The sequence below is a fragment of the Streptomonospora alba genome (assembly GCF_000826685.1).
Classification (GTDB): Bacteria; Actinomycetota; Actinomycetes; order Streptosporangiales; family Streptosporangiaceae; genus Streptomonospora; species Streptomonospora alba.
The window spans coordinates 115,343-172,641 of the sequence record NZ_JROO01000004.1 but is presented as its reverse complement, the minus strand read 5'-3'; the positions used below and the strand labels follow the sequence as shown (position 1 = coordinate 172,641).

Here is a 57,299-nt window from a genome sequence, read left to right as displayed (position 1 = left end):
GTCGTGGCCGGCCGGGAGTGGGTGCGCCCGGAGGCGGCGCTGGACGCGCTGGCCGAGCGCGGGCTGTACCGGGTGCTGACGGAGGGCGGTCCGCACCTGCTGGCCGAGTTCGCCGCGGCGGGGCTGCTGGACGAGTTGTGCCTGACGCTGAGTCCGCGCCTGCTGGGCCCGGCGTCCGCGCGGATCGTGGCCGGCGATGCGCCCTCCCACACCCGCGACCTGCATATGGAGGGCCTCCTGGAGTCGGAGGGCTCGCTGTTCATCAGGTACACACGGCCCTGATCCGCGGTCGGGACGGGATTCCGGGCTCGGGGTGCGACGACCTGCGCGCGGCGGTTGCGTCCGGTTCCGGCCCGCCGCCGGCAACGCATAAACGAACCGTCAACGGGACATACCCGGAGTGTGGTTCGGTATCACCCTCCGCCCTATGCGGGTAAGAAATAAGACAATCGGCAAGTTTCCCGTCCCTGATCCCGCTCCCCCAGCGAACGCGGCGCGGCCCCGGCCGGATCGCCGCTCCCCTGTCCGCCGTCCCAGTGCTTTCCGGGCGAGAGGATGAACGCAGTGCCGACGTCCGAAAACGACTCACCGCTCTACCGCGAGATCGCCGAGGATGTGCGAGCCGCCATCGCCTCGGGACGGCTCTCCCACGGAGACCGCGTTCCAGGCGAAAACGACCTGATGAAGCAGTACGGCGTCGCTCGGGCAACGGCCCGCCAGGCCCTGTCGGTACTGATCAACGAGGGCATCGTCGTAGCGATCCGCGGTTCAGGGGTCTACGTCCGCACCTTCCGGCCACTGCGCAGGCACGGTCCGCGGCGGCTGTCGCGCGAGCTGTGGGGGGCCGGGCGCGCCATCTGGCAGGCCGACGCCGCCGACGGCTCATTCGAGACCGACAGTGTCGAGGTGGCCACCGCCCCCGCTCCCGCCTACGTGGCCCGCGCGCTGGGGTTGGACGACGAGGCGCCGGTGGTGCGGCGCCACCGGCGCTACCGCCTGGCGCAGCGACCGATGCAGCTGGCCACCTCCTACCTGCCGGCCGAGCTGGCCCGGGCCACGGCCATCGCCGAGTCCGACACCGGTCCCGGCGGCATCTACGCCCGCCTGGCCGAGCAGGGGCGGGCCCCCGCCCACTTCACCGAGGAGATCCGGGTACGCATGCCCACGCCCGACGAGTCGGACGCGCTGGCCCTTGAGCGGGGCACCCCGGTGCTGGACGTCCTGCGCACCGCTTTGACCGCCGAGCACACGCCGGTGGAGTTCAACGAGATGACCCTGGACGGCTCGGCCTACGTGCTGCAGTACGACTTCGACGCCTGAGCCGCGCGGGCGGGGCGCGGCCCGGCACCGTTGCGGCCGCGCCCCGCCGGGCGCCCGGTGACGCGGCGCGTGTTCGCGCCCGTATGGAGGCGGAGGTTCGCCGGGGCCTGCTGCGCCCCGCCGGCGGTCCTGTGCGGGTAGGCGCGGTGCCGTGTGCGCTCGGCGCGCCGGGAGGGTGCGGCCCCGGCCCGCTGGGCGAGCCGGGTGCCTGAACCTACCGACGCCCCCGCGCCCGGTCCGCCCCCGCCCGGTCTCCGTCGACCGAAGCGAAGACCAGGAAGACCAGGACGCTGAGGACTCCTCCAACGGCGACCGCCCCGCCCGCGGCGGGAAGGACGTCGCCGGCATCGCTCGCCACCCACCGGCTGAGGGCGAACCCCAGCAGGCCGGCCACGGCCAGCGATCCGAGGGCGACCACACAGAGCAGCACGAACAGCTTCCCGTCGGTCCACGGGCCCGGACGCATCCGGACCGCGCGCAGGGCCGCGGCACCGGCGGTGAGCCGGCCGACCCAGACGACCTCGGAAGCGGCTGCGGCGAGTGCGCTCCACCCCGGCCGGGTCTCCTCGCGGAGCCGGACGAGCTGGTGATCGACCCAGAGGCGGTAGTAGCGGGCCCACCCCACACGGAGCGGCTGTCGGTGAATCAATGGCTGTCGGTACGAAACCAGCATTGTCACACTCCCGGCTGCCAGTAGCCTCACTACGTTCCGTACCCGAACGCCTTTCCGGCGAACTTCCCAGCGGTGAAGAAACAGGCATTCATCAGCCCACGCCGCGTTGACTCCGCATCGACCGACCATTGGCGCCTCAACCGGGCGAAGAAGTGCGAATCGAGGTAGCGTCACCGGTATGGATGAAACAACCGGCTCTGTGCACAAGTCCGAGGAGGAGTGGCGGTCGGTCCTCGATCCGGAGGCCTTCGCGGTGCTGCGCCAGGGCGCCACCGAGCGCCCTTGGAGCGGCGAGTACGTCTCCACCTCGGCTACCGGGGTCTACCGCTGCCGCGCCTGCGGCACCGAGCTGTTCCGCTCCGATGAGAAGTTCGAGTCCCACTGCGGCTGGCCGAGCTTCTTCGATCCCGCCGAGAGCGAGGCCGTGAAGCTGTACGAGGACCGCTCGATGGGTATGGTTCGCACCGAGGTGCGCTGCGCGCACTGCGACTCCCACCTCGGCCACGTCTTCTACGGCGAGGGATACGACACGCCCACCGACGCCCGCTACTGCATCAACTCCGTGGCCCTCACGCTGGAGGCAGACGACTCAGTGCAATAGCATCCTCCTTCATGGGTTCACTCGGCTGGTGATCTCGGGACCTCCAGCCGTTACGATCGCTGTGCCCGCCCACGCGCGCGCAGCAGCGCACGGCGCGGGTCGAGTTCCGGCCCGCCTCCGACGGAAGTTGGCAATGACCGAACACGACCGGCAGACCCCGGCCCCCGCCCGCGCTCCCGGACGCAACCGCACGGGCCTGGCCCGCGGCTCGGCGCCGTGGCTGCTGCCCGCGTTCGCCCTGGTCCTCGCCTTGGCCGCCGCATCTGTCGCCGTGCCCCTACTGCTGGTGGCCGCCATCCCCGCCGGCGCGCTGGCACTGGGGATGGTGTGGTTCTTCCGCGATCCCGAGCGCGTCGCCGCCGATGCCGGGCTGGCCTGTGCGGCCGACGGCGTCGTGCAGTTCATCGACCCCCAGACCGACGGCCGCACCCGCGTCGCCGTCTTCATGAACCCCCTGAACGTGCATGTCAACCGTGCACCGCTGGAAGGGGCCGTGGCCGGTGTCGAACACCGGCCCGGCGGCTTCCGACCTGCATTCGACAAGGACAGCGAGCGTAATGAGCGCGTCATCTGGACCTTCCAAACCGAGATCGGCGAGGTCACGGTCGTTCAAATCGCCGGCGCGATGGTCCGGCGTATCGTCCCGTATCTCGCTGAGGGGCAGAAGGTGGAGAAGGGGCAGAGGATCGGCCTCATCCGCTTCGGCTCCCGTGTCGACGTCTACCTTCCGCCGGGGATCGCCCCGGCGGTGGAGGTCGGCCAGAAGGTTCGAGCCGGAGAAACCCGCCTCGACCGGGACTGAGACCGTGAACACCCCCGCCGACGGCATCCCGGTGGCGGCCACGGGGGGCGGAGCCGTGGCCGAGGCGCCCGCGCCCCGGCTGCGCCTGGCGCTGGCCGACTACCTGACGCTGGGCAACGCGCTGTGCGGGTTCATGGCGGTCTGGCAGCTGGCGGCGGCCCAGTCGGCCCACATCGCCGCAGGAGTCTCCGGCCCGATGGACCGCGGCGCCATCGCGGTCGCCGTGGTACTGCTGCTGGTCGCGGCGGGCTGCGACCTGTTCGACGGCCGGGTGGCGCGCAAGCTCGGCAGCAGCGGAATGGGCGCCGAGCTGGACAACCTCGCCGACGTCATCAGCTTCGGCTTCGCGCCCGCCTTCTTCGTCGTCGCCTGGGGCACCCTCAGCGGCGAGGGCGGCGCACTGCCCGTCGCCGCCGCGGCCGCGGTGCTGCTGGCGGTGGTGGTGCGTCTGGCGCGGTTCTCCTGCCAGAGCTCGGACTGCGGCAACTTCACCGGGCTGCCCAGCCCGTTCGGAGCCATGGCCGTGATCACCGTCGTACTGCTGGACCCGCCGGTGCTGCTGGGCACGGCCGCGGTAGTGGCGGTGGCCTGGCTCATGGTCAGCCGTATCGAGTACCCCAAGCCGCGCGGCCGCGCCGCCTACGCGGTGCTGCTCTGGATCGCGGGCAGCGTGGCGTGCCTGACCCTGTGGGCGATGAACGCACCGGCCGGCGACGCGCTGCTGTACTCCGGCTCCAGTCTGGTCCTGGTGCTGCTGGCTGCGGTTCCGGTCTACCTGCTCGCCACCCGCCGCCACCCCCGCGCGGGCACAGCCATGCCGCCGCCCGCCGAGCCCGTGGACTGAGGGCGCCGGCAGGCGGAGCGGGACCCGCCCGCCCGCCCGCCGGCGCGCGACCGGCCCCGCCGGGCTCAGGCCAGCGCCTCCACCAGCTCGGCCGGGCTCTTGCGGCGGCCGGTGTAGAAGGGGATCTCCACACGGGTGTGGCGGCGCGCCTCGGCTGCGCGCAGGCGGCGCATCAGGTCGACGATGCGGTGCAGTTCGCCGGCCTCGAAGGCCAGCATCCACTCGTAGTCGCTCAGCCCGAAGGTGGAGACGGTGTTCGCGCGGACGTCGGGGTAGGGCGCGGCCATCTTGCCGTGCTCGGCCAGCATGGCGCGGCGCTCCTCGTCGGGCAGCAGATACCACTCGTAGGAGCGTACGAACGGGTAGATGCACAGGTGCTCGCCCGGCTCCTCGCCGGCCAGGAAAGCCGGGACGTGGCCGCGGTTGAACTCGGCCGGGCGGTGCAGGCCCACCACCGACCACACCGGTGTGCTCACCCGGCCCAGCCGCGTGCGGCGGAACGAGGCGTACATCTCCTGCACCGCCTCGGAACTCTCACCGATCCACCAGAACATCATGTCGGCGTCGGCGCGGAACCCCTGCACGTCGTAGCACCCGCGCGTGGTCACGCCCTTGCCGGCCGCGCCGTCGAACAGCGCGCCCAGCTCCTCGCCGGCGGCGGCGCGGTCGGTGCCGGAGAGGTCCCCGGCCTTGAACACCGACCACATGGTGTAGCGGATGAGCTGGTTCAGGTCCTGCGCGTCGTCCGCGCCCTGGCTGTCGTGCCCCGTGGTCACGGATGGCTCCTTGTCTGATCGTCACTGGTTGGCGTGTGCGCCCGCCCGCCGGCGGCGCCGGCCGCAGACGCGCGGATGTCCTCGGCGGCGCGGGTAGCGCCGGCGATGCAGGCGGGGATGCCGACCCCGTCGTAGGCGGCGCCGCACACGGCGAGGCCGCCCAGACCGGCCACCTCGGCGCGGATGCGCTCGACGCGGGCGCCGTGGCCGGTGTCGTACTGCGGGAGCCCGCCGCCCCAGCGGGTGACCCGCTGCTCGGCGGGGTCGCCGGTGATGCCGCAGACGGCGGCGAGGTCGGCGGCGGCCGCGGCGGCGAGGTCACCGTCGTCGCGCTGCAGCTTGGCCTCCTCCCCCGCGCGTCCGATGGAGCAGCGCACGAGTGCCGTCTGCGGATCCCGGCCCGCCGCCTGGAGCTCCTCGGCCAGCCACGGCCACTTCAGGCTGCTGAAGGTGGCGGCCTTGATGGTCAGGCGCTCGCGGGCGGAGACCAGGAACCCGCTGCCCGGAGGGCGGCGGGTGAAGGCGGAGCGGGGGTAGGCGAAGGTCACCACGACCATGCTCGCGTACTCGATGGCGGCCAACTCGGTCGCGGCGGCCGGGGCGAGGGGCCGCAGCAGCTTGGCGGCCGCCGGCGCCGGGCAGGCGAGCACGACCGCGTCCGCGGTGATCTCGCGCGGGGGCGAGGAGGGCGCGTCGGGCGCCGCCGCGCCGACGCCGAGCGACCACCCCCCGGAGGGGGTGCGCTCCAGCCGGCGCACGGTCGCCGAGGTCTCGACACGTGCGGCGCCGCTGTCGGCCAGGGCCCGGGCGAGGGTCGCGACGCCGCCGCGCAGCGTGGCGAAGGCCGGGGCGCCGGGTCGGGACCGCGCCCGCTGCGCCTCGCCCGCGCGGCCCACGGCGTGCATCAGGGAGCGCTCTTCGCGCGCCTGCGGCGCGAGCTGGGGAAGTGTGGAGTCCAGCGAAAGCCGATCGGCGCGCCCGGCGTAGACGCCCCCCAGCATCGGCTCGACGAGGCGCTCGACGACCTCGCGGCCCATGCGGGCGCCGATGTAGCCGGCCACGGACGGGTCGCCCTCCATGGCGGTGCGCGGAAGGACGCGGTCCAGGCCGGCGCGCAGCACGCCCGGAGGGGAGAGCACCCGGCTGCGCGCGAGCGCGGACAGATCGCCGGGCACGCCCATCACCTGGCCCTTGGGGAAGGCACGCAGCCGGCCGCGGCTGTAGATGCTCGCGGGCAGCGGCGCGGGGTGCTCGACGCGCTCGGAGAGCCCGAGTTCGTCGATGAGGTCCAGTGCCTCGGGCCTGCGCGCGAGCACCGACTCCGCGCCGGCGTCGACCGGGACACCGGCGACCGGCGAGGCGTGCAGCTTGCCGCCCACTCGCGGCGCCGCCTCAAGCACGGTGACCTCGGCTCCCGCCCGGCCCAGGCGGTAGGCGGCCGTGAGCCCGGAGATACCGGCCCCCACCACCACGACATGCGGTTTCGGCTGCATGCTCCCAGCTTTCCAGATCCACGGGAGCGCTGTGCGCGGGGTAGCGGTGTGATCCGCGTCGTCGCGGGCGCCGCGGACCGCCGAGGCGGGCGGGACGGGCGCGCGGCCCGTGACCAAGCCGCAATCCGCGCGCCGAAACGCCGGACGCACCGGCCCACGTCCAAGGGTCATGTTCACCACGCATGCCGACGTTCCCCCGCTTGGCCGCAGTCGGCGGCGCCGCGCCGCCGCAGTCGTCGCGCCGCTGGCCCTGATCGCCGCCCTGACCGGATGCGCCGCGGACGGAGCGTCCGGCGGCGCGTCGCTGGAGGGACCCGCCGGTTCCGACAGCGGCGAAGCCGCACGGGCGGAGCCGGGGGGCGAGGCCCAAGACGCCGCCCCGGGCGAAGACTCCGGTTCCAACGCGGCCGCCGACGTCCCCGTCGCCGAGCGCGATCTGGTGCACACCGCGGACCTCGCCGTGGAGGTCGACGACGTGCCCGATGCGGCCGAGGAGGCCGTCGGCGTCGCGGAATCGGCCGGGGGCTACGTCGTCAAGGAGAACGTGAGCACCGCCCAGGGCAGTCCGCCGCACGCGTCGCTGACGCTGCACGTGCCCCAGGAGCGCTATGACGGCGCCTTGGACGAGCTGTCGGCGCTGGGCTCGCGCGCCAACCTCGACCGCCGGGTCTCGGACGTGACCGAGGAGGTCGCCGACGTCGACAGCAGGGTCGAGTCGGCCGAGGCGTCGCTGGAGCGGCTGCGCGAACTGCTCGACGAGGCGGAGTCCGTCGAGGACGTCCTGGCCGTGGAGGAGCAGATCAGCACGCGCCAGCAGGATCTGGAGGCGCTGCAGGCCCGCCAGGAGACCCTAGCCCAGCAGACGTCCTACGGCACCGTTCGGCTGGAACTGGACCCGCCGGAGACCTACGTGGAGGAGCCTGCGGACGACTCGATCGGCTTCCTCGGCGGCCTGCAGCGCGGTTGGCGGGCCCTGGTCGGGGTGGCCCAGGCGGTTTCGGTCGCGGCGGGCTGGGTGCTGCCGTTCGCGGTCCCGGCCGCCGCGCTCGCCGCCGCGGTCTGGCTCCCCTGGCGCCGCCGCCGTGCGGCCCGGAGCCGGACCGCGGAGCCGGCCCCGGCCGGAGACGGCGCCGCGCAGCAGACCGGCGGTGAGGACGGCGAGCGTGCCGAGTCCTCGGGTGAGCACTCCGCTGCGGAGGGCGTCTCGCAAGCGGGTACCGGTGAGGGCCCGAGCGGCGACGCCGACGGCGGAGGCGGCCCCGGCGGGGACCGCGGCTGAGGCGGGTGCCCGGCCCGACCGGCCCCGTGCAGAGTTCCGGCCGGGTGCTCCGGCGCAGCGGAGCACCCGGTGCACGAGGAACCTCCGGGAACCGCCGGGGCGGGCCGCCCCGAAGGCTGCGGCAACGGGGCTGCGAGCGCGAAGTGCGTGTGCCCGCTTGCCGCCGAGCGGTGGGACACCCGTTCCCGGCACAGTGCACCGCCGCTCACGTGGGGCCGGTGCCGCGCCCGGACTCCTGTTCTCCAGGTGCGGCGTGCTCTCGGCGGCGAGCCGGCGCGCTCGCTGAGCGGGCTGCGCCCCCTTGCCGCGGCCCACCCGCGCACACTCAGCACACGGACGCGCATTCCCGATCCCCGCCGCCACAGCGTGCGCATGCGCCATCCGGTGCGCGGGGCGGCGAGGGCGGTGTTAGCGGGCCGTCTCGGTGTGGACGTACTCGGTGAGGCGGGCGAGTACGTCGGGGTCGGTGTCGGGCAGTACGCCGTGGCCCAGGTTGAACACGTGGCCCTCGGCTGCGGCCCCGGCGGCGACGACGTCGGAGGCCCGGCGCGCGACCGCGTCCCAGGGCGCGAACAGCGTCGCGGGGTCGAGGTTGCCCTGCAGCGCCGTGCCGGGCTGCACCCGCTGGGCGGCCTTGTCCAGCGGTACCCGCCAGTCCACGCCCACCACATCGGCACCGGCCTCGCTGAGCAGGCTGAGCAGTTCGCCCGTGCCCACACCGAAGTGGATTCGGGGCACGTCCAGCTCGGCGAGGCGTTCGAAGATCCAGGAGGTATACGGCAGGACGGACTCGCGGTAGTCGTCGGCGCTGAGCGCGCCCACCCACGAGTCGAACAGCTGGACGGCGCCGGCGCCGGCAGCCGCCTGGACCCGCAGGAACTCCACGGTGATGGCGGACAGCCGCTGCATCAGGTCGGCCCACAGGTCGGGCGCGCCGTACATCAGCGCCTTGGTGTGCTCGTGGTTCTTGGAGGGCCCGCCTTCGATCAGGTAGGAGGCCAGGGTGAAGGGGCCGCCCGCGAAGCCGATCAGCGGCCGCTCGCCGAGTTCGCCGACCAGCGTGCCCACCGCCTCGGTGACGTAGGGGACGTCGTCGGGTTCGAGCGCGCGCAGGCGCTTGACGCCTTCGGCGTCGCGGATCGGGTCGGCCACCACGGGCCCCACCCCGGGCCGGATGTCCAGGTCGATGCCGATGGCCTTGAGCGGCACCACGATGTCGCTGAAGTAGATGGCGGCGTCGACGTCGTAGCGGCGCACCGGCTGCATGGTGATCTCGACGATCATGTCGGGCCGCGCGCAGGCCTCCAGCATGGGAACGTCGGCGCGCACCCTGCGGTATTCGGGCAGTGAGCGCCCGGCCTGGCGCATGAACCACACCGGTGTGTGCGGCACCGGCAGGCGTCGGCAGGCGCGGATGAATGGAGAGTCGTGCAGCGTCACACCTCGATCGTGCCACGTGTGCGGGACTCCCGTGTCCGCGACGGACCGCCGCGGCCCGATCCGGCCGCGGCCGCACCGGCGGCGACGGCGGGTGCCCCACTCCGACACGGCGGGTAAAAAGGTGGGTGGAAGGAGAGTCGGCGTGCGGCTTCCGCCGGTAGGCGGGCTCGGTCGCGCGGGAATCCTCCGTCGGGCGGTGCGAGGCTCCCTCAAGCGCCGCGTCCCCGCCGATCCCAAGATCGTTACAAATGGCCGACACGCCGGAAAAACTCCGCGTGATGACCGGGGGGCCGTGCAACCGTCATGGCGTACTCGCCGTCACGCACCGCAACCGCCGATGCGCTCCGCTTCGGCGGCGGGCAGCGGACGTGTGTCCGACCCTCCGGGCGCGCGGTCGCGGTCTCGTCGGTGCTGCCAGTGCCCCGCAAACTAGATTAAGGCTGTCGTTTCCATCATGCCCCCTCTCGGTAGGGTCGATGACGCGCCACCCGCGTTCCGACGAGCGGTCGAGAGTCTGCGCGCACCCGCGGTCCGATCGGAGATCGCGGTCGAGGACATCCCCGCCCCCAAGCGCCTCGCCCCGCATGCCGTGGCCATGTCGGCCACGGTTCGCCCCGACGGCGAGGACGCCGCCTTCGGCCGGCTGATCGTCCTCTACGATCCCGACGGCACGCGCGACTGGCCCGGCCCGTTCCGTGTCGTGGTCTGGGTCACCGCCGACCTGGAGACCGAAATCGCATCCGATCCGCTGCTGGGCCAGGTGGCCTGGAGCTGGCTGACCGAGGCCCTCCAGGCGCGGCAGACCCCGCATCCGGGTCTGAGCGGAACGGTCACGCGCGCCACGACCGAGGGCTTCGCCGGCAAGGCCGACCAGCCGGTGACCACCGAAGTGGAGCTGCGCGCCTCGTGGTCGCCCGAGAGCGAGGAGCTGTCGGGCGACATGCAGGTGTGGCTGGACCTGTTGTCGGCCGCGGCGGGGCTGCCGCCCGTGGACGTCGCCGATATCACGCAGCGGCGCGGACGCGCGGAGGGGTGAGCTCCCCGGCACGGTGACACGGCGGGAACGCCCTCCGCACGGGGGCGCCGGCAGTGCCCCACGGCCGCTCCGGCTCCCGCGGAACCGGGCGCCGGGCCGTTCCCGCGCCCTTCTGAGGCCTCTCCGCGCGCGCCCGCGACGCGACGAGCACATACCGTGGAGGGGTGGCGAACGTGCTGAACTCGAAGACAGGGCCCCCGGATCCCGACAACGGGCAGGGTGATGCGCACGGCGAGGCCGAACCCGAGGCGCCGTTGCTGCGCGAGCCGCGCGAGGGGCTGCCGCCGGTCGTGGCCGACTCCGCGCACCTGGACCGGGTCGTCGACGCCTTCGCCGCCGGCACGGGGCCGGTCGCGGTCGACGCCGAACGGGCGTCGGGCTACCGCTACGGGCAGCGCGCCTATCTGGTCCAGCTGCGCCGTACCGGGGCGGGCTCGGCGCTGATCGACCCGATCGCCTGCCCGGACCTGTCGGGCCTGGGAACGGCGCTTGCCGGGGCCGAGATGGTGCTGCACGCCGCCCACCAGGACCTGCCCTGCCTCACGGAGATCGGGCTGGTGCCCACCGAGCTGTTCGACACCGAGCTGGCCGGGAGGCTGCTGGGCTACCAGCGCGTGGGCCTGGGGTCGATGGTCGAGGGGGTGCTGGGGCTGCGCCTGGCCAAGGAGCATTCGGCGGTGGACTGGTCGGTGCGCCCGCTGCCCGAGGACTGGCTGACCTACGCGGCGCTGGACGTGGAGGTCCTGGTCGACCTGCGCGACGCGCTGCGCGCCGAGCTGGAGGAGGCCGGCAAGCTGGAGTGGGCGCGCGAGGAGTTCGCCTGGGTGCTGCAGGCGCCGCCCAAGGAGCCGCGCCCCGACCCGTGGCGCCGCACCTCGGGGATCCACCGGGTGCGCAATCAGCGAGGGCTGGGTGTGGTCCGCGAGCTGTGGCTCGAGCGCGACCGCATCGCACGCGAGCGCGACATCTCGCCGGGCCGGGTGCTGCCGGATTCGGCCATCGTCGAGGCCGCCACGGCGATGCCCGCCACCGCGCCCGAGCTCACCGCCATCAAGCCCTTCAGCGTTCGGCTGGCGCGCCGCTACGTGCCCAACTGGCTCAAGGCCGTCAACCGCGTACGCGGCATGCCCCAGGCCGAGCTGCCGCAGCCCAGCGCCCCGGGCGACGGCCCGCCGGCCACCAACCGCTGGGCCGACCGCGACCCCGTGGCCGCCAAGCGGCTGGATGCCGTGCGGGCGGAGCTCTCGGCCGTCGCCGAGCGGATCGTGATGCCCGCGGAGAACCTGCTGCAGCCCGACACGGTCCGGCGGCTGGCGTGGTCCCCGCCGGAGCGCGCCGATGCCTCCGCCGTGGCCGATCAGCTGCGCGAGCACCACGCCCGCGCCTGGCAGGTGGAGCTGACCGCCGAGCGGCTGGCCGAGGCGCTGCGCAGGGCGGCCGCGGACGCTTGAGGCTTCCGCGGCTGCGCGTGCCCGGGCACGCGCAGCCGCGCTCTCCCCTGCCGCCGGGGCGATTGCCCCCATTTTTGCCCGATTAGAGTAGAAAGTGGTGCGTATCACGCCACGCGGCACGGCGCCTTTATCCCGCACCCACCCCGGGGCGGATTATGTTATGGAATCGTGCTGTTCTTGATGCGAAGTGGCGAGGTCCCGTTGAGTGCGACCGGTGTGTCCGATTGGGGGGTGAGGCTTGTGGCGTTCTGGCGCTCACTGCTGCACAAAGCCGGCTTCTCCCCTGCTGAGCCCGGAATCGCCACCCGCTCCTCCGACGGCGAGCACGGGCGGACCCCGGCCATGCGCGCCGCGGCACTGGAGCAGGTCCTGGAGCGCCACGTCGCGTCGCTGGGCTCGGACAGCCCCCGTACCATCGCCACCCGCAACAACCTGGCGAGCAAGTACGCCCAGATCGGCCGCCGCGGGGCCGCCGTCGCCCAGTTCGAGCAGGCCCTGAACGACGCCGTGAACACCTACGGCGAGGCACACCAGCAGACCGACGTCATCCGCGAGAACCTGGCCTGGTGCTACGAGGACTCGGGACGCCACGCCGACGCCGCCGAGCAGTGGGAGGCGCTGCTCAAGCGCCGCGACGAGCAACTGGGACCGGTGGCGGCCGACACCGTCACCGCGCGCAGCCGGCTGGCCATCAACTACCGCAAGAGCGGACGCTACGACGCGGCGATCGCCCACTACGAGAAGGCGGTCGAGGACGCGGGCGTACCCGAGGGGCGCGAGGATCTGCGCCTGGGCCTCAGCCTGGCCTTCGCGGCCGTGGGTCGCGACGACGAGGCCGTCCAGCAGTTGCGCATGGTCCTCGCCCAGCGGCGCCGCCGACTGGGCACCCGCCACTTGGACACCCTGCTGGTCCAGCACCGGCTGGGCCGGGCCTACACCGAGGCGGGCCGCCTGGAGGACGCGGCCGATACGCTGCGCGACGCCTACCTCAACGGGCTCTCCGCGTCCGGCGACCCCGACATCCGCATGCTCACCCTGCGCCTGCGCCGGGACCTGGCCGGCGCACTGAGCGCCCAGGGCCGCCACCGCGACGCCGCGGCGCTGTTCTAAGCCCTTCGGGCAGCCCCGAGGCCCGCGACGGAGGAATCGCCGCACTCGCCCGACGGCGAGCGCACGCCCCCCGGGCAAGGGACCGTAGGAGGGTGCAGCGCGCGTCCGGCGGCAGAGAAGAGGCAGGCGGCGGGCGCCCCCACGGCGCTTCACGCACACGCGGCCCGTCGCCGCAGCCCACCCGCCTCGGCCCGGGCGTGTGGATACGCGTGGGCGGACGTGCTCGCGGCACTAGTTACCGGCGAGTAGCATTACCTCGTATCCGGTCATCGTCCGTTGGAACCAGGAGGGCAAATCGTGCCGCGAACTGCCCGTGATGTCGTATTTGTCGACGGGGTCAGGACTCCGTTCGGCAAGGCCGGCAAGGGCCTCTACGCCGAGACACGCGCCGACGACCTCGTCGTGCGCGTAATCCGCGAGCTACTGCGCCGCAACCCCGGCCTGCCGCCGGAGCGCGTCGACGAGGTGGCCGTCGCCGCCACCACCCAGACAGGCGACCAGGGCCTGACCATCGGCCGCAGCGCGGCCCTGCTGGCGGGCCTGCCCCGCAGCGTGCCCGGCTATGCCATCGACCGCATGTGCGCCGGCGCCATGACGGCCGTCACCACCAGCGGCGCGGGCATCTCGTTCGGCGCCTACGACGTCGCCATCGCCGGCGGCGTCGAGCACATGGGCCGCCACCCGATGGGCGAGGGCGTCGACCCCAACCCGCGCTTCCTCTCCGAGAAGCTCGTCGACCCCTCGGCGCTGGTCATGGGCAACACGGCGGAGAACCTGCACGACCGCTACCCCTCCATCACCAAGGAGCGCGCCGACGCCTACGCGCTGCGCAGCCAGGAGAAGGTCGCCAAAGCCTACGCCGACGGCAAGCTGCAGCCGGACCTGGTCGAGATGCTGGTGCGCTCGGCCGAGCAGGGATACGGCCTGGCCAGCGCCGACGAGCCGCCGCGGCCCGAGACGACCCTGGAGGGCCTGGCCGGGCTGAAGACGCCGTTCCGCGCGCACGGCAACGTGACCCCGGGCAACTCCGCCGGCCTCAACGACGGCGCGACCGGCGCGATCATCGCCGCCGAGGACGTCGCCGCCGACCTGGGCCTGGACGCTCGGATGCGCCTGGTGGACTTCTCCTTCGCCGGCGTGGACCCCGAGGTCATGGGCGAGGGCCCGGTCCCGGCGACCGAGCGGCTGCTCGAACGCCAGCGGATGACCATGGACGACATCGGCCTCGTGGAGATCAACGAGGCTTTCGCCGTGCAGGTCCTGGCGTTCCTGGAGCACTTCGGCGTCGCCGACGACGACGCCCGCGTCAACCCCTGGGGCGGCGCGATCGCTCTGGGCCACCCGCTGGCCTCCTCGGGCGTGCGGCTGATGATGCAGCTCGCGCGCCTGTTCGCCGAGCGCCCCGATGTCCGCTACGGCCTGACGACGATGTGCGTGGGCATGGGCATGGGCGGAACCGTGCTGTGGGAGAACACCAACTGGGAAGGGAGCGCCAAGTGAGCAGCACCGACGACCAGGGCGCCGCGACCGGTGCCCCCGTCTCCCGTGAGGCCCTGCGCGAGGTCTTCGCCGACGAGGTGGTCACCCACGCGCTCTCCCGCGACGTCCAGCTGCCCTACGGCGCCGGCAAAGCGGTGCTGATCACCCTGGACAACGGGCACGACCACAACAAGCCCAACACCTTCGGCCCGGCCGGACTGCTCAGCCTGGACGACGCGATCGAGGCGGCGCGCGCCCGCTCCGACATCTCCGCCGTTGCCGTCACCGGCAAGCCGTTCATCTTCGCCGTGGGCGCCGACCTGTCGGGCGTGCCGCAGGTGCGCGACCGCGAGCAGGCCTACGCGGTGGCCAAGCTGGGACACGACGTCTTCCGCAAGCTCGGCGAACTCGACGTGCCCACCTTCGCCTTCATCAACGGCGCGGCCATGGGCGGCGGCGTCGAGGTGGCACTGCACTGCCGGTACCGCACGGTCTCCTCGGGCATCCCCGCCCTGTCGCTGCCCGAGGCGTTTCTGGGCCTGGTTCCGGGGTGGGGCGGCACCTACCTGCTGCCCCGGCTCATCGGCGTCGAGAAGGCGCTGAAGATCGTCATCGACAACCCGCTGGCCCAGAACAAGACGATCAAGGGTCCCGAGGTCCGCGAGTTGGGCATCGCCGACGCGATGTTCGAGCCCGCCGACTTCGTCGAGGAGTCGCTGCGCTGGGCCGCCCGCGTCGTCAAGGGCGAGACCACCGTCGAGCGGCCCGAGGTCGACACCGGCCAGGCCTGGGACCAGGCGATCGACAACGCCCGGTTCATGCTGGAGGGCAAGTTGCACGGCGCCGCCCCGGCCCCGGCGCGTGCGCTGGAGCTGGTCGCCGCGTCCAAGGACCGCACCCGCGACGAGGGTTTCGCCGCCGAGGACGAGGCGCTGGCCGACCTGATGATGAGCGACGAGCTCACGGCCGGCCTGTACGCCTTCGACCTCAACCAGAAGCGGGCCAAGCGCCCTGCCGGCGCGCCCGACAAGTCGCTGGCCCGCCCGATCACCAAGGTCGGCGTGGTCGGCGCCGGGCTGATGGCCGGCCAGCTCGCGCTGCTGTTCGCCCGGCGCCTGGACGTACCGGTGGTCATGACCGACCTCGACCAGGACCGGCTGGACAAGGGCGTCGCCTACGTGCACGGCGAGGTCGACAAGCTGCTCGGCAAGGGGCGCATCACCTCCGACAAGGCCAATCGCCTCAAGGCCCAGGTCAGCGGTTCGCTGAGCATGAACGCCTTCTCCGACGCCGACTTCGTCATCGAGGCCGTCTTCGAGAAGATGTCGGTCAAGCAGGACGTCTTCGCCCAGGTGGAGGCGGAGGTCGCGCCCGAGGCCGTCCTGGCCACCAACACCTCCTCGCTGTCGATCACCGAGATGGCCTCGAAGCTGAAGCACCCCGAGCGGGTAGTGGGCTTCCACTTCTTCAACCCGGTGGCGGTGCTGCCTCTGCTGGAGATCGTCCGCGGCGAGCGCACCGACGACGCCGCGCTGGCGACGGCCTTCGCCACGGCCAAGCAGCTGAAGAAGACGGCGGTCCTGTGCAAGGACGCGCCCGCCTTCGTCGTCAACCGGCTGCTCACCCTGTTCATGGGCGAGGTGCTGGGTGCCGTGGAGGAGGGCACCGAGCCTGAGGTCGCCGACCGCTCTGTGGCGCCGCTGGGGCTGCCCATGTCGCCGCTGCTGCTGCTTCAACTGGTCGGCCCGGCGGTGGCGCTGCACGTGTCGGAGACGCTGCACGAGGCGTTCCCGGACCGCTTCGGGGTCTCCGAGCAGCTGCGGCGGGTGGTCGAGTCGGGCAAGACGGAGATCTACGGCCCCGATTTCCAGATCGACCCCGAGGTGCGGGAGATGTTCGCCGGCGGCGGCAGGCCCTCCAGTGAGGAGGAGATCCGGCAGCGCGCGCTGGAGGCGATGGCCCGCGAGATCCGCATCATGCTCGACGAAGGCGTGGTGGCCGAGCCCGCCGACATCGACCTGTGCCTGATCACCGGCGCCGGCTGGCCCTTCCACCTGGGCGGCATCACGCCCTACCTGGACCGCTCCGGCGTGTCCGAGAAGGTCAACGGCTCGCTGTTCCACCCGAACGGCCCCAAGGCGGTGTGACCGCCGTCGCCGGTCCCGCGGCGCGCCGCGGGACCGGCGGTTCCGAAGGAGCCCGCGGGCTCCCGGCGGCCCGCGGACCGGGTCTCCCCTCCCCGCCCTTGCGGCGGCACCCCCGGTCCGCGGGTCCGCCCGCCGTCGCCGAGTCCCCCTCGGAGACGCTCCGCGCCGCCCTCACCCGAGACGCCGAGCGCCGGACGACTTATGCTGGGGCCATGGCGGGCGCAACGGCACCCTTCGTTCTCACCAACCGCTTCCGCGTCACGTGGGAAGGGGCGTGGCTTGCGGTCGCGTGCACGGTGTTCACCGGCACCGGTATAGCCCTGATGCTGCGCGGGAGCCTGCTCGACGTGGTGATGGGCCTGCTGGCGGTCGTGTTCTTCGGCGGCGCGGGCATCGGCTCGATCGCGCGCCTGCTCTCGCCGCGGCCCGTGCTGGTCCTCGACTCCCAGGGAGCGCGATTCCCCGCACCCTGGCCGCGCTCCGCCCGCGAGGACATCTTCCTCGCCTGGGAGGATATCGCGCTGCTGCGGGCCTGCACGCAGGTCGTGCCCCACCGCGGCGGCACGGTGAACATGCACTACCTGGACCTCGTCCCCACTCGCGAGGCCGATCGCCCGTTCCGCACTCCCCCGCCCTGGGGCGCCGACCACGCGGTGCGGGTGCGGCCCACCTGGGACCACAGCCTCGACGAGATCGTGGCGGCCGCCCACGTCTACCGCCCCGGCCTGCCTTTCGACGACCGCCGCAAACCCGGCGGCGACCGGGTCTGAGGGCCGGAGCGCCCCGCGCGCCGGGAACTCCGGCCCGGTCAGCGCATCCGGGCGGGCTCGCGGCCGCGGGCGCGCGATCCCTGCGCCGCGGCGTCCTCGCCTTCGGTGATACCGATGCGGTCGTGCATCCGGCGCAGCGGTTCGGGCAGCCACCAGTTCGCGCGGCCCAGCAGCCGCATGGTGGCCGGCACCAGCAGGGCGCGCACGAGCGTGGCGTCGACGGCCACCGCCACGGTCAGCCCCACTCCGATGATCTTCAAGAAGAGCAGGTCGGAGGTGCCCATCGCGGCGAGCACGACCATCAGCAGCACGGCGGCGCTGGTGATGATGCCGCCGGTGCGCTGAAGTCCCGTGGCCACGGAGTGGGGGTTGTCGCCGGTGGCCGCGTACTCCTCGCGGACCCGGCTGAGCAGGAAGAGTTCGTAGTCCATGGCCAGTCCGAAGGCCACGATCACGATCAGCACGAGGAAGGTCGGGTCGATCGTGCCGACAGCCGTGAAGTCCAGCACCCCCGACAGGTGCCCCTCCTGGAAGCCCCACACGACCACGCCCAGCGACGCGCCCAGCGACAGCGCCCCCATGATGACGGCCTTGAGGGGCAGCACGATCGATCCGAATGCCAGGAACAGCAGTACCAGGGTCACGGCGAAGACGAACGTGAGTGTGTAGGGCAGGGCGTCGACGATGGCGGCGACGTTGTCGATCTGCATAGCGGCGGGCCCGCCGACCAGGACCTCGTCGGCGCCCTGGGGAGGCGCGGCGTCGCGCACGTCGCGCACGAGTTCGGAGGTGGCGGGGTCGTCGGCGGCGCCCTGGTAGGCCACGGTCAGGTGGGCGGCGCCGGCGTCGGCGCGGGATACCTCGACGCGCTCAGCGCCGTCGAGGCCCCTCAGCCGGTCGGCGAAGTCCTGCAGCTCCGACTCGGAGACCCCGCCGGTGACGGCGACGTCGATCTCACCGATGCCGCCGGCGGGGAAGTCCTCCTCCAGCGACTCCATGGCCACGCGGCTGCCGGCGTCCTCGGGCAGGTAGCGCTGGTCGGTGGAGCCCAGCTCGGTGTAGGCCAGCGACGAGGCGAAGGCCAGCAGCACCGCGGACACCGTCACCAGGTAGATCACGGGCCGCCGCATGACGCTGTGGGCCAGCCGGGACCAGCCGCCCTCGCCCTGGTCGGGGGTCAGCCCGTGTTCGCGGGCGCGGGCGCGCTCGATCTCGCGTCGGCGCCGGCGGCGGGCGAACAGCCGCAGGGAGTCGATGCGCCGACCGGCGAGGGCCAGCAGTGCGGGCAGGACGACCAGTGCCGCCAGTACGTCGAAGAGCACCACCGCGATGCCGCCGAGTCCGATGGAGCGCAGGATGGGCTGGGGGAAGAACAGCAGACCTGCGAATGCGATCATCACGGTGACGCCGGAGAAGGCGACGGTGCGCCCGGCGGTGGACAGGGTGCGCGGCACGGCGTCTCGCACCTCCACGCCGCGGGACATCTCCTCGCGGAAGCGGCTGACCATGAACAGGCCGTAGTCGATCGCCAGGCCCAGGCCGAGGATGGTGGCGACGTTGACCGCGAACACGGAGACTTCGGTGACATGGGTGAGCGCGCGCAGCAGGGTCAGTGAGCCCAGGATCGCCAGTCCGCCCACGGCCAGCGGCATCAGCGCCGCGACGACGCCCCCGAAGATCAGCACGAGCAGCAGGAGCAGTACCGGCAGCGACATCACCTCGGCGCGGACCACGTCGCTCTCGGCCCTGCTGGAGAGGTCCTGCTGGATGGCGATGGTCCCGCCGAGCTCGGTCTCCAGCGGACCGGCGTCCAGCTCGTCCTCGACGGCCTCGAAGCTGTGCATCCGCTCGGCGTCGGAGTCGCCGGCCAGCGTGATGGGCACGTAGGTGGCGTGGCGGTCCTCGGAGACGAGGATGCCGCGCTCGGTCTTGCCGAGGTCGTCGTCGAGGTAGGTGCGCATCGACCTGATGCGGTCGTCGGGCAGGTCGCCGCGCAGCTTGTCGATCTGGGCGGCGAAGGAGGGGTTGTCGACGCGGATCTCGTCGCTGCGGTAGACCGCCACGACGTCGACCTGGTCGTGGCCGAACTCCTCCTCCAGGATGTCGCTCGCGCGGGAGGACTCCGCGCCGGGCGGCTCGAAGCCGCCGTCGCTGACGGCGCCGAAGACGCCGCTGCCCCAGACCGCGGAGAAGGCGGCGAACAGCGCCGTCGCGGCGAGCACCAGCACCCTCCACCGGTGGGCGAAACGGCCCAGACCTGCGAACATGCCCTGATCCCCCGTCGTCGTGCAGCGTAGGGTGTGAGAGGCGAGACGGTTGCTTGTTTACGGCGTTCACGCAAGAACACGCCGTTTATCAGACTATGCTCATGTCCGGCCGCCCGGTACGCAGCCCGGGGACCAGAAGGATGAGGTGTGACAGGAGATCCGGCATTCCCCCAGGTCGAGAACGCGCCGTCGGGCAGCCGCCGCGAGCGTGTGCGGAAAGCCACATCGGAGGAGATCAAGGAGATCGCTCGGCGCCACCTGACCGCGCACGGGGCCTCGGGGGTGTCACTGCGCGCCGTCGCCCGCGAGATGGGTATGACCGCGCCCGGGCTGTACCGCTACTTCGGGAGTCTCGGCGACCTCCTGGAGGCGCTGCAAGCCGACCTGTTCGCCGAGCTCGCAGCGGCCGTGGACGCCGCCGAGGCCGCGCTGCCGGCCGCCGACACCGACGGCCGGCTGCTGTCCGCGCTGAGGGCCGTACGCGCCTGGGGGCTGGCCAACCGGGCGGAGTTCGCACTGCTGTTCGGCCCCGCCACCACGCAGACCTTCCCGGAAGACGGCAGTCCGGCCTCCGAGGCGGGGCGGCGCTTCGCAGCGACCTTCGTCGCCCTGTTCGACCGGCTGATCGCCGAGGGCCGCTTCACCGTGCCCGAGGAGCCCGAGGCCTCCCCGACCCTGTGCGCCCAACTGGAGGCCTTCGCACGGCTGACCGGCTTCGGCGGCGACCGGGCCTCCATCGGCGCGATCCGCGTGATGCTGCGCTGCTGGGTGCGCTTCTACGGCATCGTCTGCATGGAGGTCTTCCAGCACCTGGCCTTCGTCTCCGACGACATGGAGGCGCTTTTCGAAGCCGAGCTGCGCGACCTGGCGCGCGACTTGGGCGTGGCCTACCAGGCCCCCTGAGCCCGGCTGCCGCGGACCCGGTCCGCCGGGTGGACCGTACTGTGCGCTACCCTCCGCCTGTGCGCCCGAATAGGGTCGTTGATCACGCTCGCCCCCTTCTCCATCCTTCGCACAGCCGCACAGCCGCATAGCCGCACGACCGAGAAGAGTCCCCCCGTGCAGCCCACCCCTGACGGCGAACGGCCTCCGGGGCCCGGTCGCCCCGCCGCGCCGACTTCCCCGCCGGGCTTCCCCCACCACCCCGGCCCCCCGCCGTTCACCCCGGCGGCGCCCCCGTGGCCCTCGCCGCCGCCACCGCCGCGCCGCAACCGCTCGCCGGTGGTGTGGGTGGCCGTGGCCGCCGCGGCGCTGACCTCGCTTGCCGCGTTCACCGCCTGCGCGGTGCTGATGGTGCCGGCGTCCCCGCCCGGGCCGTCCACGCCCGCGGCCGCCGATCCCGCCCGGCACACCAGCACGGATTTCGCGGCCCGCCCGGCGCCGGTGGAGATCGACGTGGCCGACCATCCCCTGTACGCGCTGCCCGTGCCCGACCCGGTGGAGTGCTCGCTGCCCGATGTCGACGCGGGATCGGCCGACTCGTGGGTGGCCTTCGACGACGCGCTCTCGGACTGCCTCACGCGGCTGTGGCGGCCCCGGCTGGAAGAGCTGGGCGTGCACAGCGTCGAACCGGAGTTCCGCGTCTCCCGCACCAAGCCCAAGCCGCTCGGGTCCGTCGACCCGGACCACACCCTGGCCTTCTACGACGGGGGGCAGCGGATGACCGTCACCCTCGTCCAACCCAACGTCGTCGAGCTGGCGCGCAACGTCCCCGCCGGCTACCAGCAGAGCCTGTGGGTCGCGCTGCTCGCCCACGAATACGGCCACCACGTGCAAAGGCTCGCCGGAATCCTGCCCGCCGGCGCCGCCCTGGAGCGCGAAGCCGCCACCGAGGACGAGCGCATGCAGGCGACCCGCCGCATCGAACTGCAGGCCGAATGCCTGGCGGGAGTGGCGCTGCGGGGGCTGGACAACATCGGCGACGCCGAGATCGACCGCCTCGGCCGCTGGAACGGCAACGCCGTGGACACGGCCACCCACGGCACGGGAAGCAACATCAGCGCCTGGTTCGCCACCGGCACCGGCGGCGACGACCTCGGCGCCTGCAACACCTTCGACGCGCCCCGAGCCGAGGTCGAGTGATCGGGCCTGCGGCTGCGCGGCGTCGCCGCCCCGGAGGCGAAGCGGACCGCGGCACGCGGCCGCCTCAGCGGCCGATCGCGCCGTACATGTCGTCCCAGCTGCGCAGCTTGACCCGCTCGCCGCGGCCCAGCGCCGCTCCCAGCTCGGCCTCGGCGGCGTCGATGCTCAGCCAGTCGCCGTAATCGGTGACGGCGGCACCGCTGCCCTTGAGCACGTCCTCGACCGGCTCCAGCCCTTCTGCCCCGCCGGCGGCGCGCAGCTCGGCGGCGTCGTCGAGCAGGCTGCGCACCGTCGCGGACGCGTCGGACTTGTTGGTGCCGATGACTCCGGTGGCGCCGCGCTTGATCCACCCGGCGACGTAGTCGCCGCGGCGCCTCCCGCCTTCGGCGTCGAGCACGCGGCCCTCGTCGTGGGGAACCGTGCGGCTCCGCTCGTCGAACGGCACGTCGGGCAGCGGGGTGCCCGCGTAGCCGATGGAGCGGAACACCATGCCCGCCTCGACCGTGTCGAAGGCACCGGTGCCGTGCAGCCGGCCCTCGTCGTCGAGCTCGGTCTCCTCGACCCGCAGTTCCTCGGTGCGTTCGCCGCCCAGGATCTCGACAGGACGCACCCAGAACCGCAGGTCGATGCGGCGCGGCAGGTCGCGGGGGGTGCGCTGGGCCCACTCGGTGAGGACCTTCAGGTTGGTGCGCGCCGCGCGCTCGGCCGCGAGCATGTCGCGGCTGTTGGGGTCGATATCGACCTGATCGGGGCGCAGCAGCACTTCGGCGTTGTCGAGCCTGCCCAGATCGCGCAGCTCGGGGGCGGTGAACTTGGCCTGCAGCGGGCCGCGCCGCGCCAGCAGGTTGATGCGGCGGATCTTGCTGGCCGCCAGCACGTCCAGCATGGGCTGGGGGATGTCGGTGCGGTGCAGCTCGTCGGCGCTCTTGGCGAGGATGCGCACGACGTCGAGGGCGACGTTGCCCGCCCCGACGACGGCCACCTCCTCGGAGTCGAGCAGGAAGGACTCGACCTCGGAGTCGGGGTGGCCGCAGTACCAGTTGACGAAGTCGGTCGCGGCCACACTTCCGGGCAGGTCCTCGCCGGGGATGCCCATCCGGCGGTCGACGCTGGCGCCGGTGGCGTAGACGACGGCGTGGTAGGCGCGGGCGAGGCCCTCGCGCGTGATGTGGCGGCCGAACTCCACGCCGCCGATGAAGCGCACCTCGGGCTTCTCCAGGACCTCGCGCAGCGACCGCGCCACCCCTTTGATCTTCAGGTGGTCGGGGGCGACGCCGTAGCGCACGAGCCCGTAGGGGGTGGGCAGCCGGTCGACGATGTCGACGGCCACCTCTTCGCGGCTCTGCCGGGTGAGGGCGTCTGCGGCGTAGATGCCGGCGGGACCGGAACCGATCACCGCCACCCGCAGGGGGTCGGGAGAGGTCATGCCCCCATTCTGGCCCATCGCGGCGCCGCGGCGCTGCCCGCCGCAAGGGGAAATCCACAGGCGCGGCGTCCTTGCGGAGCCTCCGGGAACCACCCTCGGCTGGCTCCACCGGCCGTAGCCGCCGTTGATCTTGTACCTACGGTCACTGTGAGCGATCACATGTGCCCGTAGGTACAAGATCAACGCTGGTGCGGGCCCCGTCCGTCGGGCGCCCGGCCTTCCGCCCACCGCAACCGGCGGGCGGAAGGGTTCTCCAGGGCCGCCTTCACTTGCTCGCGGGCTCCTCGTCGGCGGTCTCGGCCTGGCGCGAGACCGTCTCGGTGAGCTTGCGGGCCAGGCTCTGGGGGGTCAGCCCCAGCTCGGCGAGGATGTCGTCGCGCTTGGCGTGGTGCAGGAACTCCTGCTCGATGCCGAAGGTGCGCACCGGGACGTCCAGGTCGGCGTCGCGCAGCGTGCGGGCCACGGCGTCGCCCACGGCGCCCACGCGGCCGTTGTCCTCGACGACGGCGACCACGCGGTGGCGGGCGGCCTCGTGGACCAGGGCCGGGTCGAGCGGCTTGACCCAGCGGGGGTCGACGACGGTGACGCCGATGCCCTGGTCGGCCATGCGGTCGGCGACCTCGCAGCAGGTCTGGGCCATGGGACCCACGGCGACCAGCAGCAGGTCCTCCGCGGCCCCGGCGGAGTCCTCCTCGGCGGCCTCGTCGCGGGCGCCCCGGCGCAGTACGTCCATGGTGCCCAGACGCTCCACCGCCTCGATCTCCGGCCCCACGGCACCCGTGGGGTAGCGCAGCACGGTGGGCGCGTCCTCGACCGCCACGGCCTCGCGCAACTCTTCGCGCAGCCGGGGCGCGTCGCGCGGCACCGCCAGCCGCAGCCCGGGCACCACCTGCAGGATGGACAGGTCCCACATGCCGTGGTGGCTGGCGCCGTCGGGGCCGGTGACACCGGAGCGGTCCAGGCACAGCGTGACGCCCTGGCGGTGCAGGGCGGCGTCCATCAGCACCTGGTCGAAGCAGCGGTTGAGGAAGGTGGCGTAGACCGCCATGACGGGGTGCAGCCCGCCCATGGCCAGCCCCGTGGCCGAGGTGGCGGCGTGCTGCTCGGCGATGCCCACGTCGAAGCAGCGGTCGGGGTAGGCCTCGGCGAAGGGAGCCAGGCCCGTGGGGTGCAGCATGGCCGCGGTGATGCCCACGATGTCGGAGCGCTCGGCGCCGAGGGCGACGATCTCCTCGCTGAAGACCTTCGTCCACTTCTGCGGAGCGGGCGCGGGCTTCTCCCCCGCCGACGGGGCGGGCTTGGCCGCGCCGATGGCGTGGAACTGGTCCTCTTCGTGGTTCTCGGCGGGCGCGTGGCCCTTGCCCTTCTGGGTGAGGCAGTGCACGATCACCGGACCGCCGAAGTCGCGGGCGCGGCGCAGGGCCTTCTCCACGGTCTGCTCGTCATGGCCGTCGATGGGGCCGAGGTACTTCAGCCCGAGGTCCTCGAACATCATCTGCGGCTGGATGGCGTCCTTGAGGCCCTTCTTGAGCCCGTGCAGCGCCTCGTACAGCGGCTGGCCGACCACCGGCGCCCGGTTCAGCGCCGTCTTGGCCAGTTCGAGTGCCTGCTCATAGCCCTGGGTCATGCGCAGCGACGCCAGGTGGTCGGCCAGGCCGCCTGTGGTCGGCGAGTAGGAGCGGCCGTTGTCGTTGACGACGATGACCACGCGGCGGTCCGAGCCGGCGGCGATGTTGTTCAGCGCCTCCCAGGCCATCCCGCCGGTCAGCGCGCCGTCGCCGATCACCGCGACGACGCTGCGATCGGCCCGGCGCTGGATGACGTTGGCCTTGGCCAGGCCGTCGGCGTAGGACAGGACGGTGGAGGCGTGGGAGTTCTCGATGAAGTCGTGCTCGGACTCCGCGCGCGAGGGGTAGCCCGACAACCCGTTCCGGGTGCGCAGCCCGGAGAAGTCCTGGCGTCCGGTGAACAGCTTGTGCACGTAGGACTGGTGGCCGGTGTCGAAGAGGATCGGATCGCGGGGAGAGTCGAAGACCCGGTGCAGCGCCATGGTGAGCTCCACCACGCCCAGATTCGGACCCAGGTGGCCCCCGGTGCGGCTGACCTCGGTGACGAGGAACTCCCGGATCTCCGCGGCCAGCTGCGGCAGCTTGTCGGCCGGAAGCCGCTTGAGGTCCTCCGGTGTGCGCAGCGAGTCGAGTAGCGTCAACGTCTCGTCAGTCCCCTCGTCCGGCGTGGCCGACACAGCGGTGCCTCCTGTGCTCCCGGCACGCCCATCCTGCTCGGTTCCACCGAGTCTACGAGCCGCTCGAGGCGGCTGTTAACCGAATCCGGCGCTTGTACCCCGGATCCCCTCCGCCAGGTCGCGCAGTTCCGCGGCGATCCCCTCCACACTCCAGTGGGCGTTGAGGCCGCTGGGGTTGGGCAGCACCCGCACCGGCGTGTCGGCGATCGGCTGACCGCGCGGGCCGATGGCGGCGGCCGGGTCGCCGAAGGCCGCGCGGAAGGCGGTGACGCCCAACACGGCCAGCGCGCCGGGGCGGTAGGCGCGCAGCGTGCGCTCCAGGGCGGCGGCGCCCTCGCGCAGCTCCTCGGCGCCGAGCTCGTCGGCTCGCGCGGTGGTGCGGGCGGCGAGGTTGGTGATCCCCAGTCCCCACTGCGGCAGCAGGTGCTGCTCCTCAGGGCGCAGCCGCCGCGGAGTCAGGCCCGCCAGGTGCAGCGCCGGCCAGAACCGGTTGCCGGGGCGGGCGAAGTGGTAGCCGCTCCACCCGGAGTACAGGCCGGGGTTGATGCCGCAGAAGAGGATGTCCAGGCCGGGGGCCAGGACGTCGGGGATCGTGGCGCCGGCCGCTGCGGCGAGCTCGTCCTTGCCGGGGCGCCGGGAGGGCCGGTACCCGGGGGCGGGACCGGCGTCCGCGGGATCGCGTCGGGCACTCATCGCTCCCGCAGATTACCCCAGCGCCGACTGCACGAGCAGCACGATGCCCGAGATCGTGACCACCACGAGCAGGGCGGCGCGCATCAGCCCGGCGTCGATGACGCGGCACAGCGGGCGTCCTGCGGCGAACCCGGCGACGACGAAGGGGATCAGGCCGAGCCCGGCGCTGATCTCGGAGGCGTGCAGCTGGCCGCCCGCGGCCAGCAGGCACAGCGACATCAGCGTGCCGGCGAGGAAGAAGGCGCCCAGCGTGCCGCGGATCCGCCCGGCGCTCTCGTGCTGGTACAGCAGCGCGATGGGCGGGCCGCCGATGGAGGTGGCGGTGCCGGTGAAGCCGGAGACCAGGCCCGCCGCCAGCAGCGAGCCGCGGTGGATGCGCACGCGCACCGATCGGACGGTCAGCGCGACGGCCACGAGGACCATCACGCCCACGCCGGCGGCCAGCGCCCGGGGCGGCACGGTGGCCACGACCCACACCGCCCCCGCCGAACCGGGTAGGCGGCCCAGCACCGCCCAGCCCAGACCGCGCCAGTCGACGTTGCGCCACTCCGCGGCGACGGTGAAGGCCGGCAGCACGAACGTGGCGATCAGCATCGTGCCCGGCATCAAGGCCGGATCGAGCATCGCCACCACGGGCGCGGCGACCAGCCCCAGGCCCAGGCCGACGCTGCTCTGCACCACGGCGCCCAGCAGGACCGCGGTGCCGGCTACCAGGAGGAAGGACAGTTCGGGCATAGGCGCCCGACGCTATACCCCCCTTTATCCGACCGGCATCCAGGGGTAGGGCCATCCGACATCTTCCGCGCCCGGTCCCGCACAGGCCGGCGCCCCCAGAGGGGAGGGGCTCTGGGGGCGCCGGGGAGGCCGCTCCGCGCCGGGGTGGGGAGTGGGGCGGGCGGCCGGGGCTGCGTGCGCCGGGAGGAGCGCACGCGGGGTCTGGCGATCAGCCTCCGCGGGCGTGCGCGCGGCGGCTGCGGCGCGACATCGCGTCCAGGGTGACCGCGATAAGCAGCACCAGGGCGGTGATCATGAAGCGCACCGGAGTACCCATCTGCAGCAGGTACAGGCCCGAGGTGATCGCGCCCAGCACCAGTCCGCCCAGCAGGGCGGAGTAGGCGTTGCCGCGCCCGCCGAAGAGGCTGGTGCCGCCGATGACCGCCGCGGCGATGCCCATCATCAGCTCCTCGCCGGCCGCCGTGTCCAGGCTGGCCGAGAAGGAGCGCGAGACGAGCATGATGCCGCCCAGCGCCGAGAGCATGGACGCCAGCGCGAACACCGAGATCCGCACCCGGTCGACGTTGATGCCGGCGCGGCGGGCCGCCTCGGCGCCGCCGCCCACGGCGAAGACCATGCGCCCGTAGCGGGTCTTGCGCAGCATCAGGTCGAAGGCCACGACGAACCCGACGAAGATGATCAGCGCGAGCGGGAGGCCCTTGTACTGGTTGAGGATGTAGACCGAGCCGAAGACCGGGACCGCCAGCGCGATGCTGCGCACCGCGATCTCCAGCGGCGACATCGCCATCAGCCCGGCGGCCGCACGGCGCCGTTCGCCGAAGAGGGTGAACACCACGAACGCCCCGACCGCCACCGCGGCGATCCCCCAGCCGAAGGCGGGGACGAAGAACGTGTGCGTCAGCGCGGCGATGGGGCCGCTGTCGCTGATGTTGATCGTGCCGTCGCTGCCCAGCAGCTGCAGTTGCACGCCCTGCCAGCCCAACAGGCCTGCCAGGGTGACGACGAACGCCGGTACACCGACTTTGGCAAAGAGGGTGCCGTGCAGGATGCCGATGATCAGGCCGGTGGCCGCTGCGGCCGCGATCGCGGCCCACTCGGGGATGCCGACCCTTACAGCGAGCACTGCCAGCACGGCCGCCGAGGCTCCGGCCACCGACCCGATGGACAGGTCGATCTCGCCCAGCAGCAGCACCATGATCACGCCGGTGGTCATCAGACCCACGCCTGCGATCTGCACGGTGAGGTTGGACAGGTTCTGCGGCGAGAGGAACCGCTCGTGCATCAGCTGGAAGACGATGCAGATGAGGATGAGGCCGACGATGACCGGAAGCGGGCCCAGCTCGCCGCCGCGGATGCGGCGCTTGATCGCCGCGAGCAGGCTCGCGGGGCTGGTGCGGGTGACCATCAGGCGCGGGTCGCGATCGAAGGCGGTTCCCGTTGCGGTCTCGTCCGAGTTGGAGACGGGTGTCTGCTGTGCCATCACGCTTCCTCCGTCCGGGTCACCGAGGCGCGGCGCGAGACCGGATTGTCGGAGGCGCCGGTGATGGCGGCCACGATCTCCTCGTAGCTGGTCTCCTCGACGCCGAAGTCGCCGGCGTTGCGCCCCAGGCGCAGAACCGCCGCACGGTCGGCGACCGCTCGGACGTCGGCCATGTTGTGGCTGACGAGGATGACGCCGAGACCGCGGTCGCGCAGCCGCTCGATCAGGTCGAGCACCTGTGCGGTCTGGGCCACGCCCAGTGCCGCGGTGGGCTCGTCCAGAAGAACGACCTTCGGCTCGCCCAGCAGGGCGCGGGCGATGGCGATGATCTGGCGCTGACCGCCGGACAGGGAGGCCACGGGTACCCGCAAGCTGGGCATCTTGACCGAGAGCGAGTCGAGCAGCTCCGTCGCCCGCCGCTCCATGTCGACCTCGTCCAGCGCGCCGAACGCTGTCTTCTCGACGCCGAGGAAGAGGTTGGCGACGATGTCCAGGTTGTCGCACAGTGCGAGGTCCTGGTAGATCGTGGCGATCCCCAGGCGCTGGGCGTCGGCGGGCCGGTTGATCTCGACCCGCTTTCCCTCCCAGAGGATGTCTCCGCTGTCTCCGGAGTTCACGCCGGCGATGACCTTGACGAGGGTGGACTTGCCCGCGCCGTTGTCGCCCAGCAGGGCGACGACCTCGCCGGGGTCGACCGCGAGGTCGACCTGATTGAGCGCCTGTACGGCGCCGAAGCTCTTGGATATCCCGGACAGCTCCAGGACTGGTCTACTCAATATCGTGTCCTTTAGGCTGCGCCCACGACGGGAGTCGCGTGTCTGTTGTGGTCCCGTTCGAGAACGGGCGCCGGTTAGCGGACCGGCGCCCGTCCTTTCGCACTGTTCGAGCTACTCCTGCAGGTCCTTGCAGAAGTCGGTGTCGGCGTAGCGGTCGGTGCAGATCTCCTCGACGGTGTAGAAGCCGTCGGAGATCACGGTGTCCTCGATGTCGTCGACGGTCACCGGGATCGGGTCGATCAGGACCGACTTGATCTCGTTGCCGTTGCCGTCCTCGACCTTGGTCAGGCCGTGGTCGCCGTTGCCCTCGTAGTTCTCACCGGTGGCCGCGGCCACCGCCATCTCGGCGGCGACCTCCGCCTCGGGCCGGATGGCCTTGTAGACCGTCATGTACTGCTCGCCGGCGACGATGCGCTGGATTCCGGCGATCTCGGCGTCCTGACCGGTGATGGGCGGCAGTTCGTCCACGCCCGCGCTCTTCAGCGCGGCCACGACGCCGGCGGCCATGCCGTCGTTGGCGGAGTAGACGCCGTCGATGTTGTCGGCGCCGACCGCGGTGATGGCCTGCTCCATCTCGGTCTGGGCCTCATCGGGGTTCCACTCGGGAGTGTCGTACTCCTTGGCGATCTTGACCTGACCGTCCAGAACGTCGTGCGCCCCCTTCTTGAACAGGGTGGCGTTCGGGTCGGTCGGGGAGCCGTTGATCATCACGATCTGGCTGTCCTCGCCGCCGCCGTCCTGGTCCAGCGCCTGCAGCAGCGACTGGCCCTGGACCTCGCCCACACGCCGGTTGTCGAAGGAGACGTAGTAGTCGACGCCGCCCTCGGCCAGCCGGTCGTAGGCGACGACCGGCACGCCCTGGCTCTTGGCGTTCTTGACGATGCCGGATGCGGACTCGGCGTCGACGGCGTCGAGCACCAGCACGTCCACACCCTGAGTCAGCAACGCCTCAGCCTGGGACTGCTGCTTGGAGGTCTCCTGGTCGGCGTTCTGGTAGAGCAGCTCGCACTTCTCGCAGAGCTCCTTGAGCCCCTCCTGGAAGTAGGGCTTGTCGAACTCCTCGTACCGTGCCGTCTTGGTCTCCGGCAGCAGCAGCCCGACCTTGAAGCCTTCTTCGACGCTCGCTGTATCGCCTTCGCCCGACGACGCGCCGTCCGTGGTGGCGCCGCATCCGGTTGCGAGCAGGGACAGTGCCGCTGCCGCCCCGACCGCGGCGCGGAACATGAATCCGCTTCGCTTAATCAACGGGTTGACCTCCTCTTGTGGCCCCCGAGCACGTTGCCTGGGGGAAGTCCGGCGGAGTCTGTGCGCCGGATCACTCGGTGGACCAATGCGGTGAAGTCAAGCTTGTTCACCCGTTGGCGTCAAGCCTTGAACACATAACCGAAACGTCACGGCAGATTCATTCAACCACTGAACTCAACAAAACCCCAGGTCAAGAGCATTATGCCCGATATGTGAATGTGTGTGAACATTATCGGAATTTTGCTTCGCCTGCCGCGTTCCGCCTGGTCACCGCCCCCGGTCGGGCTCAGGCCTCCGCCTCCACTGCCGCCTCGGCCGCCTCGGCCGCCGCCAGCACCAGAGCTCCCCGCAGCGCCGCGTCGTCGCCCAGGCTTCCTCGTACGATCCCCATCTGAGCCAGGGCGCTGCCCAGCGTGCCCAGCTCCAGGGTCCGGCGCACCGGCTCCAGCAGCGCTTCGCCGGCCTCGACCAGCTCGCCGCCCAGCACCACCAACTCGGGGTTGAACGTGTTGGCCAGGACCCCCAGGCCGCGGCCAAGCGCGGCACCGGCCTCGGCGACGACCCGGCGCGACCCCGGATCCCCCTCCTCGGCGGCCCTCACCAGCTCCGCGACGCTTTCGGGCGTGCGGTGGCCCTGCTGGGGCACCATGCCCAGCAGGTAGGGGGCGCCCAGCACCGTCTCCAGGCACCCGCGGTTGCCGCAGCGGCACACCTGGCCGCGCTCGTCCAAGCCGATATGCCCGATCTCGCCGGCCGTTCCCCCGGCGCCGCGGAACAGGCGGCCGCCGACGACGATGCCGGCGCCCACCCCCTCTTTGACGCGCACGTAGATGACGTGCCGGCGCTCGGCGGCGACGCCGTCGCGCATCTCGGCCAGCGCACACAGGTTGGCGTCGTTCTCGGCCTGCACCGGAACACGCAGCCGTGCCGACAGCGCCTCGGCCGGGCGGTATCCGGCCCACCGCGGCATGCAGGTGATGGCGCCGATCTCACCGGTACGCAAGTCGACGGGGCCCGGCACCGACGCGGTGACCGCGGCGATGGTGGCGTGGTCCACCCGCAGGCGCGTCAGCAGCGTCTCCACCAGCCACACCGCCCGCCGGACGGCGCGATCGGGCTCGGCCGCGACGTCGTAGGCGATGCTCTCGCGCGCCAGGACCGCCCCCTCGCTGTCGCCCAAGGCGGCCGTAAGGCGGTCCAGCGCGAAATCGAGCGCCACTACGGCCCCGGGCGGGCGGATCAGGGTGACGGCGCGGGCGCGCCGACCGTTGGAGGAGGTCTCGCGGACCGAGACTGTGCCCGCCGCCCGCAGGTTGCGTACGATGTTGGAGACGCTGGCGGGCGAAAGCCCGGTATAGCGGGCGAGTTCGGCTTGGGTCAGCGTCCCTCCGCTGCGCAGCGCATCGACCACGCGCTGCTGGTTGGCCCGCCGCAGCGCCGCCTGGGAGCCCGGGGTCACCTCGACGTCGGTCACGGGGTCCCTCTCCTCTGCGTTGAAGGCGGGCGCTGCTGGTGAAAGGGAGCTTACAAGACTTGAATTCAACGCGGGGCCCCGGGCCCGACCATCGCCCCCTCGCGGCGGCTCCCGCGGTGAGCACCGAGGACCCCGGGTGGAGCCGGCGTGCGGTCGAGGCGCTGCGTGAAGCCCCCGCACTGGCCGGGCGGTGCCGCGTGATGGCGATCGAGGGCCGCTCGGGTGCGGGAAAGACCCTCCTCGCCGGGCGCATCGCCGCCGAGGCCGACTGCCCTCTGCTGCACATGGACGACCTCTACCCGGGTTGGGAAGGGCTGGAGGCCGCGGTGCCGCTGGTACGCGCGTGGATTCTGCAGCCCTTGGCACGCGGTGGAGACCCGCGGTGGCGGCGCCACGACTGGGAGCGCGGCGCTCCCGGGGCGTGGCAGCACACGCCCGTACAGGAACTGCTGGTGATCGAGGGGTGCGGCTCGGGCGCCCGGCAACTGCGTCCGTTCCTGTCCGTGCTGGCGTGGGTGCACGCTCCGGACGATGTGCGCGCCGCGCGGCTGGACGCGCGGGAGGACGCCGCCGACTACGCCCCGTACCGGTCGCTGTGGGCGCGCCAAGAGCAGGGGTTCTACGCCGACCACCGGCCGCGGGAGCACGCCGACCTGGTCGTCGACAACCCCTGAACCGGCGCTCGGCCCGCATCCGCCGCGGGAACGCGTGACCGGAGCGCCGCGGTCCTACCGGTGGCCGCCGGCGCGGGCGTCAGTCCTCCTCGTCGCCGCCTTCGCCGCCGCCGTATCCGCCGCCCTCGTCCTCGTCGCCACCGTCCTCGCCACCGTCCTCGCCACCGTCCTCGCCGCCGCCGTTCTCGCCCTCCTCCTGCTGCTCGCCGCCGCCGTCGCCGCCGCCGTCGCCGTCGTTGCAGGCGGCCAGTGAGAACACAGCGGCCAGGCCGATGGCTCCCGCGGCCACCAACCGCTTCAGCACGCCCAGGGTTCGTGTGTGCATCGGGCTCTTCCTCCATCTGCCGCGTTCGGACGCCTGCGCCGTCGGACCGATTGCCCTCTGAGCGTCAGGGCGCCCCGGTAAGGACATCAGCGCCGCGGCACTCGGACGCCTGTCCGTCGACGGGGGTACCGCGCCCCCGCATGCGGCGCTGCGTGGCCTCCCTACCCTCCTCCCCGGCCATGGATTCCTCCGCGCCCCTGCCGCCGTTTCCACCCTGTCGTCGTCGCAGGCGGCCGCCGGGAACTCGGCGGCCCGGCCGACGACTCCCGCGGCGACCAGGCGGCGCGGCGTGGTCGGCGATCGGGTGGACACGGGTGTCGCTTCGGATCCGGTCGGTCCCGCTCGCCACCGCCGCCGTGAGCGGTCGCCGCCGACGTCGGGACCGGGGGGCGGAGCCGTGCGGGTACACGCGTTCGCGCAGCCGCGCCTCAGGAGACCGTCACGTCGACGGTGTGGTGGCCGGTGGCCCCGTCGGGCGCCGGCGGCGACTCCTCGGCGACCTGAGTGGCGCCGGATTCGTCGGTCGCGCGCACAGTGATGCGGTGCTCGCCGGGCTCGGCGTCCCACTCCAGGACCCACTGGCGCCAGGTGTCGGCGGTGTCTTCGGCGGCCAGGCGCGCGCTCCGCCAGGGACCGTCGTCGATGCGCACCTCGACCGCTTCCACGCCGACATGCTGGGCCCAGGCCACGCCGGCGATCGGCACGGTCCCGGCGCTCACCTGTGCGCCCGTGCCCGGGGTGTCGATGCGCGACTGGGTCTTGATCGGCGCCTGTTCGGCCCAGCCGCGCGGCACCCAATAGGCGTCGAAGGCGTCGAAGGTGGTCAGCTCCATCTCCTCCACCCACTTGCACGCCGAAACGTAGCCGTAGAGGCCGGGCACCACCACCCGCGCCGGGAACCCGTGCTCGGCGGGCAGCGGCTTGCCGTTCATCCCGACGGCCAGCAGGGCGTCGCGGCCGTCCATCAGCGCCTCCACGGGGGTGCCGATGGTCATGCCGTCCGAGGAACGCGATACGAGCTGGTCGGCGGGTCCGCCTTCGCCGGGAGGGCGGACCCCCGCCTCGCGCAGCAGTGCGGCCAGCGGCACGCCGATCCAGCGGGCGTTGCCGACGTAGGAGCCGCCGACCCGGTTGGACACGCACGCCAAGGTGACGTCGCGCTCGATCAGGTCGGAGCGCTCCAGCAGGTCGGCGTAGGTGTATTCGCGTTCGCTCGCTCCGCGCCCGTGGATGCGCAGCCGCCAGCGCGTGGCGTCGATGCGCGGCACCGACAGCGCGGTGTCGACCCGGTAGAAGTCGCCGTTGGGCGTGAAGAACGAGCTCAGCCCGTCCACGTCGAGTTCGGCTCCGTCGGGCAGCGGCGGCGCCGGGGAGGCGGGACGGGGCAGCCGGATCGCCTCGCGGCTCGCCTCCACCCCCGCCTGCGCGGTGGCCCACCATCGCCCGGCGGCTCCGGCTCCGGCCGAGGCCAGGGCCGCGCCGCCCGCCAGGAGCACGAACCGGCGGCGGTCGAAGGCGCCGGCAGCCGGACGGGCGCCCGCGGCGTTCGACGAGGCTTCGGAGGGGTCGGTGGACTCGGCGGCGGACGTGTCCGCTCCGGCGGGGTTCTCTCCCCCCTCCCCGGATGCGGGTGCGGCCGCGGAAAGCCGGGCGGTGCGCACCAGCAGGCGCAGCAGTGCCAGCGCCACCGCGCCGCCGGCCACGGAGGGCAGGGCGTAGAGTGCGTCCGCCTCGGGCCGGGTGAGTGCGGCGGCCATGGCGATCGCGGCGAGCGCCGCGATGCCGGCGTCGCCGACCCAGGGCCGCCGCAGGGAGCCGACGCCGATCGCCGCCGTGAAGAGCGCCAGCAGCACAGCGGTCCCGGCCACGAGCAACGGCCGGTCGGCCTCGCCCACCGCCGCGATCGCGAACTCCCGCAGCGCCTGCGGCGTGAGGTCGATGACCGCCTGTCCGACCGCGATCAGCGGGGTGGCGGCGGGGCGCACGAACGCTCCGACGATTTCGGCCGTACCCAGCGCGGCGCCTGCGGCGATGAGCCCGCACAGCGCGCCGACGCGAGGGCGAGGGCGCCGCGGCGGCTGCCCGGCCGCCGATTCCTCTGCCGAGGTGGTTTGATGATCAGACACGCCCCTGCTTCGGAGCGGCCTTCGGCGAAGAGACCGCCGATAAGATCACGAAACGATAACACCCGATGGACGGTCACGGCACCGCGGTCGCCTCGACCGTGTCGGCTCCGAATGCAGTCTGGATCGGAATCGACGGCGGGTGTGGGAGCCGAGGACGGTGGCACGAGTGGAACAGGCGATACCGGCGCAGCCGCCGGGCCGCGCACAGGCGGCCGAAAGCGCGGCGGACGGCGCGGACGGTCCCGACGACGAGCGCCTGCTGGTCGCTCTGTTGCAGCGCACGGCCCTGGGCGAACTCGACGCCTTCGAGGACGTCTACCGCGAACTGGCGGGCCCGGTCTTCGGCCTCGCCCGCCGCGTCATACTGGACCGCGCCCAGGCCGAGGAGGTCACCCAGGAGGTGTTCACCGAGCTGTGGCGCCTGGCCGCCCGCTTCGACCCCGCCCGGGGCGGCGTGCGCTCCTGGGTGCTCACACTGGCCCACCGCCGGGCCGTGGACCGGGTGCGCGCGGAGCAGTCGGCCGCGACCCGCATGGAGGTCGCCGGCCGCATGGCGCCGGAGTCATCCCCGCCCGAGGACGTGGCCGAGCAGGTGGAGCACCGGTTGGAGCGGGAGAAGGTGCGCCGCTGCCTGCGCCGGCTGACGGAGATGCAGAACGAGGCCGTCCGGCTGACCTACTACACCGGCTACACCCAGCGAGAGACCGCCGAACTGCTGGGGGTGCCGCTGACCACGGTGAAGGGCCGGCTGCGCGACGGGCTGATCCGCCTGCGCGACTGCCTGGGGGTGACGGTTTGACTTCTCCCTGCGTTGCGGCTCCGGGGTTCCCGACCTCGCGGGCGAGGGTTCCTGCCTCACAGGCGACGGCCGCCCGATCGATGTCGGCCGGTCGTACACCGCCTCCGCAGGCGCCCAGGACCGGCCCCCCGGGCTCTCGACCGACCTCCGGCACCCGTGTCCTCGTGCGTTCCCACCCGAGAGACACCATGCGGGGCCGGGATGATGGGGCCCTTTCACCAAGAGGAACGAAACCGTCGCACAGGGCAGCGCGCGTCGCCGTCGCCGCCCTGCTTCGCGGAATCGCGACTCCTCCCCGGGGCAGGTCCCGGAGCATCCAAGGGGGTTCATGGTGAGCGTGCCCGAGCACGATGTGCACGGATTGACCGCCGCCTATGCGGTCGATGCGCTGAGCGGCGAGGAGCGCGAGCGGGCGCGGCGCCACATCGAGGAGTGCGCCGACTGCCGCCGCGACCTGACCGAGTTCCACGCGACGACCGTGCGCCTGGCCTACGCCCAGGCCGAGCGTCCGCCCGAGGCGGTCTGGGAGCGGCTGCGCGCGGCCGTGCCGAACGTACGCCGCCTGCCGCCGGAGACGGCCGATTCCCGGCCGGGGCCCGAGGGCGGCGCCGAGGGGTCGGCGTCGGCGCACCGGGCCGCCGCGGAGGCGGACGGCGGTGACACGGAGACGGGCGACGGCGCGCACGTCGTCGGCATGGCCGACCGCAGGAGGCGCGGCCGCCGGCTGCCGTGGGTTCTGGCGGCGGCGTCCGGGGTGCTCGTCCTGGTCCTGGGTGCGACCGTCGTGGCCATGGGCCAGCGCATGGAGGAGATGAGCGAGCACACGGCCAAGGTGGAGTCGCTGCTGGCCTCCTCCGACACCAGCATGCACGAACAGCCCGTCACCCACAGCCGGGCGCAGGCGACCGTGTTCACCTCCGATCGCAACGACATGGTGATGATCATGGTCAAAGGCCTGCCCGCGCCTCCGGAGGGAATGGACTACCAGATGTGGTACGTCGACGACTCCGGCATGCGCTCGGCGGGGATGCTGGAGCGCTCCGGCGAGGGCATGTACTCGGGGATGGCCGGTGACATGGGCTCCGCCCGGCAGCTGGGTATCAGCCTGGAACCTGCGGGCGGCATGCCCGAGCCCAGCGAGGAGCCGATGAAGGTCGAGCTCTAGCGCACCGGCGGAGCGGGGGCGTCGAGTCGCCGCCGACACGCAGCGGCGCGCGGCTCCGCGGACGGGACAGCGGCCACACGCACGTTCGTCTTCCCCGGGAACGCCGCTCCGCTGCGGCGCGTCGGATGAGGTTGCCGAGCCCGGTACGGGCCGCGTGCCACAGCGCCCCGCTGTGGCGCCCGCGGCCGCGCCGGGCTCCGGTGCCGCCGGACACCCGGCCCCCTGGGCGCTCGGCGGCTGCGTCGCCCCGTTCACCATCCCCGATCAGACGGAGACTCCCCCATGCCCTCGACGACCATCCGGCCGCAGGTGGTGCGCATCGCCTCCGCGTTCGCCGCTGCGGCCGCCGGTCCGGCCCTCGTCGGCTGCGGCTTGATCCCCGGCCTGCAGAACGACGTCTTCCGACTCGAGGTCGGCGACTGCCTGGCCGACCGGCTGTCAGACGGCGAGATCACCGAGGCCGCCACCGTGGAGTGCACTCAGCCGCACTTCGGCGAGGTGTTCGCCGGCACCATGCTGCAAGACGGCGAGTACCCCGGCGACGCCGAGGTCAGCAGCACCGCCGAGGAGGAGTGCCTCGCGGAGTTCGAGTCGTTCGTCGGCACGGCCTACGCCGACTCCGAACTCGACATCCACATGCTCTACCCCTCCAAGGAGACGTGGGAGTCCCTGAACGACCGCGAGATCCTCTGCATCGCCTTCGACCCCGCCGGCGACACGACCGGCAGCCTCTCCGGCGCCTCGCGCTGAGCCGGCCCCACCGCCGCGGTGGGCGCGGCCGCCGAGCGGGCGGGCGCGCCCACCCCGCGCAGGGGACCGATTTTGCCTGCATACGGGGTAGAGGTCGGCAAGCGGGATTATCTACACTCTCTTCGGCGGTGCCGGGCGCGAAGCCTTCCGCGAGCGCCTGAACACGGCCCGCCGCGACATCCCCCACCGACGGAAGACACCCCCATGCCTTCGAGACCGTCCGGCCCGCGCGTGCTGCGCACCGCCACCGCATGCGCCGCCTCGGCAGCCGCCGCCCTGATGACCGGCTGCGCTTTGAACCCCTTCGCCGCACCCCGGGACAGCGTCCACGGCTTGGACGTCGGCGCCTGCCTGGACGGCACGGCCGAGGACATCTCCGAGGCCGCCCCCACCGACTGCGACCGCCCTCACGACGGTGAGATCTACGCTCGCGTGACCATGGATGACGGCGAGTACCCGGGCGAGGACGAACTGCGCGACACGGCCGTCGCGGAGTGCGGCGGGGAGTTCGAGAAGTACGTCGGCACCGCCCACGTCCAATCCGAGTTGGAGCTGACCACGGCCGTCCCCAGCAAGCGGATGTGGACGCTGCTGAACGATCGCGACATCACCTGCATCGCCGTCGATCCCACAGGGGAGACCACCGGCAGCGTCGCCGGCACCCAGCGCTGACGTGGCGGCGTCGAGCGGACGGGGCACGGCGGAAGGCGGGGCGGGAAGCCGCGTCACGGGTCGCAGGCTCGGCGCACCGCGTGGAGTTCGGCGCGCATCTGTTCGACCGCGTCGGCGAGCCGGGCGACGTAGTCGCTGTGCCAGGTGAGGTTGGCGTGGGCGGCATGCTCGGCACTGGGGAATCCGCCGGTGGGGCCGCTGAACCGCCCGATCACCCACGAGACGACCGCCGACAGCAGCCAGGCTCCCAGGAAGAGCACGCCCCACCCGGCCACATCAACGGGTTGCAGGGGGGTCGCGAACACCTGCATCTGCACGGCGATCAGCACAGCGACGGGGGCGATCAGCAGCAGCGGGCTTCGGCGCACCCACAGCCTGGCGCGGGACAGCCGGGACTCGCGCTCCCAGCGTGCGGACGCCGCCGCGCGCCCCCGTTCCGCCTCGGCCAGTGCCGCGGCCCACTCGGCCCTGCGCATTCCGCTGTCGCGCGCCGCGCCGGTCAGCGAGGCGACGGTCGCGGCTGTGCCCGCTCGGGCCGCCGGGTCCTGCTCGCGCGCGACGGCGCCCCACAGCACGTCGTACCACTCGCCCACCTCCGCGTGGCCGCCCGCATCGGGACGCACCGGGCGCTCGGGGGCGAGCAGCAGCGCGAGGATGAGCACGGAGTCGACGGCGGCGTGCTGGGCCAGGCGCGGTACGGCCTGCTCCATCCGGGTGCGGAACCGGGTCGCGGCCTGCTCGGCGGTGGCGAGGTCGTCGGCCAGCGCGCGCAGTTCTCCGGAGCCGGGGTCGGCGTGCAGAGCGAGCAGGCGCAGCACCTCCGGGCGTGCCAGCAGCAGCAGTTCGTTGTCCGGCGGTGCACCCGTGAAGACCGGCCGGACCTGGGCGAAGCGAACGCGCAGGTCGGCCGCTGCGGCGGGACGGCCGCGGAAAACCGGTGGCAGGTCCGGGCGCTGCTGGGCGACGAACCAGGCGACGGCGCGGTTGGCGTCGTCGGGGCGGCGGCGGAAGATCGAGCGGTCGGTGGCGGTGTCGCCGACGTCGTCGACCATCCACGCCCCAAGGGCGGCGCGCTCTTCCTCGTCGCTGAACACGCCGACGGCGGCCGTCCAGTCGGCCTGCATGGCCGCCGCCAGCTCACCCGGGTCGGTGCAGCGGTGCCCCGCGAACCAGTAGGGCGGCACCCCGCCGGCCGGGGCGCGGCCGAGGTCGACGGTGCCGCCCGCGGGGTCGGGCGGCTGCGCTGAGGTGTCGGCACGCCGGCTCTCGGGCGCGGGCACCGGTGACGCGGGGGCCGGGCCCGGAGGCCAGGCCTGCGGGGGTGCGGCGGGGGCCTGCGCACCGTCGCCGGGCGCCGCTCGCGTGCCGCCCGGAGCGTAGCCGGTGTAGCGCAGCGTGGCGGGACGGTCGCGGCCCGCCTCGGAGCCGCCGCCCGGCTCGGTCCGGACGGTCTCCACACGGGTCCCGCCGCCCCTGACGCCCTCGACGCGGGTCCGGGCCTCGGCTTCGACCGGCGTCGGGCCCTCGTCGACGGCTTCCCGCAGCCCGCCGCGCTTGCCGGACTCGCCCGACCGCTCCCCCGCGGCGTCGGGGACATGGGTACCCAGCAGCATGTCCAGCAGCGTGCGCGCGCTGGGGCGCGCCGCGGGGTCCTTGTCCAGGCAGGCGAGCACGATCGGCAGCAGCGGATCGTCCAGATCGCCGGTGTCGGGATCGCCGGTGAGGACGCGGACGGTACGCGCCGCCTGGGTGGGCGCGGCGAAGGCCTCCACCCCGGTGGCCGCGTAGACGATGACGGCGCCCCAGGAGAACACGTCCACGGCCGCGGTGAGCCGCGCCCCTTCGAGCTGCTCGGGGGCCATGTAGCCGATGGTGCCGACGACTCCGCTGGCCGTCATCGACGTGGCCTCGATCGCGCGGGCGATGCCGAAGTCGATCACGCGGGGCCCGTCGGGTGCCAGCAGGATGTTGGCGGGTTTGAGATCACGGTGCACGACGCCGGCGCCGTGGATCGCGGCCAAGGCCGTCGCGGTGGCCACGGCCAGGCGGTGCAGGTCGGCACCGCGCCGCGGGCCGTGGTCGCGCACGGCGGCTTCCAGGGTCGGCCCGTCGATGTACTCGGTGGCGATCCAGGGCTGCCGGGCGTCGGGGTCGGCGTCGAGGATGGGTGCCACGCAGAATCCGCTGACCCGTCGGGCCTGCTCGACCTCGTCGGCGAAGCGGCGGCGCATGCCCGCATCGCCCGCCCATGTGGCGTGCAGCAGCTTGACCGCCGCCGTCCGGCCGTCAGGCGCCTCGGCTCGAAAGACCTCGCCGAACCCGCCGCGCCCCAGGGACTCGGCGAGCCGGTAGCTCCCCGCGTAGTGCTCGCCGCCCCCGGTGCCGCCCTCGCTCATGCCGCTCTCTCCGTCGTCTCACCCGCACGTGCCGGGACGACATTATGCCTGCCGCCCGCCTCGCGCGGAGTCCAGGTGGCGCCCATCCGACACGGCCGGGCGCCGCCGCAAGCGTGGGGGCCGCCGCCCGTGCGCGACGGGCGGCGGCCCCGAAGTGTCCTGATGCGGCCCGGGCCGCGGGCGGGACGCGCCCTTACTCCTCGATGAGCTGGCGCAGCACGTACTGCAGAATGCCGCCGTTGCGGTAGTAACCGGCCTCACCGGGGGTGTCGATGCGCACGTCGGCGTCGAACTCGACCCCGGTGTCGGTGGTGACCTTGACCGTGGGCGGCACCCGGCCCTCGTTCATCTCGGTGATGCCGGTGATCGAGAAGGCCTCCTCACCGGTCAGCCCGAGCGAGTCGGCCGACTGCCCCTTGGGGAACTGGAGGGGCAGCACGCCCATGCCGATGAGGTTGGAGCGGTGGATGCGCTCGTAGGACTCGGCGATGACCGCGCGCACGCCCAGCAGGCTCGTGCCCTTGGCCGCCCAGTCGCGCGAGGAGCCCGAACCGTACTCCTTGCCGCCCAGCACCACCAGCGGGGTGCCCTGGGCGGCGTAGTTCTGCGCCGCGTCGTAGATGTAGGTGACGGGCGCGTCGGCGGGGTCGTCGGCCAGGGTGAAGTCGCGGGTGTAGCCGCCCTCGGTGCCCTGCGCGAGGTGGTTGCGCAGGCGGATGTTGGCGAAGGTCCCGCGGATCATGACCTCGTGGTTGCCGCGCCGCGAACCGTAGGAGTTGAAGTCCTTGCGGGCGACACCGTGCTCCTTGAGGTACTGGCCCGCCGGGCTGTCGGGCTTGATGGCGCCGGCCGGCGAGATGTGGTCGGTGGTGACCGAGTCGCCGAGCTTGGCCAGGACCCGGGCGCCGGAGATGTCGGTGACCGGCTCCGGAGCGGCGCCCATGCCGTCGAAGTACGGGGGCTTGCGCACGTAGGTGGAGTCCGCGTCCCACTCGAAGGTGTTCCCGGTGGGCGTGGGCAGCGAGCGCCACCGCTCGTCGCCGGCGAAGACGTCGGCGTAGGCGGTCTCGTACATGTCCGAGGCGATCGCGGAGGCCATCACCTCCTCGATCTCCTCGGGCGCCGGCCAGATGTCGGCCAGGTAGACCGGCCGGCCGTCGGCGCCGGTGCCCAGCGGCTCGGTGGTCAGGTCGATGTCCATGGACCCGGCCAGGGCGTAGGCCACCACCAGCGGCGGGGAGGCCAGGTAGTTCATCTTGACATCGGGGTTGATCCGGCCCTCGAAGTTGCGGTTGCCCGAGAGCACGGAGGTGACGGCGAGGTCGTTCTCCTGCACCGCCTTGGAGATCTCCTCGGGCAGCGGGCCGGAGTTGCCGATGCAGGTGGTGCAGCCGTAGCCGACCAGGTTGAATCCGAGCTTGTCCAGGTAGGGGGTCAGCCCGGAGCGCTCGTAGTAGTCGGTGACGACCTTGGAGCCGGGGGCCAGCGAGGTCTTGACCCACGGCTTGCGGGTCAGGCCCTTCTCCACCGCGTTCTTGGCCAGCAGGGCGGCACCGAGCATGACCGAGGGGTTGGAGGTGTTGGTGCAGGAGGTGATCGCGGCGATCACCACGCTGCCGTGGTCGACCTCGGTCCGGGTGCCGTCGGACAGAGTGACCGACACCGGGTTGCTGGGGCGCTGGCCGTTGGAGGGCCGGGCCGGGGCGTCGGAGGCGGGGAACGACTCGTCGGAGGCCTCGTCGACCGGGCTGATCACGTAGTTCTGCACGTCGTGGCGCCAGGCGGGCTTGGCCGACGTCAGCGCGATGCGGTCCTGGGGCCGCTTGGGCCCGGCGATGGAGGGGACGACGTCGCCGAGGTCCAGCTCCAGGTACTCCGAGAAGTCCGGCTCGCGCGCGGGGTCGTGCCAGAGGCCCTGCTCCTTGGCGTAGGCCTCGACCAGACGGGTCTGCGACTCCGGGCGCCCGGTCAGCTTCATGTACCGGATGGTCTCCTCGTCGACCGGGAACATCGCCGCGGTCGAGCCGAACTCCGGGCTCATGTTGCCGATGGTGGCGCGGTTGGCCAGCGGCACCGACGCCACGCCGTCGCCGTAGAACTCCACGAACTTGCCGACGACGCCGTGCTCGCGCAGCATCTCGGTGACGGTGAGCACGAGGTCGGTGGCGGTGGTTCCGGGGCGCAGGGAGCCGGTCAGCTTGAAGCCGACGACTCGCGGGATGAGCATGGAGATCGGCTGGCCGAGCATGGCGGCCTCGGCCTCGATGCCGCCCACGCCCCAGCCGAGGACGCCCAGTCCGTTCTGCATGGTGGTGTGGGAGTCGGTGCCCACACAGGTGTCGGGATAGACCTGGCCGTTGCGGACCATGGCAGCCCGGGCCAGGTGCTCGATGTTGGCCTGGTGCACGATGCCGGTACCGGGCGGGACGACCTTGAACTCGTCGAAGGCCGTCTGGCCCCAGCGCAGGAACTGGTAGCGCTCGCGGTTGCGCTCGTACTCGAACTCGACGTTGCGCTCGAAGGCGTCGGGGCGGCCGAAGATGTCGACCACCACGGAGTGGTCGATGACCAGCTCCGCCGGCGCAAGCGGGTTGATCTTGCCGGGGTCGCCCCCGAGCTCGCCGACGGCCTCGCGCATCGTCGCCAGGTCGACCACGCAGGGCACACCGGTGAAGTCCTGCATGATCACCCGCGCGGGGGTGAACTGGATCTCCTCGGTGGGCTGGGCCTTGGCGTCCCACTGGCCCAGTGCACGGATGTGCTCGGCGGTGACGTTCGTGCCGTCCTCGGTGCGCAGCAGGTTCTCCAGCAGCACCTTCAGGCTGTAGGGAAGCCGCTCGGAGCCGTCCACGGCGTCCAAGCGGAAGAACTCATACGACTCTTCGCCAACGCGGAGCGTGTCACGGCTGCCGAAGCTGTTCGCGGACACGGTGTTTGCCTCCTGATCTCGCCACTTTCTCCCGGCATCCTGCCGTAATGCAGGAACCGGGACATCACTGAGGCTGCCCTTATCGAGATGGCCTTGAGTGCGCTGCGGCACCACCCCACGGCACGCCGGTTCCCCCGTTCTACCAGCGATGTCCGCGCGGTCCCCGGCGCCGTGCGCATTTCGGGGACCGGCACGTGGCACGGCTGTCCGCGCGAGGGCGGCCGATGCGGCCCGTCCCGTGCATTCGCCTCACTTTATCTCGATATCAAGGTATCTAGGACAGTATCTCGATATCAAGTTACCTTCCGGGGTGCCGCGCGCAGACCGGCGTCCCGGAAGCCTCTGACGGAACCCCCTACCGGGTGCGGCGCGTCCAAGGAGCCGTACACACCCCCGGAGGCGGGAGCGTGGACGGCCGCACCCGGCCGCGGAGCCCGCCGCCGCCCCTCGCACCGGCGAGTGAATCCCGAGGAGCCCCCGCGATGCGCTCACTGCGCGACACGCTCATCTTCGTTCTCTGCGGCATCGCGCTGGTCGTCTGGGGGACCATCACTCTGCTCTCGCCCGGCGCCGCCGAGGTGACCGACGCGGGCTCGCCCTACTGGACGATTCCGCTGGGTGCGCTCATGCTCGCCGCCGGGATCGTGCTGAACGCCTACTCCCGCGCTCGGCGCCGCCGGGAGGCGGCGGCGCCGAGCGGGCGGCGGGAGGGCCCGGACCGGCCCCGCGGCCCCGAAGGCACCGCGCCGCCGGCGCCCTGAGGGCCGATCGCACTACTGGAGCTGGCGCGAGACCTGCGCGGCGATCAGCTCCAGGTGGTCCACGTCGGACAGGTCGAGCACCTGCAGGTACACACGCTCGCAGCCGATCTCGTGGAACCGGCCGAGCTTCTCCACGATCTCGGCCGGGCTGCCCGCGAGCCCGTCGCGCCGCAGCTCCTCGGGGTCGCGCCCGATCGCAGCTGCCCGGCGCTTGAGTTCGGACTCGTCGCGCCCGCAGCAGACGACCTGCGCAGCGGAGTAGACCATCGGCTCGCTGCGGCCCGACGCCGCCACCGCCGCGCGCACGCGGTCGAACGCGGCCGCGGTGGCCTCGACGGAGGCGAAGGGCACGTTGTACTCGTCGGCGTGGGCGGCCGCCAACCGCGGGGTGCGGGTGGGCCCTGTGCCGCCGATGAGCACCGGCGGGCGCGGCTCCTGCTGGGGCTTGGGCAGCGCCGGCCCCTCGGAGAAGCGGTAATGGCGCCCCTCGTAGCGGAAGGTCTCGCCCACCGGTGTGGCCCACAGGCCGGTGATGACGTCGAGCTGCTCCTCGTAGCGGTCGAACCGCTCCCGCGCAGTGGCGGGGAAGGGGATGCCGTAGGAGGCGTGCTCGTCCTCGTACCAGCCGGCGCCGAAGCCGAACTCCACGCGGCCGCCGCTCATCCGGTCGACCTGGGCCACCGAGATGGCGAGGGGGCCGGGGTGGCGGAACGTCGCGGCGGTCATCAGCGTGCCCAGGCGCACATGGGAGGTCTCCCGCGCCAGTCCGGCGAGAGTGACCCAGGAGTCGGTCGGCCCGGGCAGACCGTCAACGTCGCCCATCTTCAGATAGTGGTCGGAACGGAAGAAGGCGTCGAACCCCAGGTCCTCGGTCGCCTTTGCCACCGCCAACTGCGTGTCGTAGCTCGCACCCTGCTGCGGTTCGATGAAGATCCTCAAGCGCATGGGGACCATTGTCGTACCGTCGAGCGCAAAGGCCGAACCGAAACGCACAGACAAGCCCGGCGCGTCGGCCGCATGCGGCCCGCACCGCCCCTCAGTCGCGGTGCAGCACCGCCAAACACTCCACGTGGTGGGTCATCGGGAAGGAGTCGAAGGCGCGCAGCTGCGTCAGCTCGTAGCCCTCCTCGATGAAGGCCGCCAGGTCGCGGGCCAGGGTCGCCGGGTCGCAGGAGACGTAGGCCACCCGGCGGTTGCGCAGCTCCGAGAGCTGGCGCGCCACGACGGTGCCGGCGCCGGTGCGCGGCGGGTCCAGCACGGCGAAGTCGACGCGCATGTCCACCCACTCGCGCAGCTGCGCGTCGGTGTCGGCGTGGGCGAAACGCACCCACGGCAGGTCGCGCAGGTTGTACCGGGCGTCGCGGACCGCCTCGGCGTCGTTCTCGACGCCCAGCATCCGCCCCTCGGGCCCCACGGCCTCGGCCAGCCCGGCGGTGAACAGCCCCGAGCCGCAGAAGAGGTCCAGCCCGGTCTCGCCGGGCTCGGGCGCCAGCGCTTCGACGACGGCCTCCGACAGCACCTGCGCGGCCGACGAGTGCACCTGCCAGAACCCGCCGGCGCTGACCCGGAACTCACGCTCGCCCACCTGCTCGCGGACATGGCGGCGACCGCGCACCTGCTGCACCCGGCCGTTGCTGAAGCGGCGCATCACCGCCGAGGAGGCCTTGGGTTCGGGCAGCGGGGGCAGCTTGGCACCGTCAGGGTTGACCACCAGCGCGGTGTCACGCGTGGTGGAGGAGGCGACCGCCTCGACGTCGCGCATCCGGGGCCAGTCCAGCTCGGTCACGCCGAGTTCGTCGACGCGCGGGTGGGCGATGCGGCAGTGGTCGATCGGCTCGATCTCGTGCGAGCGGTGGCGGCGCAGCCCCGCGCGGCCGGAGTCGTCGACGGCGAAGCGCACGCGGGTGCGCCAGCCCAGGCCGTCCGGGGCGCCGGGCAGTTCCTCGACCTCGACCTCGCGGTCGATCTTGGCGATGCGGCGCAGCTGCTCGGAGACCACCTGGCCCTTGAGCCGGCGCTGGGCCTCCAGCGAGGCGTGCTGCCAGTCGCAGCCGCCGCACTTGCCGGGCCCGGCGAAGGGGCAGGGCGCCTCGACGCGGTCGGGCGAGGCCTCAAGCACCTCGACGGCGTCGGCGCGCAGGAACCGCGCCGTCTCCTCGGTCACCCGGGCCCGCACCAGCTCACCGGGCAGGGTGTGGCGGACGAAGACGACGCGCTCGTTGTGGCGCCCCACGCACCAGCCGCCGTGGGCGACCCCTTCCATGCGCAGCTCCATCTCGGTGCCGACGAAGCCGGCCGCTGCGTCGCCCATGGCGGTGTTGGGATTTCGGGCAGGGCTCAACGAAGAAACCTCCGGGAGACGGTGAGTGGTGGGTACGGGTTTCGCGCAGGTGACCCCCCACGCAGCGCCACCGGCCGTCGTACTCCACTCTAGCCGAGGGCGCGCACCCGACAGGGCCGCGCGCGAATACCCTCCGCGGGCGCTGCGCGCGCTCCCGCACGCGACGATATGGGTATACCGTCGCCCAAGGGCGGGCGGCGCCCGCACCCGGCCCGTGCAGCGACGGCAGGAACGAGTGAGCAGTGCACATCGTGATCTTGGGATGCGGGCGCGTGGGGTCCACGCTGGCCCACACGCTGGAGGATCGGGGCCACACGGTCGCCGTGATCGACCAGGCGCCCGAGGCGTTCCGCAGACTCCGCCCGGCCACCGCCAAGGCCGCCGTGGGCGGCGCGGGCCAGAACCGCGACGTGCTGGTGGCGGCCGGCATCGAGTCGGCCTCCGCCTTCGCCGCCGTCAGCAGCGGCGACAACTCCAACATCATCACCGCGCGGGTGGCGCGGGAGACCTTCGGTGTGGAGAACGTCGTTGCGCGCATCTACGACCCGCGGCGCGCCGCCGTCTACCAGCGGCTCGGCATCCCCACGGTCGGCACCGTGCACTGGACCGCCGACACCATCCTGCGCCGCCTGGTCCCCGGCTCCACCGGTCTGGACCTGGGCCCGCTGTGGCGCGATCCCTCGGGGACCCTGGTGATGACCGAGGCGCCGCTGAGCGGTGCCTGGGTGGGCCGGCGCGTCGAGCAGCTGGAGGGGGCCTTCCCGCTGCGTGTCGCCTACCTGGTGCGGGCCGGGCACATCCTGCTGCCCCGGGGCGACGAGACGATGCAGGCCGGCGACGTGCTGCACGTGCTCTCCCGAACCGAGGACATCGACCGGATCCAGGCCCGCCTCGGCGAGGCGGGCGACGAAAGGCAGGAGGGCTAGGATGCGCGTCGCCATCGCCGGAGCCGGCAGCGTCGGGCGCTCCATCGCGGCCGAGCTGAGCGAGAGCGGCCACGAGGTCCTGCTGATCGACCACGACTCCCGCGCCATCGGCGTGGACGAGTTGCCGCGGGCGGAGTGGCTGCTGGCCGACGCCTGCGAACTGTCCTCGCTGGAGGACGCGCGGCTGGCCGACTTCGACTCCGTCGTCGCCGCCAGCGGCGACGACAAGGTCAACCTGGTGGTGTCGCTCCTGGCCAAGACCGAGTTCGGTGTCGGCAGGGTCATCGCCCGCATCAACGACCCGCGCAACGAGTGGCTGTTCTCCGACTCCTGGGGCGTGGACGTCGCCGTCTCGCCGCCGCGGATGATGGCGGCGCTGGTCGAGGAGCCCGACGACGAGGACGAGCCCGCCGAGGTGCTCAACGCGCTGTCGCTGCCCCAGACCGACCTGCTGGAGTTCACGCTTCCCCCCGAGTCCCCGCACGGCGGGCGCCGGCTGGGCGAACTGGTCCCGAAGCTTCCGGAGGGCATCGTGCTGGTGGCCCTGGTACGCGAGGGCCAGGCCCGTGAGCCGGACCCGAGCACGGCGCTGCAAGGCGGCGACGACCTGGTGTTCCTCAGCAGCGCCGCCTCGGTCGACGAACTGGGCGAACTGCTCGCCGCCGAGGACTGAGCACGGCTGAGGCCTCTCACGCGACTCGGCGATCGGTCGGTCGGGCCGATGGGCGGCCATGGTCGAGCGCGGGCGGTGCCGGTCGCAGCAGCCGTGCCCGCCACCGGTCGGCAGCCAGGCACGTCCGCACGCCGGTCCCGGGGTGGTCGCGCGAGACGGCGGTGATGCGCGCGCGGCCGGGTGTCCCACTCGGCGGCGCCGGGTCCGGCCGAGCGGGTCCCGTCGGCGGACCTCTACCGGCCGACCGGCCTCACCCGTGCCCCCGGCTCCGCGCACAGGTGGCCGCGGTGGTCAGTACGTGTAACGGCTTACGGCTTGCGGGTGGATGACGAGACGCACCGGGTCGAGGGCCAGGAGCCCGGCGAGGTCGTCGGCGCGGGCCGGATCGTCGAGGTCCCAGTAGCGAGCGGCCAGGCGTGCGGCCAGGTCGTGTGCTCCGTCGGGCTCCACCGTGACGCGGCCGGCGACCGACAGCCAGCGCTCGCGTTCACCGACCGGGGCGGCGACGACGATCGAGGCGCGGGGATCGCTGCGCAGCCGCCGCACTTTGAGCGAGTCCGCGAGGGTGAACAGTTGGACCGCGCCCTCGGCAGTGGCCTCGAACCACACCGGCCGGGGCTGCGGCGGGAGCGGCCCTGCGGCCACGGACAGGAACCCGTGCAGGGGGCGTCGGAGGAACTCGAGGTCCTGGTCGGTCAGCGAACCGGCGTCGGTGCTCATCTCGGCCCTTTCGACAGGCGAGTGGGAATGGTCACGAGATCGTTGAACAGGTGCCGACTCGGTGATGTCGGTGCTCATGACAACGATTCAACGGCATCCGCTCGGACGAATCCATGGGTGAGAAGCCGGATCGCCTGTCTCATCGTCTAACCTTGCTGGGGTGGACGTATTCAGTGACCTGATCCGCGGGGTACGAGCCCACGGCTCCCTGTTCGGCAGTTCGACCCTGTCCGCGCCCTGGGCGCTGCACTTCGTGGACGGGGCGCCGCTGACCCTGTGCACCGTGCTCACCGGGGCGGGCTGGATCGTGCCGGAGCACCGTCCGCCCGAGCCGCTTCGCGCCCGCGAGACGGTCGTCGTGCGGGGCCCTGCGACGTTCACCTTCGTCGACGAGATCGGCACCCCGGCCGAACCGGTCGCGTGCGGCGAGCACTGCGCGGCGCCCGAGCAGGGCGGGACTCGGCACCGGCGCGGCTGGAACGACAGCTCCGGCGGCGCCGGTGAGGGCGCGACGACGCTGATCGTCGGCGCCTACCCGGTGCGCGGCGAGATCAGCCGCAGGCTGCTGGACGCGCTACCCGTCGTGCTGCGCGTGGATTCGGGGGGTACGGCCGACGCCGTGCTGGACCACCTCGCCGCCGAGGTCGCCGCCGACACCCCGGGCCAGCAGGTCGTACTCGACCGGCTGCTGGACTGGATGCTGGTCTGCACGCTGCGCGAGTGGTTCGACCGCCCCGGCGGCGAACCCCCGGCCTGGTGGGCCGCCCAGCGGGACCCCGTGGTCGGCGACGCGCTGCGCCTCTTGCACGCCGAACCGGCGGCACCGTGGACGGTCGCCGCGCTGGCCGAGCACACCGGGGTATCGCGCTCGACGCTGGCCAAACGGTTCGCCGACCTGGTCGGCGAACCGCCGCTGACCTACCTCACCCGCTGGCGGATGACGCTTGCGGCAGACCTCCTGGTCGAGCAGGAGGCCGCGACCGTCGCGGGCATCGCCCGCGCCGTGGGCTACTCCGACCCGTTCGGGTTCAGCGCGGCGTTCAAGCGCATCCGAGGCGCCAACCCCAGCGAGTTCCGGCGCACCGCGACCACCGCCCCCGGAGCGGCCGATCCGCCTGTTCCAGCCGGCACCGCCCCGGTCGGCCCGCAGGCCTGAACCACAGGCATCGGCCCGCCCGGCCGATCGCCGAGTCGCGGGGGCCTCAGTCGGCGGTGCGCTCGGCGGGAGTCTGGCCGGGCGCCTGGTCGTCGTCGGCGTCCGCGGCGAACACGCCGTCGGAGTCGACCGGTGTGCGCCCGCGCGCCAGCAGCCACACCATGCCTGCGAACGCGGCCACCTGCAGCGGCCAGCCCAGGGCGATCTTGGCGATACCCAGCAGCGCGAAGGTGCTGGCCACGCCGTAGCTCTCGGCCGCCCACAACGGGAGCTGCACCGCTACGCGCACGACGCACGGCAGCACCAGCAGCCAGGTCAGCCGGGAGCTGAGCTTGACGACCGCGGGATTGCGCCGCCAGGCGGTGACGTCGCCGGTGACCGCGCCGATCAGCAGTCCCATGGCCGGCCAGCGGATGAGGACGGTCAGCGTGAGCACGACCGCGTAGACGGCGTTGTAGATGATCCCGGGCAGTGCGAAATCCTCGGCCTCGCCGCTGCGCAGCGCGAAGACCGCTGCGATGGCCATCCCGAAAAGGCTGTTGACCACGAACTGCACCGAGGAGCGCTGGACCAGCCGCACGGCCCCCAGCGCGATCGCCAACGCGAACCCGATCGTCAGCGCCGTCCGCAGGTCCTCCAACGCCATGTAGGAGAACGTGAAGCCCAGGGTGGGCACTGCGGTCTCGAGCATGCCGCGCTTGCCGCCCAGGGCCTTGGCCAACTGCTGGCGGACGACGGCCTCGACCGTCTGCTCGGAGACCTGCTCGCTCGCCGCGGGCTCCTCGGAAGGCCCTTCGGAGACCGCGTCGGTCCCCTCGCCGGTGGAATCGGCGGGCTCGGCGGCTCGCTGGTGGTCGGTCATATGGCTCCCGGTCCGGCGTCGACTACGGCTTCCACCCTAGAACAACGCATCAGCGGTCTTCAGCGCTGCGCAGCGATATCTCCGCATCCGCCCCCTATGCCATGCGGATACGCCGGAAAAGGACCCTGCGTCCGTGTCGCCGCGCAGTGCCGCCCCGGCGGGTGCGGCGGCCGCTCCGCCGCCGTGGTCGCGCGCGAAGGGTCACCCGCCTCCGCGCTTGTCCACGACCACCGCGGCGAGCAGAAGGCAGCCCGCCAGCGCTACCAGCGCCGGAGGCACCGCCCAGGTCACCACCGCCGTGACGGCCAGTGCCGCCACCAGCAGCCCCGAGCCCACGGGGTCGGCCGCCGTCCTGGCCGCCGCCGCGCGCAGGGCGCCGTGCCAGGCGCGTTCGGGCCGCCAGGCCGCGGCGGCGCGCAGGCCGACCACGGCGGCACCCGCCCCCGCCGCCGCGCATCCGACCAGGGAGGCCGCTCCCCCGGGCGGATCGAAGGCGGCCACGATCAGCACGTCGGCCGCCACGACGGCGGCCAGCGCCGCACCGGCCAGGCCCGCCCGCCAGGAGCCGGGCCACGCCGCCCGCAGCCGTACCGCGAAGTCGCCCACTGCCGTGCCGCCCTCGCCGTCGGTGTGGGCGCGCACCTGCGCGCTGCCGGCGGCCAGCGCCGCCGGCAGGGTGACCAGCGCCAGCCCCGCTGCCAGCGTGAGCATCCCGGCCAGCACGCACTCGCCGAACAGCGCCGCCCGCGAGTGCGCCGGCCGGAGCACCGGCGCGGCCGCCGCGGTCCGTCCGCCCGCCACGGCGCTCACCCCTTCAGCCCGCTGGTGGCCATGCCCTGCACCAGCAGGCGCTGGAAGGCCAGGAAGAACAGCACGACCGGCACCAGCGCGATCACCGACATGGCGATCATCGCGCCGAAGTCGCTGGTGCTGGTCTGGTCGGCATACATCCGCAGCGCCAGCGGGATCGGGAACTTCTCCGGGGTGTTCAGGTAGATCAGCGGCGCGAACAGGTCGTTCCAGCTCCAGATGAACGCGAAGATCGCCGCGGTGCCGAACGCCGGGCGCGACAGCGGGGCGATGACGTGCCAGAAGATCCCCCAGTACCCGCAGCCGTCGATGCGGGCGGCCTGGTCCAGCTCACGAGGCAGCTGGCGCATGAACTGCACCATGAGGAAGACGAAGAACGCCTCGGTGGCCAGGAACTTGCCCAGTACCAGCGGCACGTAGGTGTCGACCAGCCCAAGCTGCTGGAAGATGATGTACTGCGGGATGATCACCGCGTGGAAGGGCATCAGCAGGGTGCCGATCATCAGCACGAACATCGTGTTGCGCCCGCGGAAGCGCAGGCGGGCGAAGGCGTAGGCCGCCAGAGCCGAGGAGGCCACGATCCCCGTCACGGTCAGCACCGCCAGCAGCAGCGAGTTGGCCAGGAACCGCCATACCGGGATGCCGGCCATGCCCTCCAGTGCTCGGGCGAAGTTGTCCAGGACCGGCTGTGCGGGCACCAGTCGCGTGTTGCCGACGATCTCGTGGGTGGGCGTGACCGCCGCTCCGGCCACCCACACCAGGGGGTACATGACCAGCCCCAGCAGCGCCAGAGCCAGGACGTGCCAGAGCACGCGCCGGGGCCGGGTAGCGGCGGAGGTTCTCATCGTCCCTCGTCTCCGGAGTAGAACACCATCGTCCGCGACATCCGGAACAGGGCCACGACCACCAGCCCCGCCCCGAGGATCAGCATCCAGGCCATCGCCGAGGCGTAGCCCATCTGGTAGTGCGTGAAGCCCTGCTGGTAGAGGTAGAGCGTGTAGATCAGGGTGGAGCCGGCGGGGCCGCCGGAGCCGCCGCTGATCACGAACGACGCGGTGAACACCTGGAAGGAGTTGACCGTCTCCAGCAGCAGGTTGAAGAACAGCACGGGCGAGATCATCGGCAGGGTGATGGTCTGGAACCGGCGCCACCAGCCGGCCCCGTCGACCTCGGCGGCCTCGTAGTACTGCCGGGGCACCTGTTTGAGGCCGGCCAGGAAGATCACCATCGGCGCGCCGAACTGCCAGACCGCCAGGAGCACAAGCAGCAGCAGGGCGAAGTCGGGGTTGCCGACCCACCCGCCGGTCTCCACCCCCACCGCCCGCAGCAGCCGGTCCACCACGGCGTCGTCGGAGAACAGCGCGCGCCACACCAGCGCGACGCTCACGCTGGCGCCCAGCAGCGAGGGCGCGTAGAACGCCGAGCGGTAGAACCCCTGGCCGCGGTGCGGTGCCGCGAGCAGCATCGCCACGGCCAGCGCCAGGGCGAGTTTCAGCGGGACCGCCAGCACCACATAGGCGCCCGTGACCCGGATCGACTGCAGCCACTGGTCGTCGGCGAACAGGCGCCGGTAGTTGTCCAGGCCCACCCACGAGGGCGCGGTGAAGAGGTTGTAGTCGGTGAAGGACAGGTAGAGCGAGGCCGCCATCGGCCCCAGCGTCAGTCCGAGGAACCCGAGGATCCACGGGGTCAAGAAGGCGTAGCCTGCGGCCCTCTCGCGGTCGCCTCGGGGCTTGCGCCGGGTCCCCCGCCCCGGTGGGGGCGGGGGTTGGGGCGGTGCGGCGGACTCCGCGTCTCCGCGGGTGTCCTCGGCCGTGCGGGCCATCTGCGCTGTCTCCTTCTCCGCGGTCAGGAGCTCAGCGTGCGCTCGGCGAAGTCGACGAACTCGCCCGCGGCCTCGTCCGGGCCCATTTGCCCGTGGTGCACCTCTTCAGCCAGGCGGATGAACTCGGTCTCCAGGGCACCGGCGCCCGCCGGGGGCGCGGGCGGCGCCTCCTGCAGGTCGGACATGCGCTCGTCCTCGTAGTCCACGATGGTCTGGTCGACCTCGGTGTAGTCGACGGCCTCGCGCTGGGCCTCGGTGGCCGGTATGCCGCGGTTGCCGCCGAAGATCTCCGCGACCCGCGGGTCGTTGATCATGAAGTCGATCAGTTCGGCGGAGGCGTCGGGGTGACTGGTCTGGGCCGAGGCCGACAGCAGCATCGAGGGCTTGAGGTACTGCCCGGAGTTCTCGGAATCGGTGGGCAGCGGCGCCAGCTCCAGGTCGAGGTCGGACTCCTCCACGTAGCGGGTGAGCATGTTGTCCCAGGTGAACTCCGAGGCCGCCAGGTTGGCGCCCAGCGGGGCCAGCGGCTTGACCTGCTCGGCCTCGTCAGCGGGCACCACGGCGCCGTCCTCGCGCAGGTCCGCGGCGCTCTCCCAGAACTCGGCGAGGCGGTCCCGGCTGAAACCCAACCGGCCGTCGTCGGTGAACAGCGCGCCGCCCTCCTGGCGCAGCTGGGCCTCCAGCACCCAGATCAGCCCGGTGTAGTCGGCGGCGCCGTAGGGGTCGCTGCCGGTGTGCTCGCTGACGGCGGTCAGCGCCTCGTCGTACTCCTTCCAGCTCCACCCGTCCTCCGGCATGGGCACATCCGCCTCCTCGAACAGCTCGGGGGCGTAGACGAGGGAGAAGGTGTTGCCGCCGATGGGCACGCCGTAGCGGGCGTCGTCGACGACTCCGGCGGTGCTGAGGCCCTCCAGAAGCCCGCCGGTGTCGAGGCTGCCGCCCTCCTGGCCGCCGAGGTCGAGGAGCACACCGCGGTCGCTGTACTCGCGAAGGTAGGCGTTGTCCATCTGGAGCACGTCGGGCATGCCGCCGCCGGCCACCTGGGTGGAGAGCTTCTCCCAGTAGGTGTCGTACTCGGAGAAGGTCGGCGTGACGGTGATGTCCGGGTTCTCCTCCTCGAACAGCGCGATGGCCTCGCGCATCATCTCCGCCCGATCGGCGTTGCCCCACCATGAATAGCGGATCTCGGGCGCGCCGCCGCCCTCGCCGCCTCCACAGCCGGTCGCCGCAAGCCCGAGAACCATCGCCGCCGCCGCGGCCGATCTCGTCGCACCGCCAATCCGCTTCACCATGTGGTGACCGCCCTTCTGCCCGCCCGGCCTCATTGAAACGATTTACGGAAAGCGCTTCCCGTCCAGCTGGAGGCTCAGATTAAGCGCCGCGTAACCTCCCGTCAATACTGGTTCGCACGGTCTTGCAACGATCGATCGCCGCCCAGAGCGCCCCGATCCGCGCGGAAGCCGCGGCCGCGCACGCTCGTGCAGGCGGACGCTAGCCTGGCCCGAAAGCCGGTCGGCGACGTCCTGCTCGGCAGACTTGGAGAGTGCGCGATGCCCGTGTCCCTGCGCCCCGACCATCTCGACTTCGCTCTGCGCCTCGACTCCGCGCTGGCCCGGGCCGGACTGGAGGAACGGGCGTGGTCTCCGCTGTCGGTCGCCGGCGCGCTGGGGCTGGTGGCCACCGGCGCGCGCGGCACCACCCGCCGCGAATTCGAACAGCTGCTGGGCCGCGACATCCGCGGGCAGCTCGCCGCGCTCGACGACGCCGCGTCCCCGGGCCCGGAACTCGCGACCTCGACCGCTCTGTGGGTCCGCGACGACCTCCCGCTGCTTGCGGAGTTCGAAACCGCCGTGCGCGCCCGGCCCGACTCCGCGGTGCACTCCGCCGACTTCGCCGGCGATCCCGAGCGCGTGCGCCGGGAGGCCAATGCCGAGGCCGCCGAGGCCACCCGCGGCCTGGTCGAGGAACTGCTGCTGCCCGGCGACGTGGCCACCTCCACGCAGGCCCTGCTGCTCAACGCGCTGTGGGTGCGCATGCGCTGGTCCGAGCCCTTCGACACCGCGGCGACCGCGCACAAACCCTTCCACTCCCCCTCGGGCCGGAACCGGGTGCCCACGATGCGCAGCCGCGCGCGCCGCCCCTACGCCGCGGCGGCGGGCTGGCGCATGGCGACGCTGCCCGCGGCCCACGACCTGGCCATGGACGTGCTGGTGCCCGACCGCCCCGAGCAGGGCACCGCCCCGACACCCGAGGCGCTCTCGGAGCTCTACGACAAGGCCGCCCCCGCCGACGTCGACCTCTCGATGCCGCGCTTCGAAGTGCGCTCCCGCTCGGCGCTGTCGCAGCCCTTGGCCGCCGCGGGCGCCTCCACGGCCTTCACCGACCGGGCGGACCTCACCGGCATCTCCCCGCGCCCGCTGCGCATCGACGAGGTCGTCCACGAGGCGGTGCTGCGCGCGGACGAGAAGGGCGCAGAAGGCGGGGCCGCCACGGCCGTGGTGATGCGCACCGTCGCCGCGGTCGCCGGCAAGCCCGTTCGCTTCGCCGTGGACCGCCCGTTCGCCTTCGTGCTGCGCCGCCGGGCCGCGATGCTGTTCCTGGGGGCGGTCACCGAGCCCCGCGACCCTGGACCGGCCCGGGAATGAGGCCTCGCCGCCCGGGCGGCGCCTAAGCGGACAACCGGTCGAAGGGCTCCGCGTAGCGGAATGCGCCCCGGTGCGCGGGCTCGTATGCGCTCAGCGGACGCGCCTGGAAATAGTCGCCCCACGAGGGGTCGGGTGCGGCGATGCCGAACTCCGCGGCCGAGCGGAACCCGAAGCGGCGGTAGTAACCGGGCTCGCCGAGCAGCGCGACCAGCGGTTCCGAGCAGGCGTCGGCCGCACCCAGCACAGCGTGCATCAGGGCCGAGCCGACTCCGCGGCCCTGGCGGTCGGGCGCCACGCCGATCGGCCCGAGCCCCAGTGCCGGGGTCGCGCCCACGTACCCGCGGGTGCACACGACGTGGCCGACCACCGCTGTGGAGCCGGCGGGATCCGCTGCCCCGTCGGAGGCCGCGGCGTCGACGGCCACCAGCGAGTACTCCGCACGCCAGCCCGAGTCTTCGCGCAGCCGTTCAAGCAGGGCCGCCTCGACCGGTTCGGTACCCGCCGGGGCGTCGGCGGGGACGTTCGCCGCGAAAGCGGCGGTGATCACCGAGCGCACCGCGGCGGTGTCGGCGGCGGTCTCTCGTCTGATCAGCATCCGCTCACTGTAGGGACGCGCTACCCCCGCAGCACCCGGTTTTTCGGCGGTGCGCCCCGGCCCGAAACCCCGCAGCGCAGCGAGGCCCCTCCGGAAACCGCCCGCAACCCCGCCATCGCGGTCGGCCGCGGCGACCCGAGCTCCGGGCTCCCGGAGGGCTCCTCGCGCCCTGGACCGCGGTGTCGGCGCCCTACGCCCCTGCGAACGGTCTAGGAGTCGGACCGGCCGCCGGGCTCGCCGGGCTCGCCGCCCTCTCCGGTCTGTCCGCCGTCGGTCTGGGGCTGCCCGTTGCCCTCGGCGCGCTTGCGCTGTTCGGCCGCCTGGGCCATCTGCTGCTGGATCTCCTGGGGCACGACGATGGGCAGCATGTCGCGCGGGGGCATCGGGGTGTCGCCGCGCGCCACCACGATCTGCTGGAACAGCTCTTCGACCTCGGCCATCGCCTCGGCCTTGGAGGCGCCCTCGCCGCGGATCACGCCGTGCAGCACCCATCGCGGCCCGTCCA

At 72.8% G+C, this 57,299-nt stretch carries 50 protein-coding genes and 1 pseudogene (2 of these 51 running past the window's edge); 24 read left to right on the top strand and 27 right to left on the bottom strand.

Annotated features, from left to right (window positions below; translation table 11 throughout):
* Window positions 1–282: the end of a pyrimidine reductase family protein gene (locus LP52_RS02175; protein WP_040270280.1), read on the top strand. It extends 489 nt beyond the left edge of the window; 282 of the gene's 771 nt are visible here — the last part of the coding sequence; the start codon falls outside the window, past its left edge; the stop codon is at window positions 280–282.
* 282 nt (window positions 283–564) lie between these two features.
* Window positions 565–1,320, top strand: coding sequence for a GntR family transcriptional regulator (locus tag LP52_RS02170; RefSeq protein ID WP_084722803.1), 756 nt, complete (start codon window positions 565–567; stop codon window positions 1,318–1,320).
* A 214-nt stretch (window positions 1,321–1,534) separates the two neighbouring features.
* Here the strand turns inward: LP52_RS02170 and LP52_RS02165 are convergent, their stop codons facing one another.
* A complete protein-coding gene (locus tag LP52_RS02165) occupies window positions 1,535–1,969 on the bottom strand; it encodes a hypothetical protein (RefSeq protein ID WP_157036157.1) in 435 nt (144 codons plus the stop codon).
* Between the two features lie 202 nt (window positions 1,970–2,171).
* Here LP52_RS02165 and msrB point away from each other — a divergent pair, with 202 nt between their 5' ends.
* From msrB to pssA, 3 genes are all read left to right on the top strand, one after another.
* Window positions 2,172–2,594 (top strand): peptide-methionine (R)-S-oxide reductase MsrB, encoded by a 423-nt coding sequence (gene msrB / locus LP52_RS02160; RefSeq protein WP_040270274.1) that lies wholly within the window; start codon window positions 2,172–2,174, stop codon window positions 2,592–2,594.
* Window positions 2,595–2,727: 133 nt separating this feature from the next.
* Complete coding sequence (locus tag LP52_RS02155; RefSeq protein ID WP_040270269.1) at window positions 2,728–3,396, top strand: phosphatidylserine decarboxylase; 669 nt, start codon at window positions 2,728–2,730, stop codon at window positions 3,394–3,396.
* A 31-nt stretch (window positions 3,397–3,427) separates the two neighbouring features.
* On the top strand, window positions 3,428–4,240 hold the full coding sequence (gene pssA, locus LP52_RS02150) for a CDP-diacylglycerol--serine O-phosphatidyltransferase (RefSeq protein ID WP_052809330.1): 813 nt from the start codon (window positions 3,428–3,430) through the stop codon (window positions 4,238–4,240).
* Between the two features lie 65 nt (window positions 4,241–4,305).
* Here the strand turns inward: pssA and hemQ are convergent, their stop codons facing one another.
* Window positions 4,306–4,947, bottom strand: a complete 642-nt coding sequence (gene hemQ / locus LP52_RS02145) for a hydrogen peroxide-dependent heme synthase (RefSeq protein WP_238580695.1) — start codon at window positions 4,945–4,947, stop codon at window positions 4,306–4,308.
* Between the two features lie 65 nt (window positions 4,948–5,012).
* Window positions 5,013–6,509, bottom strand: coding sequence for a protoporphyrinogen oxidase (hemG, locus tag LP52_RS02140; protein WP_052809320.1), 1,497 nt, complete (start codon window positions 6,507–6,509; stop codon window positions 5,013–5,015).
* A 169-nt stretch (window positions 6,510–6,678) separates the two neighbouring features.
* On the opposite strand from hemG, the gene LP52_RS02135 reads away from it, so the two are divergent.
* Complete coding sequence (locus LP52_RS02135) at window positions 6,679–7,788, top strand: DUF4349 domain-containing protein (RefSeq protein ID WP_052809319.1); 1,110 nt, start codon at window positions 6,679–6,681, stop codon at window positions 7,786–7,788.
* 408 nt (window positions 7,789–8,196) lie between these two features.
* Here LP52_RS02135 and hemE read toward each other — a convergent pair whose 3' ends face one another.
* On the bottom strand, window positions 8,197–9,222 hold the full coding sequence (gene hemE / locus LP52_RS02130) for a uroporphyrinogen decarboxylase (RefSeq protein ID WP_084722808.1): 1,026 nt from the start codon (window positions 9,220–9,222) through the stop codon (window positions 8,197–8,199).
* Between the two features lie 460 nt (window positions 9,223–9,682).
* Here hemE and LP52_RS02125 point away from each other — a divergent pair, with 460 nt between their 5' ends.
* The 6 genes from LP52_RS02125 (at window position 9,683) to LP52_RS02100 (ending at window position 17,221) form a co-directional block, all read left to right on the top strand.
* Window positions 9,683–10,264, top strand: a complete 582-nt coding sequence (locus tag LP52_RS02125) for a DUF3000 domain-containing protein (RefSeq protein ID WP_040270264.1) — start codon at window positions 9,683–9,685, stop codon at window positions 10,262–10,264.
* Between the two features lie 164 nt (window positions 10,265–10,428).
* Window positions 10,429–11,715, top strand: a complete 1,287-nt coding sequence (locus LP52_RS02120) for an HRDC domain-containing protein (RefSeq protein ID WP_040270263.1) — start codon at window positions 10,429–10,431, stop codon at window positions 11,713–11,715.
* 231 nt (window positions 11,716–11,946) lie between these two features.
* A complete protein-coding gene (locus tag LP52_RS02115; protein ID WP_394298172.1) occupies window positions 11,947–12,825 on the top strand; it encodes a tetratricopeptide repeat protein in 879 nt (292 codons plus the stop codon).
* Between the two features lie 297 nt (window positions 12,826–13,122).
* Window positions 13,123–14,325, top strand: coding sequence for a thiolase family protein (locus LP52_RS02110; RefSeq protein WP_040270260.1), 1,203 nt, complete (start codon window positions 13,123–13,125; stop codon window positions 14,323–14,325).
* Window positions 14,322–16,451 carry a 3-hydroxyacyl-CoA dehydrogenase NAD-binding domain-containing protein gene (locus LP52_RS02105; protein ID WP_052809318.1) on the top strand — a complete coding sequence of 710 codons (2,130 nt, stop codon included), beginning with the start codon at window positions 14,322–14,324 and terminating at the stop codon, window positions 16,449–16,451. The genes LP52_RS02110 and LP52_RS02105 overlap by 4 nt, the downstream gene beginning before the upstream one ends.
* Before the next feature lie 212 nt (window positions 16,452–16,663).
* On the top strand, window positions 16,664–17,221 hold the full coding sequence (locus LP52_RS02100) for a hypothetical protein (RefSeq protein WP_040270258.1): 558 nt from the start codon (window positions 16,664–16,666) through the stop codon (window positions 17,219–17,221).
* Window positions 17,222–17,259: 38 nt separating this feature from the next.
* Here LP52_RS02100 and LP52_RS02095 read toward each other — a convergent pair whose 3' ends face one another.
* Entirely contained in the window at window positions 17,260–19,488 is a 2,229-nt protein-coding gene (locus tag LP52_RS02095) for an MMPL family transporter (RefSeq protein WP_040270255.1), read from the bottom strand.
* 147 nt (window positions 19,489–19,635) lie between these two features.
* On the opposite strand from LP52_RS02095, the gene LP52_RS02090 reads away from it, so the two are divergent.
* Entirely contained in the window at window positions 19,636–20,391 is a 756-nt protein-coding gene (locus LP52_RS02090; protein ID WP_040270254.1) for a TetR/AcrR family transcriptional regulator, read from the top strand.
* Between the two features lie 156 nt (window positions 20,392–20,547).
* Entirely contained in the window at window positions 20,548–21,570 is a 1,023-nt protein-coding gene (locus tag LP52_RS02085) for a neutral zinc metallopeptidase (RefSeq protein WP_040270253.1), read from the top strand.
* Window positions 21,571–21,634: 64 nt separating this feature from the next.
* Here the strand turns inward: LP52_RS02085 and LP52_RS02080 are convergent, their stop codons facing one another.
* The 8 genes from LP52_RS02080 to LP52_RS02045 form a co-directional block, all read right to left on the bottom strand.
* Complete coding sequence (locus LP52_RS02080; protein ID WP_040270251.1) at window positions 21,635–22,996, bottom strand: FAD-dependent oxidoreductase; 1,362 nt, start codon at window positions 22,994–22,996, stop codon at window positions 21,635–21,637.
* A 265-nt stretch (window positions 22,997–23,261) separates the two neighbouring features.
* Entirely contained in the window at window positions 23,262–25,205 is a 1,944-nt protein-coding gene (gene dxs / locus LP52_RS02075; protein WP_040270347.1) for a 1-deoxy-D-xylulose-5-phosphate synthase, read from the bottom strand.
* A 111-nt stretch (window positions 25,206–25,316) separates the two neighbouring features.
* Window positions 25,317–25,934, bottom strand: a complete 618-nt coding sequence (gene mug / locus LP52_RS02070; RefSeq protein ID WP_052809316.1) for a G/U mismatch-specific DNA glycosylase — start codon at window positions 25,932–25,934, stop codon at window positions 25,317–25,319.
* 12 nt (window positions 25,935–25,946) lie between these two features.
* On the bottom strand, window positions 25,947–26,669 hold the full coding sequence (locus LP52_RS02065) for a sulfite exporter TauE/SafE family protein (protein WP_040270249.1): 723 nt from the start codon (window positions 26,667–26,669) through the stop codon (window positions 25,947–25,949).
* A gap of 208 nt (window positions 26,670–26,877) precedes the next feature.
* Window positions 26,878–28,149 (bottom strand): sugar ABC transporter permease, encoded by a 1,272-nt coding sequence (locus LP52_RS02060; RefSeq protein ID WP_040270247.1) that lies wholly within the window; start codon window positions 28,147–28,149, stop codon window positions 26,878–26,880.
* Window positions 28,149–28,925, bottom strand: coding sequence for an ATP-binding cassette domain-containing protein (locus tag LP52_RS02055; protein ID WP_040270245.1), 777 nt, complete (start codon window positions 28,923–28,925; stop codon window positions 28,149–28,151). The genes LP52_RS02060 and LP52_RS02055 overlap by 1 nt, the downstream gene beginning before the upstream one ends.
* Window positions 28,926–29,036: 111 nt before the next feature.
* Window positions 29,037–30,149: a sugar ABC transporter substrate-binding protein gene (locus LP52_RS02050; protein ID WP_040270244.1), complete on the bottom strand. Its 1,113-nt coding sequence runs from the start codon at window positions 30,147–30,149 to the stop codon at window positions 29,037–29,039.
* Between the two features lie 307 nt (window positions 30,150–30,456).
* Entirely contained in the window at window positions 30,457–31,644 is a 1,188-nt protein-coding gene (locus tag LP52_RS02045; RefSeq protein WP_040270243.1) for an ROK family transcriptional regulator, read from the bottom strand.
* A gap of 116 nt (window positions 31,645–31,760) precedes the next feature.
* On the opposite strand from LP52_RS02045, the gene LP52_RS02040 reads away from it, so the two are divergent.
* A complete protein-coding gene (locus LP52_RS02040; RefSeq protein WP_040270241.1) occupies window positions 31,761–32,318 on the top strand; it encodes a nucleoside/nucleotide kinase family protein in 558 nt (185 codons plus the stop codon).
* 79 nt (window positions 32,319–32,397) lie between these two features.
* Here LP52_RS02040 and LP52_RS02035 read toward each other — a convergent pair whose 3' ends face one another.
* Window positions 32,398–32,643: a hypothetical protein gene (locus tag LP52_RS02035; RefSeq protein WP_040270240.1), complete on the bottom strand. Its 246-nt coding sequence runs from the start codon at window positions 32,641–32,643 to the stop codon at window positions 32,398–32,400.
* A gap of 428 nt (window positions 32,644–33,071) precedes the next feature.
* Window positions 33,072–34,769, bottom strand: coding sequence for a molybdopterin-dependent oxidoreductase (locus tag LP52_RS02030; protein ID WP_040270238.1), 1,698 nt, complete (start codon window positions 34,767–34,769; stop codon window positions 33,072–33,074).
* A gap of 157 nt (window positions 34,770–34,926) precedes the next feature.
* Between LP52_RS02030 and sigK the strand changes: the two genes are divergently transcribed.
* The 4 genes from sigK to LP52_RS25545 all read left to right on the top strand — a co-directional run bounded on the left by sigK (window position 34,927) and on the right by LP52_RS25545 (window position 38,155).
* Complete coding sequence (sigK, locus tag LP52_RS02025; protein WP_274518773.1) at window positions 34,927–35,568, top strand: ECF RNA polymerase sigma factor SigK; 642 nt, start codon at window positions 34,927–34,929, stop codon at window positions 35,566–35,568.
* A gap of 328 nt (window positions 35,569–35,896) precedes the next feature.
* Window positions 35,897–36,733 carry an anti-sigma factor gene (locus LP52_RS02020; RefSeq protein WP_040270235.1) on the top strand — a complete coding sequence of 279 codons (837 nt, stop codon included), beginning with the start codon at window positions 35,897–35,899 and terminating at the stop codon, window positions 36,731–36,733.
* Between the two features lie 282 nt (window positions 36,734–37,015).
* Window positions 37,016–37,483: a septum formation family protein gene (locus LP52_RS02015; RefSeq protein WP_052809315.1), complete on the top strand. Its 468-nt coding sequence runs from the start codon at window positions 37,016–37,018 to the stop codon at window positions 37,481–37,483.
* Between the two features lie 204 nt (window positions 37,484–37,687).
* Entirely contained in the window at window positions 37,688–38,155 is a 468-nt protein-coding gene (locus tag LP52_RS25545; RefSeq protein ID WP_052809314.1) for a septum formation family protein, read from the top strand.
* Between the two features lie 53 nt (window positions 38,156–38,208).
* Here LP52_RS25545 and LP52_RS27975 read toward each other — a convergent pair whose 3' ends face one another.
* Window positions 38,209–40,551: a serine/threonine-protein kinase gene (locus tag LP52_RS27975; protein WP_052809313.1), complete on the bottom strand. Its 2,343-nt coding sequence runs from the start codon at window positions 40,549–40,551 to the stop codon at window positions 38,209–38,211.
* A 193-nt stretch (window positions 40,552–40,744) separates the two neighbouring features.
* The gene (acnA, locus tag LP52_RS02000; protein ID WP_040270233.1) at window positions 40,745–43,480 is read right to left on the bottom strand and encodes an aconitate hydratase AcnA; all 2,736 of its coding nucleotides are present in this window, start codon (window positions 43,478–43,480) and stop codon (window positions 40,745–40,747) included.
* A 482-nt stretch (window positions 43,481–43,962) separates the two neighbouring features.
* Between acnA and LP52_RS01995 the strand changes: the two genes are divergently transcribed.
* Window positions 43,963–44,241, top strand: a complete 279-nt coding sequence (locus LP52_RS01995; RefSeq protein ID WP_040270231.1) for a hypothetical protein — start codon at window positions 43,963–43,965, stop codon at window positions 44,239–44,241.
* 12 nt (window positions 44,242–44,253) lie between these two features.
* Here LP52_RS01995 and LP52_RS01990 read toward each other — a convergent pair whose 3' ends face one another.
* Together LP52_RS01990 and LP52_RS01985 are read right to left on the bottom strand one after the other, a co-directional pair.
* Window positions 44,254–45,186: an LLM class F420-dependent oxidoreductase gene (locus LP52_RS01990; RefSeq protein ID WP_040270339.1), complete on the bottom strand. Its 933-nt coding sequence runs from the start codon at window positions 45,184–45,186 to the stop codon at window positions 44,254–44,256.
* Between the two features lie 91 nt (window positions 45,187–45,277).
* Window positions 45,278–46,552: a class I SAM-dependent RNA methyltransferase gene (locus LP52_RS01985; RefSeq protein ID WP_040270229.1), complete on the bottom strand. Its 1,275-nt coding sequence runs from the start codon at window positions 46,550–46,552 to the stop codon at window positions 45,278–45,280.
* A 272-nt stretch (window positions 46,553–46,824) separates the two neighbouring features.
* Here LP52_RS01985 and LP52_RS01980 point away from each other — a divergent pair, with 272 nt between their 5' ends.
* Window positions 46,825–47,508: a potassium channel family protein gene (locus tag LP52_RS01980; RefSeq protein WP_040270227.1), complete on the top strand. Its 684-nt coding sequence runs from the start codon at window positions 46,825–46,827 to the stop codon at window positions 47,506–47,508.
* 1 nt (window position 47,509) lies between these two features.
* Window positions 47,510–48,181 carry a potassium channel family protein gene (locus LP52_RS01975; protein WP_040270224.1) on the top strand — a complete coding sequence of 224 codons (672 nt, stop codon included), beginning with the start codon at window positions 47,510–47,512 and terminating at the stop codon, window positions 48,179–48,181.
* A 291-nt stretch (window positions 48,182–48,472) separates the two neighbouring features.
* Here LP52_RS01975 and LP52_RS01970 read toward each other — a convergent pair whose 3' ends face one another.
* Entirely contained in the window at window positions 48,473–48,901 is a 429-nt protein-coding gene (locus LP52_RS01970) for a pyridoxamine 5'-phosphate oxidase family protein (protein ID WP_040270222.1), read from the bottom strand.
* Window positions 48,902–49,061: 160 nt separating this feature from the next.
* Between LP52_RS01970 and LP52_RS01965 the strand changes: the two genes are divergently transcribed.
* The gene (locus LP52_RS01965; protein WP_040270221.1) at window positions 49,062–50,057 is read left to right on the top strand and encodes an AraC family transcriptional regulator; all 996 of its coding nucleotides are present in this window, start codon (window positions 49,062–49,064) and stop codon (window positions 50,055–50,057) included.
* Between the two features lie 46 nt (window positions 50,058–50,103).
* Here the strand turns inward: LP52_RS01965 and LP52_RS01960 are convergent, their stop codons facing one another.
* From LP52_RS01960 to LP52_RS01940, 5 genes and pseudogenes are all read right to left on the bottom strand, one after another.
* The gene (locus tag LP52_RS01960; protein WP_040270219.1) at window positions 50,104–50,919 is read right to left on the bottom strand and encodes a DUF3159 domain-containing protein; all 816 of its coding nucleotides are present in this window, start codon (window positions 50,917–50,919) and stop codon (window positions 50,104–50,106) included.
* 201 nt (window positions 50,920–51,120) lie between these two features.
* Window positions 51,121–51,720, bottom strand: coding sequence for a hypothetical protein (locus tag LP52_RS01955; protein WP_040270338.1), 600 nt, complete (start codon window positions 51,718–51,720; stop codon window positions 51,121–51,123).
* Between the two features lie 89 nt (window positions 51,721–51,809).
* A pseudogene (locus LP52_RS28875) lies at window positions 51,810–52,232 on the bottom strand (carbohydrate ABC transporter permease); the annotation flags it as partial.
* A 338-nt stretch (window positions 52,233–52,570) separates the two neighbouring features.
* On the bottom strand, window positions 52,571–53,554 hold the full coding sequence (locus LP52_RS01945; RefSeq protein WP_052809311.1) for a carbohydrate ABC transporter permease: 984 nt from the start codon (window positions 53,552–53,554) through the stop codon (window positions 52,571–52,573).
* A gap of 23 nt (window positions 53,555–53,577) precedes the next feature.
* Window positions 53,578–54,846, bottom strand: coding sequence for an ABC transporter substrate-binding protein (locus LP52_RS01940; RefSeq protein WP_040270217.1), 1,269 nt, complete (start codon window positions 54,844–54,846; stop codon window positions 53,578–53,580).
* 258 nt (window positions 54,847–55,104) lie between these two features.
* Between LP52_RS01940 and LP52_RS01935 the strand changes: the two genes are divergently transcribed.
* Entirely contained in the window at window positions 55,105–56,199 is a 1,095-nt protein-coding gene (locus LP52_RS01935; RefSeq protein ID WP_040270215.1) for a serpin family protein, read from the top strand.
* Window positions 56,200–56,221: 22 nt separating this feature from the next.
* On the opposite strand, the gene LP52_RS01930 is transcribed toward LP52_RS01935, so the two are convergent.
* Window positions 56,222–56,794 (bottom strand): GNAT family N-acetyltransferase, encoded by a 573-nt coding sequence (locus tag LP52_RS01930; protein WP_040270212.1) that lies wholly within the window; start codon window positions 56,792–56,794, stop codon window positions 56,222–56,224.
* A gap of 209 nt (window positions 56,795–57,003) precedes the next feature.
* A protein-coding gene (locus tag LP52_RS01925) for a DUF3710 domain-containing protein (RefSeq protein ID WP_040270210.1) crosses the window boundary here: on the bottom strand, window positions 57,004–57,299 show its 3' end. It continues 514 nt past the right edge of the window; the window shows 296 of its 810 coding nt (coding positions 515–810); its start codon lies beyond the right edge, outside the window — the gene reads right to left on this strand; its stop codon occupies window positions 57,004–57,006.

What these genes read in the sequence shown, in the direction of transcription:
- LP52_RS02015 (WP_052809315.1), top strand. Translation starts at nt 37,016, where the DNA reads ATGCCCTCGACGACCATCCGGCCGCAGGTGGTGCGCATCGCCTCCGCG.
- LP52_RS01945 (WP_052809311.1), bottom strand. Translation starts at nt 53,554, where the DNA reads ATGGCCCGCACGGCCGAGGACACCCGCGGAGACGCGGAGTCCGCCGCA.
- LP52_RS27975 (WP_052809313.1), bottom strand. Translation starts at nt 40,551, where the DNA reads ATGAGCGAGGGCGGCACCGGGGGCGGCGAGCACTACGCGGGGAGCTAC.
- LP52_RS01940 (WP_040270217.1), bottom strand. Translation starts at nt 54,846, where the DNA reads ATGGTGAAGCGGATTGGCGGTGCGACGAGATCGGCCGCGGCGGCGGCG.
- LP52_RS01970 (WP_040270222.1), bottom strand. Translation starts at nt 48,901, where the DNA reads ATGAGCACCGACGCCGGTTCGCTGACCGACCAGGACCTCGAGTTCCTC.
- LP52_RS01930 (WP_040270212.1), bottom strand. Translation starts at nt 56,794, where the DNA reads ATGCTGATCAGACGAGAGACCGCCGCCGACACCGCCGCGGTGCGCTCG.
- LP52_RS25545 (WP_052809314.1), top strand. Translation starts at nt 37,688, where the DNA reads ATGCCTTCGAGACCGTCCGGCCCGCGCGTGCTGCGCACCGCCACCGCA.
- LP52_RS02050 (WP_040270244.1), bottom strand. Translation starts at nt 30,149, where the DNA reads ATGTTCCGCGCCGCGGTCGGGGCGGCAGCGGCACTGTCCCTGCTCGCA.
- mug (WP_052809316.1), bottom strand. Translation starts at nt 25,934, where the DNA reads ATGAGTGCCCGACGCGATCCCGCGGACGCCGGTCCCGCCCCCGGGTAC.
- msrB (WP_040270274.1), top strand. Translation starts at nt 2,172, where the DNA reads ATGGATGAAACAACCGGCTCTGTGCACAAGTCCGAGGAGGAGTGGCGG.
- hemG (WP_052809320.1), bottom strand. Translation starts at nt 6,509, where the DNA reads ATGCAGCCGAAACCGCATGTCGTGGTGGTGGGGGCCGGTATCTCCGGG.
- LP52_RS02100 (WP_040270258.1), top strand. Translation starts at nt 16,664, where the DNA reads ATGGCGGGCGCAACGGCACCCTTCGTTCTCACCAACCGCTTCCGCGTC.
- LP52_RS02080 (WP_040270251.1), bottom strand. Translation starts at nt 22,996, where the DNA reads ATGACCTCTCCCGACCCCCTGCGGGTGGCGGTGATCGGTTCCGGTCCC.
- LP52_RS02060 (WP_040270247.1), bottom strand. Translation starts at nt 28,149, where the DNA reads ATGGCACAGCAGACACCCGTCTCCAACTCGGACGAGACCGCAACGGGA.
- LP52_RS01990 (WP_040270339.1), bottom strand. Translation starts at nt 45,186, where the DNA reads ATGCGCTTGAGGATCTTCATCGAACCGCAGCAGGGTGCGAGCTACGAC.
- LP52_RS01985 (WP_040270229.1), bottom strand. Translation starts at nt 46,552, where the DNA reads ATGGGCGACGCAGCGGCCGGCTTCGTCGGCACCGAGATGGAGCTGCGC.
- LP52_RS02065 (WP_040270249.1), bottom strand. Translation starts at nt 26,669, where the DNA reads ATGCCCGAACTGTCCTTCCTCCTGGTAGCCGGCACCGCGGTCCTGCTG.
- LP52_RS02035 (WP_040270240.1), bottom strand. Translation starts at nt 32,643, where the DNA reads ATGCACACACGAACCCTGGGCGTGCTGAAGCGGTTGGTGGCCGCGGGA.
- LP52_RS01935 (WP_040270215.1), top strand. Translation starts at nt 55,105, where the DNA reads ATGCCCGTGTCCCTGCGCCCCGACCATCTCGACTTCGCTCTGCGCCTC.
- LP52_RS01995 (WP_040270231.1), top strand. Translation starts at nt 43,963, where the DNA reads ATGCGCTCACTGCGCGACACGCTCATCTTCGTTCTCTGCGGCATCGCG.
- LP52_RS02135 (WP_052809319.1), top strand. Translation starts at nt 6,679, where the DNA reads ATGTTCACCACGCATGCCGACGTTCCCCCGCTTGGCCGCAGTCGGCGG.
- LP52_RS02020 (WP_040270235.1), top strand. Translation starts at nt 35,897, where the DNA reads ATGGTGAGCGTGCCCGAGCACGATGTGCACGGATTGACCGCCGCCTAT.
- LP52_RS01975 (WP_040270224.1), top strand. Translation starts at nt 47,510, where the DNA reads ATGCGCGTCGCCATCGCCGGAGCCGGCAGCGTCGGGCGCTCCATCGCG.
- LP52_RS02095 (WP_040270255.1), bottom strand. Translation starts at nt 19,488, where the DNA reads ATGTTCGCAGGTCTGGGCCGTTTCGCCCACCGGTGGAGGGTGCTGGTG.
- LP52_RS02125 (WP_040270264.1), top strand. Translation starts at nt 9,683, where the DNA reads ATGCCCCCTCTCGGTAGGGTCGATGACGCGCCACCCGCGTTCCGACGA.
- LP52_RS02155 (WP_040270269.1), top strand. Translation starts at nt 2,728, where the DNA reads ATGACCGAACACGACCGGCAGACCCCGGCCCCCGCCCGCGCTCCCGGA.
- LP52_RS01960 (WP_040270219.1), bottom strand. Translation starts at nt 50,919, where the DNA reads ATGACCGACCACCAGCGAGCCGCCGAGCCCGCCGATTCCACCGGCGAG.
- hemQ (WP_238580695.1), bottom strand. Translation starts at nt 4,947, where the DNA reads ATGTGGTCGGTGTTCAAGGCCGGGGACCTCTCCGGCACCGACCGCGCC.